Source organism: Desertibacillus haloalkaliphilus (assembly GCF_019039105.1).
In the GTDB taxonomy this organism is placed as follows: domain Bacteria; phylum Bacillota; class Bacilli; order Bacillales; family KJ1-10-99; genus Desertibacillus; species Desertibacillus haloalkaliphilus.
The window spans coordinates 153,122-210,792 of the sequence record NZ_JAHPIV010000007.1; the positions used below are offsets into that span (position 1 = coordinate 153,122).

At 39.7% G+C, this 57,671-nt stretch carries 61 protein-coding genes (1 of these 61 cut by a window edge); 25 read left to right on the plus strand and 36 right to left on the minus strand.

The features are described from left to right. Positions 1-134: 134 nt before the first annotated feature. Positions 135-560 carry a hypothetical protein gene (locus KH400_RS09745; RefSeq protein WP_217224268.1) on the minus strand — a complete coding sequence of 142 codons (426 nt, stop codon included), beginning with the start codon at positions 558-560 and terminating at the stop codon, positions 135-137. A gap of 163 nt (positions 561-723) precedes the next feature. Between KH400_RS09745 and KH400_RS09750 the strand changes: the two genes are divergently transcribed. Further along, entirely contained in the window at positions 724-1,032 is a 309-nt protein-coding gene (locus tag KH400_RS09750; RefSeq protein WP_217224270.1) for a hypothetical protein, read from the plus strand. A gap of 100 nt (positions 1,033-1,132) precedes the next feature. Then, a complete protein-coding gene (locus KH400_RS09755; RefSeq protein ID WP_217224272.1) occupies positions 1,133-1,591 on the plus strand; it encodes a spore coat protein in 459 nt (152 codons plus the stop codon). Between the two features lie 56 nt (positions 1,592-1,647). Here KH400_RS09755 and KH400_RS25280 read toward each other — a convergent pair whose 3' ends face one another. Both KH400_RS25280 and KH400_RS09760 read right to left on the minus strand, forming a co-directional pair. Beyond that, positions 1,648-1,782: a hypothetical protein gene (locus tag KH400_RS25280; RefSeq protein ID WP_281418677.1), complete on the minus strand. Its 135-nt coding sequence runs from the start codon at positions 1,780-1,782 to the stop codon at positions 1,648-1,650. An 81-nt stretch (positions 1,783-1,863) separates the two neighbouring features. Beyond that, positions 1,864-2,586: a hypothetical protein gene (locus KH400_RS09760; RefSeq protein ID WP_217224274.1), complete on the minus strand. Its 723-nt coding sequence runs from the start codon at positions 2,584-2,586 to the stop codon at positions 1,864-1,866. A gap of 266 nt (positions 2,587-2,852) precedes the next feature. Between KH400_RS09760 and KH400_RS09765 the strand changes: the two genes are divergently transcribed. Next, entirely contained in the window at positions 2,853-3,545 is a 693-nt protein-coding gene (locus tag KH400_RS09765) for a BMQ_0737 family morphogenetic spore coat protein (protein WP_217224275.1), read from the plus strand. A 108-nt stretch (positions 3,546-3,653) separates the two neighbouring features. Further along, positions 3,654-4,334, plus strand: coding sequence for a hypothetical protein (locus KH400_RS09770; RefSeq protein ID WP_217224277.1), 681 nt, complete (start codon positions 3,654-3,656; stop codon positions 4,332-4,334). Positions 4,335-4,435: 101 nt separating this feature from the next. Here KH400_RS09770 and KH400_RS09775 read toward each other — a convergent pair whose 3' ends face one another. The 4 genes from KH400_RS09775 to KH400_RS09790 form a co-directional block, all read right to left on the minus strand. Further along, positions 4,436-4,792 carry a DUF1360 domain-containing protein gene (locus KH400_RS09775; RefSeq protein WP_217224278.1) on the minus strand — a complete coding sequence of 119 codons (357 nt, stop codon included), beginning with the start codon at positions 4,790-4,792 and terminating at the stop codon, positions 4,436-4,438. A 191-nt stretch (positions 4,793-4,983) separates the two neighbouring features. Continuing rightward, positions 4,984-5,763, minus strand: coding sequence for an enoyl-ACP reductase FabI (gene fabI / locus KH400_RS09780; RefSeq protein WP_217224279.1), 780 nt, complete (start codon positions 5,761-5,763; stop codon positions 4,984-4,986). A 554-nt stretch (positions 5,764-6,317) separates the two neighbouring features. Then, on the minus strand, positions 6,318-8,381 hold the full coding sequence (locus KH400_RS09785) for a cation:proton antiporter (protein WP_217224280.1): 2,064 nt from the start codon (positions 8,379-8,381) through the stop codon (positions 6,318-6,320). Positions 8,382-8,510: 129 nt separating this feature from the next. Continuing rightward, positions 8,511-10,358: a monovalent cation:proton antiporter family protein gene (locus KH400_RS09790; protein ID WP_217224281.1), complete on the minus strand. Its 1,848-nt coding sequence runs from the start codon at positions 10,356-10,358 to the stop codon at positions 8,511-8,513. A 297-nt stretch (positions 10,359-10,655) separates the two neighbouring features. Here KH400_RS09790 and prpE point away from each other — a divergent pair, with 297 nt between their 5' ends. Both prpE and KH400_RS09800 read left to right on the plus strand, forming a co-directional pair. Further along, positions 10,656-11,396, plus strand: a complete 741-nt coding sequence (gene prpE / locus KH400_RS09795; RefSeq protein WP_217224282.1) for a bis(5'-nucleosyl)-tetraphosphatase PrpE — start codon at positions 10,656-10,658, stop codon at positions 11,394-11,396. Positions 11,397-11,476: 80 nt separating this feature from the next. After that, entirely contained in the window at positions 11,477-11,920 is a 444-nt protein-coding gene (locus tag KH400_RS09800; RefSeq protein ID WP_217224283.1) for a hypothetical protein, read from the plus strand. A 112-nt stretch (positions 11,921-12,032) separates the two neighbouring features. Here the strand turns inward: KH400_RS09800 and KH400_RS09805 are convergent, their stop codons facing one another. After that, positions 12,033-12,422, minus strand: coding sequence for a MarR family winged helix-turn-helix transcriptional regulator (locus KH400_RS09805; RefSeq protein WP_217224284.1), 390 nt, complete (start codon positions 12,420-12,422; stop codon positions 12,033-12,035). Between the two features lie 134 nt (positions 12,423-12,556). Here KH400_RS09805 and KH400_RS09810 point away from each other — a divergent pair, with 134 nt between their 5' ends. Continuing rightward, positions 12,557-12,718 (plus strand): hypothetical protein, encoded by a 162-nt coding sequence (locus KH400_RS09810; protein ID WP_217224286.1) that lies wholly within the window; start codon positions 12,557-12,559, stop codon positions 12,716-12,718. 46 nt (positions 12,719-12,764) lie between these two features. Here KH400_RS09810 and KH400_RS09815 read toward each other — a convergent pair whose 3' ends face one another. From KH400_RS09815 to KH400_RS09830, 4 genes are all read right to left on the minus strand, one after another. Next, complete coding sequence (locus tag KH400_RS09815) at positions 12,765-13,661, minus strand: RluA family pseudouridine synthase (RefSeq protein ID WP_217224287.1); 897 nt, start codon at positions 13,659-13,661, stop codon at positions 12,765-12,767. Between the two features lie 27 nt (positions 13,662-13,688). After that, positions 13,689-14,483: an NAD kinase gene (locus KH400_RS09820; protein WP_217224288.1), complete on the minus strand. Its 795-nt coding sequence runs from the start codon at positions 14,481-14,483 to the stop codon at positions 13,689-13,691. Positions 14,484-14,534: 51 nt separating this feature from the next. Beyond that, positions 14,535-15,167: a GTP diphosphokinase gene (gene yjbM, locus KH400_RS09825; protein WP_217224289.1), complete on the minus strand. Its 633-nt coding sequence runs from the start codon at positions 15,165-15,167 to the stop codon at positions 14,535-14,537. A gap of 161 nt (positions 15,168-15,328) precedes the next feature. Further along, complete coding sequence (locus KH400_RS09830) at positions 15,329-15,694, minus strand: UPF0738 family protein (RefSeq protein WP_217224290.1); 366 nt, start codon at positions 15,692-15,694, stop codon at positions 15,329-15,331. A gap of 225 nt (positions 15,695-15,919) precedes the next feature. Between KH400_RS09830 and KH400_RS09835 the strand changes: the two genes are divergently transcribed. From KH400_RS09835 to KH400_RS09850, 4 genes are all read left to right on the plus strand, one after another. Continuing rightward, a complete protein-coding gene (locus KH400_RS09835) occupies positions 15,920-16,522 on the plus strand; it encodes a CYTH domain-containing protein (RefSeq protein WP_217224291.1) in 603 nt (200 codons plus the stop codon). A 75-nt stretch (positions 16,523-16,597) separates the two neighbouring features. Continuing rightward, the gene (locus tag KH400_RS09840; protein WP_217224293.1) at positions 16,598-17,236 is read left to right on the plus strand and encodes a lytic transglycosylase domain-containing protein; all 639 of its coding nucleotides are present in this window, start codon (positions 16,598-16,600) and stop codon (positions 17,234-17,236) included. Between the two features lie 177 nt (positions 17,237-17,413). Then, on the plus strand, positions 17,414-17,806 hold the full coding sequence (locus tag KH400_RS09845) for a globin domain-containing protein (protein WP_217224296.1): 393 nt from the start codon (positions 17,414-17,416) through the stop codon (positions 17,804-17,806). Positions 17,807-17,820: 14 nt separating this feature from the next. Next, complete coding sequence (locus KH400_RS09850) at positions 17,821-18,747, plus strand: ClpXP adapter SpxH family protein (RefSeq protein WP_217224298.1); 927 nt, start codon at positions 17,821-17,823, stop codon at positions 18,745-18,747. Positions 18,748-18,910: 163 nt separating this feature from the next. Here KH400_RS09850 and KH400_RS09855 read toward each other — a convergent pair whose 3' ends face one another. Beyond that, positions 18,911-19,306, minus strand: coding sequence for a hypothetical protein (locus KH400_RS09855; protein ID WP_217224299.1), 396 nt, complete (start codon positions 19,304-19,306; stop codon positions 18,911-18,913). Positions 19,307-19,564: 258 nt separating this feature from the next. Here KH400_RS09855 and KH400_RS29425 point away from each other — a divergent pair, with 258 nt between their 5' ends. After that, positions 19,565-19,750, plus strand: a complete 186-nt coding sequence (locus KH400_RS29425) for a hypothetical protein (RefSeq protein ID WP_498067630.1) — start codon at positions 19,565-19,567, stop codon at positions 19,748-19,750. 120 nt (positions 19,751-19,870) lie between these two features. Here KH400_RS29425 and pepF read toward each other — a convergent pair whose 3' ends face one another. From pepF to mecA, 3 genes are all read right to left on the minus strand, one after another. Further along, positions 19,871-21,685, minus strand: a complete 1,815-nt coding sequence (gene pepF / locus KH400_RS09860) for an oligoendopeptidase F (protein ID WP_217224301.1) — start codon at positions 21,683-21,685, stop codon at positions 19,871-19,873. 136 nt (positions 21,686-21,821) lie between these two features. Further along, complete coding sequence (locus tag KH400_RS09865; protein ID WP_217224303.1) at positions 21,822-23,021, minus strand: competence protein CoiA; 1,200 nt, start codon at positions 23,019-23,021, stop codon at positions 21,822-21,824. Positions 23,022-23,148: 127 nt separating this feature from the next. Next, complete coding sequence (mecA, locus tag KH400_RS09870; RefSeq protein ID WP_217224305.1) at positions 23,149-23,823, minus strand: adaptor protein MecA; 675 nt, start codon at positions 23,821-23,823, stop codon at positions 23,149-23,151. A 451-nt stretch (positions 23,824-24,274) separates the two neighbouring features. Here mecA and KH400_RS09875 point away from each other — a divergent pair, with 451 nt between their 5' ends. Then, positions 24,275-24,943, plus strand: coding sequence for a TerC family protein (locus KH400_RS09875; RefSeq protein ID WP_217224369.1), 669 nt, complete (start codon positions 24,275-24,277; stop codon positions 24,941-24,943). A gap of 212 nt (positions 24,944-25,155) precedes the next feature. Here KH400_RS09875 and spxA read toward each other — a convergent pair whose 3' ends face one another. Beyond that, on the minus strand, positions 25,156-25,551 hold the full coding sequence (gene spxA, locus KH400_RS09880; protein WP_217224306.1) for a transcriptional regulator SpxA: 396 nt from the start codon (positions 25,549-25,551) through the stop codon (positions 25,156-25,158). 314 nt (positions 25,552-25,865) lie between these two features. Then, positions 25,866-26,444 carry a GNAT family N-acetyltransferase gene (locus KH400_RS09885; RefSeq protein WP_217224308.1) on the minus strand — a complete coding sequence of 193 codons (579 nt, stop codon included), beginning with the start codon at positions 26,442-26,444 and terminating at the stop codon, positions 25,866-25,868. Between the two features lie 161 nt (positions 26,445-26,605). Between KH400_RS09885 and KH400_RS09890 the strand changes: the two genes are divergently transcribed. Beyond that, on the plus strand, positions 26,606-26,788 hold the full coding sequence (locus KH400_RS09890; protein WP_217224309.1) for a hypothetical protein: 183 nt from the start codon (positions 26,606-26,608) through the stop codon (positions 26,786-26,788). A gap of 147 nt (positions 26,789-26,935) precedes the next feature. Here KH400_RS09890 and KH400_RS09895 read toward each other — a convergent pair whose 3' ends face one another. The 3 genes from KH400_RS09895 to trhA all read right to left on the minus strand — a co-directional run bounded on the left by KH400_RS09895 (position 26,936) and on the right by trhA (position 29,433). Next, positions 26,936-28,090 carry a putative glycoside hydrolase gene (locus KH400_RS09895; RefSeq protein WP_246589493.1) on the minus strand — a complete coding sequence of 385 codons (1,155 nt, stop codon included), beginning with the start codon at positions 28,088-28,090 and terminating at the stop codon, positions 26,936-26,938. A 146-nt stretch (positions 28,091-28,236) separates the two neighbouring features. Further along, positions 28,237-28,467 carry an excisionase family DNA-binding protein gene (locus KH400_RS09900; RefSeq protein ID WP_217224310.1) on the minus strand — a complete coding sequence of 77 codons (231 nt, stop codon included), beginning with the start codon at positions 28,465-28,467 and terminating at the stop codon, positions 28,237-28,239. 321 nt (positions 28,468-28,788) lie between these two features. Beyond that, positions 28,789-29,433 (minus strand): PAQR family membrane homeostasis protein TrhA, encoded by a 645-nt coding sequence (trhA, locus tag KH400_RS09905; RefSeq protein ID WP_217224311.1) that lies wholly within the window; start codon positions 29,431-29,433, stop codon positions 28,789-28,791. Positions 29,434-29,608: 175 nt separating this feature from the next. Here trhA and KH400_RS09910 point away from each other — a divergent pair, with 175 nt between their 5' ends. Further along, a complete protein-coding gene (locus KH400_RS09910) occupies positions 29,609-30,145 on the plus strand; it encodes an HD domain-containing protein (RefSeq protein WP_217224312.1) in 537 nt (178 codons plus the stop codon). Between the two features lie 449 nt (positions 30,146-30,594). Continuing rightward, positions 30,595-31,584, plus strand: a complete 990-nt coding sequence (locus KH400_RS09915; protein ID WP_217224313.1) for a sodium:calcium antiporter — start codon at positions 30,595-30,597, stop codon at positions 31,582-31,584. Between the two features lie 51 nt (positions 31,585-31,635). On the opposite strand, the gene KH400_RS09920 is transcribed toward KH400_RS09915, so the two are convergent. Both KH400_RS09920 and KH400_RS09925 read right to left on the minus strand, forming a co-directional pair. Then, positions 31,636-32,199 carry a TlpA disulfide reductase family protein gene (locus KH400_RS09920; protein WP_217224315.1) on the minus strand — a complete coding sequence of 188 codons (564 nt, stop codon included), beginning with the start codon at positions 32,197-32,199 and terminating at the stop codon, positions 31,636-31,638. Between the two features lie 297 nt (positions 32,200-32,496). Continuing rightward, positions 32,497-33,621, minus strand: a complete 1,125-nt coding sequence (locus KH400_RS09925) for an MGDG synthase family glycosyltransferase (RefSeq protein ID WP_217224317.1) — start codon at positions 33,619-33,621, stop codon at positions 32,497-32,499. 220 nt (positions 33,622-33,841) lie between these two features. On the opposite strand from KH400_RS09925, the gene trpS reads away from it, so the two are divergent. After that, the gene (gene trpS / locus KH400_RS09930) at positions 33,842-34,834 is read left to right on the plus strand and encodes a tryptophan--tRNA ligase (RefSeq protein ID WP_217224318.1); all 993 of its coding nucleotides are present in this window, start codon (positions 33,842-33,844) and stop codon (positions 34,832-34,834) included. A gap of 506 nt (positions 34,835-35,340) precedes the next feature. Here the strand turns inward: trpS and KH400_RS09935 are convergent. The 3 genes from KH400_RS09935 to KH400_RS09945 form a co-directional block, all read right to left on the minus strand. After that, complete coding sequence (locus tag KH400_RS09935; protein WP_217224319.1) at positions 35,341-36,087, minus strand: YjbA family protein; 747 nt, start codon at positions 36,085-36,087, stop codon at positions 35,341-35,343. 109 nt (positions 36,088-36,196) lie between these two features. Continuing rightward, positions 36,197-36,403: a YuzI family membrane protein gene (locus tag KH400_RS09940; RefSeq protein WP_217224320.1), complete on the minus strand. Its 207-nt coding sequence runs from the start codon at positions 36,401-36,403 to the stop codon at positions 36,197-36,199. A 132-nt stretch (positions 36,404-36,535) separates the two neighbouring features. After that, positions 36,536-37,414 carry a DUF2268 domain-containing putative Zn-dependent protease gene (locus KH400_RS09945; RefSeq protein WP_217224321.1) on the minus strand — a complete coding sequence of 293 codons (879 nt, stop codon included), beginning with the start codon at positions 37,412-37,414 and terminating at the stop codon, positions 36,536-36,538. A 134-nt stretch (positions 37,415-37,548) separates the two neighbouring features. Between KH400_RS09945 and KH400_RS09950 the strand changes: the two genes are divergently transcribed. Beyond that, on the plus strand, positions 37,549-37,830 hold the full coding sequence (locus KH400_RS09950) for a hypothetical protein (protein WP_217224322.1): 282 nt from the start codon (positions 37,549-37,551) through the stop codon (positions 37,828-37,830). Here KH400_RS09950 and KH400_RS09955 read toward each other — a convergent pair. After that, positions 37,827-39,809 (minus strand): electron transport protein, encoded by a 1,983-nt coding sequence (locus KH400_RS09955; protein ID WP_217224324.1) that lies wholly within the window; start codon positions 39,807-39,809, stop codon positions 37,827-37,829. The genes KH400_RS09950 and KH400_RS09955 overlap by 4 nt on opposite strands. Before the next feature lie 190 nt (positions 39,810-39,999). Between KH400_RS09955 and KH400_RS25285 the strand changes: the two genes are divergently transcribed. Further along, positions 40,000-40,122, plus strand: coding sequence for a hypothetical protein (locus KH400_RS25285; RefSeq protein ID WP_281418680.1), 123 nt, complete (start codon positions 40,000-40,002; stop codon positions 40,120-40,122). A gap of 122 nt (positions 40,123-40,244) precedes the next feature. On the opposite strand, the gene KH400_RS09960 is transcribed toward KH400_RS25285, so the two are convergent. Beyond that, a complete protein-coding gene (locus tag KH400_RS09960; protein ID WP_217224325.1) occupies positions 40,245-41,135 on the minus strand; it encodes a diacylglycerol/lipid kinase family protein in 891 nt (296 codons plus the stop codon). A 228-nt stretch (positions 41,136-41,363) separates the two neighbouring features. On the opposite strand from KH400_RS09960, the gene KH400_RS09965 reads away from it, so the two are divergent. The 6 genes from KH400_RS09965 to KH400_RS09990 all read left to right on the plus strand — a co-directional run bounded on the left by KH400_RS09965 (position 41,364) and on the right by KH400_RS09990 (position 48,206). Beyond that, complete coding sequence (locus KH400_RS09965; protein ID WP_217224326.1) at positions 41,364-42,587, plus strand: zinc-dependent alcohol dehydrogenase; 1,224 nt, start codon at positions 41,364-41,366, stop codon at positions 42,585-42,587. 36 nt (positions 42,588-42,623) lie between these two features. Continuing rightward, positions 42,624-43,718 (plus strand): class II aldolase/adducin family protein, encoded by a 1,095-nt coding sequence (locus tag KH400_RS09970; RefSeq protein ID WP_217224327.1) that lies wholly within the window; start codon positions 42,624-42,626, stop codon positions 43,716-43,718. 134 nt (positions 43,719-43,852) lie between these two features. After that, positions 43,853-44,404 carry a class I SAM-dependent methyltransferase gene (locus KH400_RS09975; RefSeq protein WP_217224328.1) on the plus strand — a complete coding sequence of 184 codons (552 nt, stop codon included), beginning with the start codon at positions 43,853-43,855 and terminating at the stop codon, positions 44,402-44,404. 163 nt (positions 44,405-44,567) lie between these two features. Then, positions 44,568-45,758 (plus strand): MFS transporter, encoded by a 1,191-nt coding sequence (locus KH400_RS09980; protein ID WP_217224373.1) that lies wholly within the window; start codon positions 44,568-44,570, stop codon positions 45,756-45,758. 21 nt (positions 45,759-45,779) lie between these two features. After that, positions 45,780-46,064 (plus strand): hypothetical protein, encoded by a 285-nt coding sequence (locus KH400_RS09985; RefSeq protein WP_217224329.1) that lies wholly within the window; start codon positions 45,780-45,782, stop codon positions 46,062-46,064. 165 nt (positions 46,065-46,229) lie between these two features. Continuing rightward, a complete protein-coding gene (locus KH400_RS09990; RefSeq protein ID WP_217224330.1) occupies positions 46,230-48,206 on the plus strand; it encodes a tripartite tricarboxylate transporter permease in 1,977 nt (658 codons plus the stop codon). A 77-nt stretch (positions 48,207-48,283) separates the two neighbouring features. Here KH400_RS09990 and KH400_RS09995 read toward each other — a convergent pair whose 3' ends face one another. From KH400_RS09995 to KH400_RS10030, 8 genes are all read right to left on the minus strand, one after another. Further along, positions 48,284-49,258, minus strand: a complete 975-nt coding sequence (locus KH400_RS09995) for a tripartite tricarboxylate transporter substrate binding protein (protein WP_217224332.1) — start codon at positions 49,256-49,258, stop codon at positions 48,284-48,286. Positions 49,259-49,379: 121 nt separating this feature from the next. Further along, positions 49,380-50,003 (minus strand): YitT family protein, encoded by a 624-nt coding sequence (locus tag KH400_RS10000; RefSeq protein WP_217224334.1) that lies wholly within the window; start codon positions 50,001-50,003, stop codon positions 49,380-49,382. A gap of 208 nt (positions 50,004-50,211) precedes the next feature. Next, on the minus strand, positions 50,212-52,356 hold the full coding sequence (locus tag KH400_RS10005; protein WP_217224336.1) for an ATP-dependent Clp protease ATP-binding subunit: 2,145 nt from the start codon (positions 52,354-52,356) through the stop codon (positions 50,212-50,214). 233 nt (positions 52,357-52,589) lie between these two features. Further along, the gene (locus KH400_RS10010; RefSeq protein WP_217224337.1) at positions 52,590-54,059 is read right to left on the minus strand and encodes a sodium:solute symporter family protein; all 1,470 of its coding nucleotides are present in this window, start codon (positions 54,057-54,059) and stop codon (positions 52,590-52,592) included. Between the two features lie 30 nt (positions 54,060-54,089). Then, positions 54,090-54,338 carry a hypothetical protein gene (locus tag KH400_RS10015; RefSeq protein WP_217224338.1) on the minus strand — a complete coding sequence of 83 codons (249 nt, stop codon included), beginning with the start codon at positions 54,336-54,338 and terminating at the stop codon, positions 54,090-54,092. Positions 54,339-54,354: 16 nt separating this feature from the next. Then, positions 54,355-56,001, minus strand: a complete 1,647-nt coding sequence (locus tag KH400_RS10020) for a class I adenylate-forming enzyme family protein (RefSeq protein ID WP_217224374.1) — start codon at positions 55,999-56,001, stop codon at positions 54,355-54,357. Between the two features lie 46 nt (positions 56,002-56,047). After that, positions 56,048-57,604 carry an acyl-CoA carboxylase subunit beta gene (locus KH400_RS10025; protein ID WP_217224339.1) on the minus strand — a complete coding sequence of 519 codons (1,557 nt, stop codon included), beginning with the start codon at positions 57,602-57,604 and terminating at the stop codon, positions 56,048-56,050. 1 nt (position 57,605) lies between these two features. After that, positions 57,606-57,671, minus strand: the 3' portion of a protein-coding gene (locus tag KH400_RS10030) for a hypothetical protein (RefSeq protein ID WP_217224340.1). The gene runs 285 nt beyond the window's last position; only the last 66 of its 351 coding nucleotides appear in the window; the start codon falls outside the window, past its right edge; the stop codon is at positions 57,606-57,608.

A 57,671-nucleotide genomic window follows, 5' to 3' on the forward strand; every position in this document is an offset into this window, starting at 1 on the left:
AAACTTAATCCTAAGGCGGTGCGAGTAAGCATTCTTCTTTGATTACTCACCCTGTTCGCGCACTCCGCCCCTTGACCACCAAAAGCAGACCACGTCATCTCAAACGCTGGTCTGCTTTTTTATTTATCTGAAGATTAAATCCATGACCAAGGGTTCGATGGTGCTTCACGGTTCGTTTGTTCTGATACTTCTGTTTCGTCCGTCTGCTCTTCAGATGTTGGACCGCCCTCTTCATTACTTGTTTCGGTTGTTGGTCGAGTCACTGGTCTCATTGGACCAAATCCCCATGGGTCATAAACGACATCCTCAGTTTGCTGCTCAGTTGTAGCTGTTTCTGTTTGCGTAGCGTCACTCGCTTCTGATCCTTGACCTTCATCTGTTTGACTCTGCTGTTCAGTTGTCGCCTCTTGTGGTCCAGGTTGTGCTATCGGACCAAACCCCCACGGGTCATTTACTGAGCTATTTTCAGTATTACGACCATGATCTTCAGTAATGATCTTTACATCATTAGCATGAATCACCAACTCATCGACATTAAGTACTTTCCGTTTCTTCGTCATTTTAATTCCCCCTGCATAAGTTCTACGATTACACTTTATGCATAGGACCCTAAACGTGTATAGGCACATGAACAATCAAGAGCATCAAATGTCACACCCTCTCATTGCCCTAACATATGCTACTACAAGTAGGAGTGAACCATTCCATATGGAGGTGTATGTAATGAGTGAAAAAGAGTTTGACTCTACAAATAAGGAGCTCATCAATATTCTTGTTAGTAATGTTCTAAAAAAACATGGCATTGATAAAAGTAATGTTCAATTAGATGAACAAGAAAAGGAAAGAGTAAAATCTGTTTTTAACGAACTACAAGAAAAGGTCGAGCAATTCTTAACAACTCAGCAATCAGAAAAAACCGAGCATGACTTTGAAGACACCGAAACCACTATCAATACGCAAACGCCATCGACTGCTAACCACGTGAATCATGAATCTCCCTTTACCAAGCTTAGGCGCAAAAAGAAAGAATAAGGTCAGCAATAATAATAGGCGGCAATCAAAAGAGAAATGCCCAAACAAAATAACAATCAACTCATAGGTTGTAGTATATCAACAAAAAGGAGGTATTTTTGTGACAACATTTTCCAAATTCAGAGAGGCTCCTACTTCTAGATGGTGTGCACTAGATGACAAAAAACACCCTTTATGTGATACAGATGAGCAACCAACACAAGAGGCTGATCAACTGAATAAAACCTTGCAACTTTCCGAAGAGCTTATCCACGTCAAAGACTCTTGTGACATCACAGTGAACACAACTGATACAAAAGGCGCACTTAACCTTCAAGCTGCCCTTCAAGCTGCAATTGCACTTGTTATCAACATTTCAATTGCAGACAGTGATCGTGCAGAGAGAATCACACAAGATTTACTACAATCATCAAAGATCAAGCAAATTACGCGTCAAAAAACATTAATTGAAAACTCTCGCGGGGTAGAAGTCCGAACAACAGATACGCAGCTAGCTGCAAACATTCAAATCCTGTTACAAATCCTACTCGCTTTACTTGTCAATATCGACATCCTGTAAAACAACATCATACAAAAAAGCAGGTTATCAAATCGATAACCTGCTTTTTTGTATGATTATTTTTTATACAGACGCTTGCCGCAACATCCATTCGTTTTAGGTTTGCTTTGAGTTGGCTTGTTGCGAACAGGCTTTCCATTGTGTAGTACTTGTTTCGTCGTTGATGAGTGGACAGTTGGTCTTCGTTTCATAATTATTCCCTCCATTTTCTAAACAAGCTACTTGTAGTCTATGTCTTCTAATTACATCCTGTATCCACTCATAACTAGAATTTAATCGTTTTTTCGTTTGCGTTCTTCATCAGATTCAGTCACCCCAAATGAAAATGGGCTAATGCCTGGCGTTTGAACTGATGGATGTCGTGTTGGACGTTGCCTAGGAGCATGATGATCTGAGGAAATAAGATTATTCTCCCGTAAATTTCTAGTAAACCATGAGGTTTCCACATCCTCAGCCTCGGATTGCTTTTCATACTCCTCGAGCTTCTGTTCTTTTTCGGCTAACAACTGCTCTGTTTCTGTTAATTTCTTATTCAACAAATCAACCTCTTCATTTGCCGTTGTATTCTTTTTGATATCTTCGATCTTGAAGGTTAGCTCTTCTTTTTCAGCTTGTAATGCCTTTAGTCGTTGTTGTAGCCGATTTAGCTCCGTATTGACCTCATTTCTCTCACTATCAACTGACTCAAGTTGCTTCATCAACTGTGCCTTTTCATCTTTTTCTTCCTGCAACGCTTGTTGTAAATCCTCTCGCTCGCTAGTAAGTTCCCCCTTATCAGAAGTTAGTTCATCCAATTTGCTTTGTAAGTTCTCTAGCTGCTCTTTCAATTCCTCATTTTCTACTTTGAGAGTTTCTAATTGGCGGTAATGATAGTTCTCTTGATAATTTCTCACCTTTTGCTTATATAGTGACAACTCGGATTGAATGTGGATTAACTTTTGTTTCAGCACTTCTGGATCGTTACGATTAATGCTTTTCCTCGGTTGACCATTCATTGCTTCCTTCTCCCCCTTCGATTGTTTCACACTTTAAGCTAGAAAGAATACATATATACCGTAATGGTTCAATCAGTCCAGTTTATGACGAAAAAATTGAATCCATTCACACGAATCTTTTTACAAACACCCAAATCAAAATTAAACGTTCAGCCCTGCACATGTTGACCACAATTTCATACTATACAGTAGTCCTGATACCCAATAAAAATGACTACTAGGAAGCAGTCATCTGGGTAGGGTTAATCATTAAAGGAGGTATTTACATGAGCCACAGCCACAAGAAGCATAGAGTTTGTATCAAAGTTCCAAAAGTTTATGACTGGGTCAACCGCCAAGTCGAATTGCCATTAATTAGTTTCCACAATGAGGAACTAGAAGATATCTTTGAAGTAAACAATAAGCATTGTTTCCGTACTTCTCCAGCTGAGACATTATGCGAATTTTTAGATGCATTTCCAGGCTACCAAGTTGAGTGTAATTTACGACCTGATTCCATTCTTTGTCAAGAAATCACGCAACCAAACGGGCGTCAAGATATCCCAGTGACGCTTCCAACGGGTGAGACGATTACACTACAAAAAGTAAAAGTCCTTGTCAAAGGCTTAGTAGATGTAAACATTTTAGATGCACAAGGAAATGTGATTGCACGTACGGCTGAGCCAATTCCATTCGCTACTGCACAAACGTTCTTCATGTGTGCACCAGAGGGAACTGAGCTACAATGCCATGTCACGTATTTCCAATGCGATGCAGATGTGATTTGCACAGATGACTTCCAACAACTAGATATTTCGATTATATTATGCCTTGAACCACAAATGGAAACAGAAGTAAAGTTAGAAATCGATGCAGCCATCTGCAAACCTCGTGAAGAACTACCAATTGAAGATATTGTTTGTCCGCCTGAAAAGTTCCCACCGCAATGTCCAGAGATCTTCCCTGGTGACAAACATTAAGAACGAAAGAAAATAGAGGGGGCATTGCCCCCCTCTATTTTACACTATTAATGGAATCCACTTCCCCTACATACATATGTACAAATAGACATTCAGGGGGGAGTCACCGTGAATAACCAAACATCTAGCAGGTCTCTTGAGCATCAAACGAAACTTCAATTGCAACAAAAAATTATTCATTATCAATCTGAAGTCGCCAAATACAAGCAAGAGCTAAAACAGGTAGAGAAAAAATTAAGACTGCAACAACAACAATACCGTGCTTTAGAAAAAAATAAGTCAATCACTCCAAAGCCTGTTTTACGTGAATCTACAGAGGTAACAGCCTATTTTACCTATTCGATTGTTCTCCCTAACATCGCTGAAGATGAAATTGATACGTTTGTTATCGGTAACTTCATCCTCAAAAATACTGGAACAACACCTATTACAACACCTCTGATCTGCCTAAAGGTCTCTCCAATTAAATCTGCAAAACTTGGGGGAAAAATAAAAATGTCGGCGACCAAATCTGCAACCGAAGAAGAGATGATTGACGAATCTATTAGCGAGGAATGGGTATACTTCCAAAGCGATTGGCAGCAAAAAGCAGAAGAAACTGGTGAACACTGGTTGAAACCAACAATAACAAATAAACTCGAACCAAATGAAACGCTTACTTTCCCTAATTTTGAATTAACGCTAAAAAAGCCAGAAGACGCATCAGCTATTCTCGTTGAAGGCTTTGCATACAGTGAGCAACTAAAAGAAGGGGTCACCGCGCTAAATCGGATTATCGTTAATTATTAAGCGGAGTTACGATTGCCAACAAGAAAAGTCCTACGATGATTCACAACCCATCGTAGGACTTTTCAAATTTTAAAAAGTGTCAGTGTACGACAGCCTTAATTTTATCCGTTTGACAATCGATCAACGATGACTTCCATCAATGAAGCCACTGCAGCAGCGGCTAATATAATGACAACGGGTGTAAGAATGGTAGGAAACCACATGTATCCACAAATGAGAACAACTGCACTCCAAATGGCGACGCACCAATGACAGCTTAGTAGCTCACCGATCCAGTACTTGATTCCTGTTCCTTTAATTTCTAGGTATGAAACAACGGTTCCATCTTCTAACTCTTCATCTCGAACCAAATGAAACGGCTTACGCAACCATACTGTGATTTGATCATACACAATTAATCTCGTTAATCGAAACACAGCTAATGCAATCAGAAAAAATTCATATGGGTGCACAAACATGGCAGAGCTCCTTAAAACAATCATTTCTATTACACTATGTTCCTTCAACGAAGATGTCACAAAGACTAGGAAATGTATGTGAATATAAGTATACAGGATCACTAATGATCGCCTCTTAGCCCATGGATTATTCTGAATGCTCAATATAAAAAAACACCAGCGCCACTTAAAAGTGGTCACTGATGTATCACTTACCCTAAACCAATAATATTATAGCCGCTATCAACGTGAAGCATTTCTCCAGTGATCCCTCGTGATAAGTCACTCATTAAGAACAGTGCCGTATCACCGACTTCTTCTTGAGTAATCGTGCGACGGAGTGGAGCTTTTTCCTCAATTTCTTTTAATACCTCGTTAAATCCGGAGATCCCTTTTGCAGATAACGTACGTATCGGGCCAGCAGAAATCATATTTACACGGATACCGTCTTTACCTAAATCATTCGCTAAATACTTCACACTTGCATCAAGAGAAGCTTTCGCAACCCCCATCACGTTATAATTTTTAACGACACGCTCCCCACCAAGATACGTTAACGTAATGATGCTTCCACCTTCACTCATTAAATCTCTGCTCGCTTTTGCAACTGCAGTCAGTGAGTATGAACTAATATTTTGCGAAAGTAAAAAGCCTTCACGCGTTGTGTTTAGATACTCGCCTTCAAGTTCCTCACGATTAGCAAACGCAATGCAGTGCGCAATTCCGTGAATCACACCAACTTCTTCCTTAATTGTTGTGAACGTCTTTTCAATCTCTTCATCACTCGTAATATCACATGGCAATACGAGCGAATCATCACGCTCTAGTGATTCAGCTAGACTACGAACATTCTTTTCTAAACGTTCGCCTGCATATGTAAAAATTAAACGTGCTCCTGCTTTTGATAATGATTGAGCAATCCCCCAAGCAATGCTTCGTTTATTGGCGACGCCCATAATCACATATGTACGATTTTCTAATGATAAATTCATTTGTAAACCCCTTTCAATATAGGATTATAGGTTGTTATTAGTACTAGGTGACAATCTAAATTATAGCATGATTTTCCTCGTAAAGATAGATTAGGATACGGTTATTCTTCGCGAATGTATGTCCCTAGCCCTTCTTCGTTTTAATATTTCGTTTTATAAACTGACATTTCTCACATTCATAAATGAGATTTTGGTTTGATTGCGCCGTGAGTAAGTTCGTTATTTGTTCTTGGTGATGACATTGCGGACAGGTTACTAGTGGTTCCATACGCTACTTCCTTTCTGTTTTTTTTTAGTATTGACACGTTTTTCAAAGAACAAAAGTCTAAAGCATATTTCAACTCCGAATACTTAAAGCTTCACGAACAATATTTTAAATCGGAGTCTGAAATCTGGAGCTTTTTACATGAACCCTCATTCCTTTTCCCGCTGAAATACACTACAGCCATTTATTTACGACAACTCTCTTCTCATTCACTAAGCCAACACTCCCCTTTTATTGCAAAAAAACTCTCCACCCCCTGTTATCTACCAGGAGGCGGAGAGCTTGTTCACTAGTCTTCATATTCATGATCCGGAAGAAACGTTTTTGGTACGTGTGTCCCTCGTGAGCCACGTTGGTCGACATCTTCTGTTTCCGGAGGATAAATCATAATAAAACTTTCCGGTTTTGCTTTTGCAAGCACTCGCGGCAGACGCTCTAAATGAGGATGCCAAGCAATCGTACCACGTCTCGCACTAAGGACAACGACTAAGTCGTCCTTTTTTAATTGCGATAGATGATCATTGTGTAGCTGATTCCAATCAGCAAGTGGTATAAATGTAATCGAAACATCCGGTTTAACCTCTTTAAATGTCTGCTCATATCCAGTTGACTCATCCTTTATGACCAACACATGTAACGTTGCACCAATTTGGTTTGCTAGCCGTTTGACGGTTGTTACTGCATTATAAAAGCCCGACTTATGATCACTTCCTGGTGGGATAATAAGTACAATCCGCTTTGTCGTGTTAATCGGGTGACCTAGTTTCGAGACGAGAATCATTTGGTCCGTTCGTTCGAGTAATTGGTCAAGGATACCGCCAAACATTTGCTGAGGTGTTGAGAGTTTGCCATTCCAGCCAATAACCACTTTGGTGATTCGTGTTTCTTCAATTGCACGAATAATTCCTGTAGCAATATTATGGTCAACTCTCGTTAATAAATGGATTGGCACTTCCGCACCTGCAGCATAAGTCACCGTATGCCCTAACATTTTTTCCGCTTCCGCCACTCTCGCAGCGGCATTCTTTTGCTCCCCTTGAACAACACTTAATGGATAAATCGGTTCAGTTGCATTCCCTTTTAATACGAAAGATAAATCTAACAATGACTCCATCGTATGAGGATTGGAAAGCGGGATCAGAATTCTTTGTGGTGCATTTGTAGGTTCATATGGCTGTTGGTCTTCGTTATAAGCCACTTTACGTGCATATTTTTCAACCATATATGGACCGACCATACACGTAACAAGGATCATGATAATAACACCATTGACCGTTCCTTGGTTAAATAATCCAAGCTCGTACCCCACTAACGTCGCTGCCAGTGTGGCCGCTGCTTGCGGGGCAGATAATCCAAACATTAATTTCACTTCATCAGAGGAATAGTGATACATTTTCCCACTCATCCAAGCGGCTAAAAACTTTCCACCGTTAACAAACAGCACGATCAATATCGCTAATACCCATGCTGACGGATCATTCAAAAGTACACCAATATCCATCAACATACCAACTGACAATAAGAAAAACGGAATAAAGATCGCGTTTCCGACAAACTTAATCCGATTCATTAGCGGTCCATGCTCAAGAATATAACGGTTCAATGCAAGCCCAGCTAAAAACGCGCCAATAATCGGCTCCAATCCCGCGATGGTTGCAAAATACGCGGTAACAAATAAAACCGTCATTACAAAAATAAAATCAATCGAACCTTCATTACTCATCGTCCTAAAAAACGTTTTCGCCATCCGCGGAATGAGCAATAATACAAGAGTCACGTAAACTGCCAAAGAAACAACAAGTGTCATCCAAAAAGAAAACGATAACTCTCCTTGTGTAGACCCAGCAACAACAGCTAAGATCAACAACGCTAGCGTATCAGTCATAATCGTTCCCCCGACTGTCGTCGTGACTGCCTTATTTTTCGCAAGTCCAAGACGACTTGCAATCGGATAAGCTAGCAATGTATGTGAGCCTAATAACGAACCTAATAAAATCGCACCTGCGAGTGTATAGTTCAACCAAAGACCAAGTAGTGTCCCAAGTATAAAAGGTATTGAAAACGAAATTAACCCAAAGGAAATACTCCGATTACGATATTTTTTAAAACCATCTAAATCAATTTCTAACCCTGCAATAAAAATAATATACAGTAAGCCTACGGTTCCTAATAAAATAATCGTTGGGTCACGATCTAACACACCAAGACCATTGGGTCCAACAATCACACCAGCAAAAATCAAGCCAATGATTCCTGGTATTTTCAAGCGATTCATAAGCAGCGGTGCGAGCAAAAAAATCGCCATCGCCATCGCAAATATTAAAACTGGATCTGTTACAGGTTGATTTAACAATGGATGTAGTATCTCCTTTCACGTACAAATAAACATTCCTTATTTATTCTACCATGGATTCACATGTTTCATTAAAGAAGGTGCCCCCTCAACAAAATGGAGAGCACCTTCTCATTTTAGAATGACATGTTAGGTTGAAAGCATTTGCCGCAACTTATCGACATGTTCTTGGCTACCACTAACAATAATTCGATCTCCTGTTTTTATAACTGTATCTCCATGTGGAATCAGTGACTCATTTTCGCGAAAGATCCGTACAAATACCGTATCACCTAAATACGGAAATTCACGTAACAACAGGTCGCTGTAGTGAGAATTCTTAACATCAATCTCATGTAAGCCAGTTTCTCTTTTCGTTAATAATTCTACGACACTTGGAGATTCAACGAGCGCTCGCAACACCGCTTGATTTGAAAAGAACACAGAAAAGACATTAATCCCTCTCTCACGTAGTTCATTTTCAAGCTCTGGTCTTTCAATTCTTGCGATCACCCGTGGGACACCATAATCGCTTGCAAACATTGCAATCTCATAATTTCTTTCTTGATCGCCTGTTGCGACGATCAAAATATCGGCTGAAAAGACGTCCCTTTCTTTCAAAATCTCAATTTCAAATTCTTCAATTTCTTCAATTGCAAAAATCGTTGACTCTTCAAGTTCATTAATTTTTTGTTGTTTTGTATGAAATAAACGCGACTGATAACGATTTTGATCTAATTCAACCGACAAAGGCAATGTTAGTTGATTCGCCCCTACAATCGCAAGTTTTTCACGTTTCTGTTCCGTTGCTTGTTTTGGAAAAACCTTCTTAAAGACGACTGGTGTAACGAGACACGAGATAACCGCAACAAGGATTAGCGCTGAAGACAGCTGTGAATCGATAATTCCGATACTCTCCCCTACGGTTGCCGCAGCAATTACTAGTGATAGCGTTGACGTTAGTAAAAAGCCTGCACCTATGACCGTTTTCCAATCGTACCAGCGCTTTAATACGAGCGCAGGTACAACCTTTGAAATGAGCAAGGCAATAAACAACAACGGGATTAACAACATGACACTACGATCATCAAACAATTGCCAAATATCAAGGTCAACTCCGACCATAACGAAGAAAATCGGAATTAAAAATCCATAGCCAAAGGAGTCCAACTTCCTTACTAACTCTGGGTTTGGTGACAATAACGAAACGAGAACACCTGCTAAAAAGGCACCTAATATATTTTTCGCCCCAACCGTTTCAGACAAGGCAACCAACAAAATAATTAACATAAAAATCGCACGCGTATCGATTTGAATGGTTCCTTTTTTCATTGCCTCTAAATATGACTGGCGACTGAACTTTTTCCCGATCAGGTAAAGCAGAACACCGACGGCAAATAAGAGCAACAACAACCACATGTTTCCTTCATCTGGTGAATAAATGGATACGAAAACGGCTAATAGTATCATGGTTACTAAATCCGCAATGATCGCAACTAATAGGATCGTTTGACCAACAGTTGTCTTCATTAAATTTTCTTCCTTTAATGTCGGAACAACAACACCTAAGGAAATCGTTGAAATGATTAATGTCATCAGGAATGCATTATCGACAAACCCCATCACCACAAAAGCAAGTGAAAGAAGGTACGATAACCCAAAAACAAACACAAAAATGAGCGATGCAAGCATAAATGCATTTGGCTCTTTCTTTCCATTTTTAAGAATTCGTGCTTTTTGCTTACTAGCAAATGCGGAAAAATCAATTTCTAATCCGCTTAAAAACATTAAAAAGATAAACCCAAGCAAAGATAAAGTCTCAAGCCACATATCCTGTGAAACAAGATTGAACCCACTTTTTCCAATAATAATTCCTGCAATGATCTCAGCTACAACAACAGGAATTACATTAAGTCTAAACTTGTGTAAAAGAACTGGTATTAAAAAAGCGGTAATCACGACAATGAATAGTGAAATCACCGACGCTTCTGCCTCCATAACTGCTCCCCCTTACTTCCCATTAAACTTCTAATTATCTCTATCAATGACCGAAAGTTATATCTTAAAGAATGATATTTTCATTGTCAACGAATTACGAACTTATCGTTCAAAACATAAAAGGCAGAATATTCAAACACCTTATATTAGAGGGTTGTTTACGTTCGTACGAATGAGATTTCATATGTTAACCTATGTTTACAACAGCCAGAATATTATTTTATCATCAGACATAGATGAAACATTTTAGAACAAGATAAGATCATAGTAACAACGTTAACATTGGAGGTGCTAATCGTGGCATATGACGTAATTGGTGACATTCATGGTTGCTATGATGAATTCGTTTCACTTACTAAAAAACTGGGATATAACTGGGAGGAAGAGGTTCCCGTGCATCCTGGCAACCGAAAGCTTGTGTTTGTCGGTGACCTTACCGATCGTGGCCCTCAATCGGTTAAAACAATGGAAACTGTTATTGCTTTAGTAAAAAAAGGGCTCGCCTATTACGTGCCAGGAAATCATTGTGATAAATTATATCGTTATTTTCTCGGGCGTAATGTCCAAATCACACACGGGCTAGAGACGACAGTCGCTGAATTAGAAGCACTTGATAAAAAAAGTTATGCTAAAATCAGTGATGAGTTTCGTCAATTGGTGGAGGACGCCCCACTTTACTTAGAGCTAGATGATGGTCAATTAATTGTCGCTCACGCTGGAATTCGCGGGGATTACATCGGCCGTCACGATAAAAAAGTGAAGACCTTTGTTCTCTATGGTGATATAACTGGTGAAAAAAATGAAGATGGGACACCGGTACGTCGTGATTGGGCCAAGCATTATAAAAACGATGCTTGGATTATCTACGGTCACACACCTGTAAAGATCCCACGTAAGATCAATTATACCATCAATATCGATACCGGATGTGTCTTTGGCGGTCAGTTAACCGCATGCAGGTACCCAGAAATAGAGACCGTATCGGTGGATTCATCCCTACCACTAGTTGAAGAAAAGTTTCGCTCCTTTGATAAGTGACTTTAGTTGAAAGTTGTCAACGTTATCGTTACGATGAAAGAAAACGAGCTCCGGAACATGTGTTAGTAGGTGGATGAAAAATGAAGAAGAAACTTTCTTTATTCTATTTTTTAGTGATAGCAGTTGTTCTATTTGGGTGTGGACCTGAAGCAAATATCGTCGTCAACGAAGAAAAAACACGACTCTTTGTAGATGAGGATCGAAATATTATGGCTTTTTATGTAACTGTAACTAATGAAAATTATTTACCCTCCGATATACTCTTTGCTAAATTCAACATCATACATGAAGGGTTAGTTCAAGAGATAAATCGAGAGACCGTTTATTTCACAAGTGACGAAACGAATTTACAACCATTTGAGATTGCTGGTAACGACAGTTATTTCTTTGGAGAATCATTTGAGTATCATGGAGCCATTCCTCATGAAGACTTAGAAGATGCTGTCGAGGTTGTGATCTTTAATGGGGCTGATGAAGTCGTAAGTCAATTTCCAATCTCTATTGCGGAGCCTGGCCATTTATAGCGACCCAGCATCTCAATTGTAATCACCAGCTAGCCGTAGGAGCGATGTCACATTGACATCGCTCCTACGGCTAGATCTACTTCTCTCTTATTCCATTCATTATTTGTTCGAGTTAAATATCCTTCAAAAAACCTATTCTCGTAAGTTCTTCTAAATGATTTTGGGATAATTTTTCGAGGATTTCTTCACCTTCTGCTGTTAATTCAACTAGTACACTGCGTCCATCTTCAGGATTTTTTCTTCGTGCAACAAGTCCAAGTTGACCGCAACGATCAATCAATCCCACGCAAGCATGGTGGGTAATAAACAAACGTTCACTCAGCTCACGTGGGGTCACATACTCTCGTTTAGGGAACCCCTTAATCGCCAAAAGGAGTTGATGTTGTTGCGGTGTAATTCCAAAGCTTTTAGCTTGTGAATCACTAAAATGAAGAAATTTTTTTAGTTGATATCTAAATTCTGCTAACGTCTCATAGACGTCCTTAGATAAGTCTGTCTTCATAACCATCCCCCTCTTCCCTATTGCTATTTATATCTCAACACGATATAATGGTAATTAAAACCAACGAATGACAAACAATCCTCCCGCATATATATCGTATCAAGACATATATCTTGATGAAAGGAGTGTATAAAATGGGGTTTCTTGAATGGCTTTCTCCAACCTCAATATCAGGTGTCATCATTTTTCTATTGGGCTCGATATTAACCGTTTATTTAAACGTGAAGGTCTATCGTTTTGATAAGGAAACACCTTTACAAACAAATGAAGATAGCGATATCGACCTGCAACGCTAATGACGATAACCGTTACAAGACATCATTCATCCTTGAAGAGACCAGATCAAGCCTCACTGAGCAGTGCCTCAAGATCAGCAGGCAATGGTGCCGTAAACGTCAGTGTCTCCTCCTGAAACGGGTGATAAAATGTTAATTGATGACTATGCAGCGCTTGTCTTCTAATTTGCTCACGCCCCCCTCCATATAAATCATCACCACATAACGGATGACCAATCGAAGAAAAATGAACACGAATTTGGTGTGTTCGTCCAGTCTCAAGCTTCACACGAACAACGGTAGCCACTTGTAAACGTCTAATCACACTGTAATGAGTAATCGCTGGTTGCCCATCACTCCTTACCTCACGTTCAATGATGCTATTGTCCTTTCTACCAATAGGATCATTGATTGTTCCTATCTCATCTCGAACCTGGCCATGAACGACCGCCAAATAGCGTCTCGATAACATTTGTTTTTTTCGTTGCCGTGATAGCAAATCATGGGCATAGCGATGCTTTGCTATCATCACTAGCCCACTCGTATCTTTATCGAGACGGTTCACGGCATGGAAAGTACTCGTCACACCGATATTGTTATAATACTGCAGCACACCATTGGCAAGTGAATAATGTGGCTGTTCTCGTGAAGGAATTGTTGTTAGATTCGCTTGCTTATTGATCAATAAAAAATGGTCGTCCTCATAGATGATATCAAGTGGAATTCGAGTGGCTACCATCGTTTCACTTCGTTGTTCTGGTGGAAAGATAACTGTAATTTGATCACCTGTGACTAATAGTTTACGAACAGTAGCTTCTTTTCCATTGACATATAACGCACCGCCTGAAAATTTAATTTCTGCTAACGCTTTTTTTGAAAGCTCCTGTTCAGTACGTAAATATTCGCGCAGCAACACGCCATTATATCGCTCTGAGACTTGCCAAGTTATTTTAATGCCGCTCATGTCTATGTTCGTTCCTTTCAGATACGTTTAATCACCGACAAATGATTCTTTCACCCGCTTCCAGAATGGAAATGGACGGAACCGCGCAAAACGAATCTTTTCATCTGCCACTCGACATTGAATGGATTTAACTTTTTTATGTACAAGCGAATAATGATCAATCGTAATTTGGAGATCAACATCATTTAACGGCTTTAACAAGCATGTATGATGTTGCGGTAAGACAAGCGGTGAACCGACCGTGCGGTACACCCGATTATTGATTGATGCCATTTCCGCAATCTGTAAGGTCGCAAGCGACGGATGTAAGATTGCACCACCCAATGCTTTATTATAAGCTGTACTTCCGGAAGGAGTTGAAACACATAAGCCATCTCCACGAAATGTCTCAAATAACTCTCCTTTGATGGATACGTTCGAAACTAATGAACCTTCAACACTTTTAACTGTGCATTCATTTAAAGCCAAATATCGCTCCGACTTTTCATCACCAAAATGTCGGATCACAACTTCAAGAAGAGGATATTCAACAACTTGAAATGGTGTTTTTGCAATATGTATGATTAGTTTTTCAACCTCTTCTGGCATCCAATCGGCATAAAAACCTAAATGCCCCGTATGAATGCCCACAAAGCAGGTCGCATCGAGACGGTGAGCGTAATCATGAAAGGCTTGTAATAACGTCCCATCACCACCAACGGTAACGACAATATCAGGTTCATCCTCATCAAAGATTAATCCAAACTCATTAAGATAATTTTTTATTTTTTGCTGTAACGCATTTGATGTCTCGTCTCCTCTAGACGTAACCGCATAATGCATGTATCATCATCCCATCTTTATCATTCATTCCATTATCACTTCGTTCTTGACTTATGTTTTCCCTTGTTCTTCCTGCTTACGAATAATAATTCGCTGTGCTTCCTTTACTTCATCACGAATTTGTGACATCTCTTCATCTAATTTAAACGCAGCTTCAGCCGCTCGTTGCAAGCGATCCTTCACATCTTCTGGAATTTCCCCGCTATATTTATAATTAAGCGAATGCTCTATTGTTGCCCAAAAATTCATCGCTAATGTCCGGACTTGCAGTTCAACGAGAATTTTCTTTTCACCAACAATCGTCTGAACGGGATACCATAGTACAAGATGGTACGATCGATAGCCGCTTGGCTTTTTATCCATAATATAATCGCGCTCTTCGATGATCTCAAAGTCACTGCGCGATCGTATAAGTTGGACGATTGTTTCAATATCTTCAACAAATTGACAGACAATTCGAACGCCTGCTAAATCTTGCATTTCATCTTGCAGACAATCGAGGGGAATGTTCTTTCTCTTTGCTTTATCGAGAATACTTGAAATCGGTTTAACCCGTCCCGTTACAAATTCAATGGGTGTGTGCTTAGAAGACATTTGGTACTGCTCACGGATGCCTTTTAATTTAATTTTCAATTCCTCAACCGCTTGTTTATACGGGGCTAAAAACACATCCCAATTACTCATTTGAACCACCACCGCATTCATTAATCATCAGTACAACCTTGTTTATATATAAATGGCTATTACTTTTGTTTACAAGAGCCCTCGTCACTAGTTATCGTATGTATCCACCTTGCAAAAAATTAGTAACAAAACTCTCGCTAGTTTATGTATATTGAGAAGATTTATTTTAAGAATTGCTCCTCAACACTAGCAACCATCTCTTCGCCATAATTGCTGTTCCCCTCAATATTTTCAATCAGATAATCAAGCTCTTGCAAAAAAGTTGTCAACTCTAATGACTTCTCGTCTGTCCCCATAAGCACTACGGTAGCTTCGTTTTGACGTGCTAATTGAAGTTCTGACCATATCTCTTTTGGTAGACTTAAGTAAACGAATTGGTTATCTTGCTCTAACAGATAAATGAATGCTAGCTGGTCTGAATCTGCAAGCATCTGCTCACCCGCCTGCATATCTGCTAATGGCACCTGTGCCTCAAGCTTTAATGTAGTAGCAACTGTTTCTGCTTTTTTAACCTCTATCTTTTTCATTGTAATGACCTCCTCATAAATCAATACTATCTATTTCTTCCATTAGTTTACCACAAAATCGGATCATGAAAGAACTAAAAAACAAGCAATGAATTGAGTGCGTCCCTATCCTATGACATAATAAAGAAAAGCAATTGACGCTTAGAAGCGGTCAATTGTAGAATCATCTTGTTTGTTCATTTTAACTACAGTTACCTGTTACACTTAATTAAAGGAGTGCACTTGATGAGCCAAGAAATTGAAATTGAAGTTAAAAATTTGATAACCACAACAGAATTTAATCGCATCGTTACTGCATTACAATTAAAATCCTCTGATTTCAAACAACAAATCAACCACTACTTTGATACAGCTGATTTTTCATTAAAGCGACACCAAGCAGCTCTACGAATCCGCGAAAAGCACGGTCAGGCCATACTCACACTAAAACAACCCCACTCCGTCGGCTTATTAGAAACACATCAACAACTCGAACACAGTGAGGCGATCCATGCGATTGAAACCGGACAATTGCCTGATGGAGAAGTCGTCAAACAAATCAACGATTCCTTCCCTATCAATCTAAATGATTTATCCTGTCTCGGTACATTGACGACTGATCGAGCAGAGCTTCCATACGCAGATGGTCTCCTCGTCATTGATAAAAGTACATACCTGTGTATTACTGACTATGAAATTGAATATGAGGGAAAAGATGAACAAGTAGCCAAGCAGACATTCAGCACGTTTTTAAGTGAGCAGCAAATTCCCCTTCGAAAAACAGATAATAAAATTGCTCGTTTTTTTAAGGAAAAGAAAAATCAGGAAAAAGATGCAAACATTGAATAAGTACACACTTTTTGAAATTGTATCGTTATCAAAGCTTTGCTATAGTAAAAGAAGTATAGTAAAGAGGTGACGACCATGAATGTGACACTGTTTCAGCAACTCGCTGAAGTACAAGCATTACGTAATTTTCGTTCATCAACACCAAGCTCACCATCAACCTTTCAATCGATGTTTTCGACGATGTTGAATCAAACAGGACAGCCCCCGACTATCCATGGGCATGCTCTCATGCAGCCTCTACATGGAAAAGCGAACACGACCGCACACCCAACGTTAGCTACTGAGACGATGAAACAGCCGTTAACAGATTTGAAGGCAACTCTTGATAGTAGAGCCGAAAAGTTTCAACCGCTCATTAAATCAGCAGCTAAGAAGCATGGAGTTGATCCAAACTTAATTTATGCAGTCATTAAGCAGGAATCAAACTTTAACCCAAATGCCAAAAGCCATGCCGGTGCAAGCGGACTGATGCAATTAATGCCCGCGACAGCTCGTAGTTTAAATGTCGGAAACATCTTTGATCCTCAGCAAAACATTGATGGTGGCACGAAGTATTTACGACAAATGCTCGACCGCTATGATGGAGATATCAAGCTTGCCTTAGCAGCTTATAACGCAGGCCCCGGAAATGTTGATAAATTTGGTGGCATCCCACCATTTAAAGAAACGCAACATTATGTTCCTACTGTCTATCAAACGTACATGAGTATCTAGACAGCGGCATAAACTCTGGTAATATTAAATCCCGTCACATCATTTTTTTGTTCATACAAGTTGTCCTAAAAGGAACCACGTCCCTTTTTCGACAACTTTTTTCATGCAAACAGATTATTTGCTGTTATATAAAACGCTTGCTAAAATGAATGTAAATGAACTAAAGGAGCTTTTAGTATGAATTCACATGAACAAACACCATATGACCTAGTTGGTGGAAATCAAACCATCGAAAAGCTTGTCGATGCTTTTTATCATAGAGTAAGTCACCATCCGGATCTTGCACCAATATTTCCTGATGACCTAACAGAAACAGCACGCAAACAAAAGCAATTTTTAACTCAATTTTTAGGTGGTCCAACGTTATATTCTGATGAGCATGGCCACCCAATGCTCCGGGCCAGACATATGCCATTTAAGATCACGCCTACTCGTGCCACAGCCTGGTTAAACTGTATGAAGGAAGCTATGGATGAAGTGGAATTACATGGACCACTGCGTGACCAAATCTTTAGTCGCTTAACCTTTACTGCCCACCATATGGTTAATCATCCTGATGATTCTGAATAGAAAGGGGAATGACCATGGCATCTAATGAAAAAACGTCGAATTGCGACAATCAACTAGGGTTTTGTGGTCCAGGTCTTCAATCATCAGAAACGCACCAAGACACGCGTAGCAAAAAACCGCTTGAAATTTACACATTTATTGATCCGCTTTGTCCAGAATGCTGGGCAATTGAACCGATGGTAAAAAAGTTACAAGTTGAATACGGAGATTATGTAACCATCAAATATTTTGTTAGCAGTAACCTTGAAACGTGGAATTTATGTCAGTCAAAAGCGAAAGGCTCAGCCAAGAATAAGAGCCTTGCTGAAATCTGGGAGCGAACAGCTAGCCGCACTGGGATGTCTTGCGATGGCGACCTTTGGCATGAAGACCCCATTTCTACGCCTTATATTGCATCGGTCGCAATTAAGGCAGCTGAAATGCAAGGAAAACAAGCAGGAACAAGGTTCTTACGTAAATTAAGAGAGTCTTTATTTCTAGACAAGAAAAATATTACAAAACAGTCCGTGTTAGTGGATTGTGCCAAGCAAGTCGGCTTAGATGTGCAAGAGTTCAATCGAGACCTACATTCTCAAGGCGCAATAAAAGCACTTCAATGCGACTTAAAAACAACAAAGGAAATGGAAGTTGATTACGTACCCACATTTGTTTTCTTTAACGATTGTGTTGAAGATGCTGGTCTGAAAGTAACTGGCTTTTATCCATTTGATATTTATACCCAAGTGATCCATGAAGTTCTTGGATTTGCTCCACCACGAGCTACTAAGCCTTCAATTGAACATTTTATGCAGCAAAACAAATTTGTTGCAACGATTGAAGTTGCTGTTGTTTATGATATCAGTATTCAGGAGGCCGAACGTAAACTTAAAGAATTAGTTCTCAAACAAAAAGTTGAACTTGTCCCTGTAAAATATGGAACATTTTGGCGTTATGTAAGCTAAGGTCTCTATTTTAAACAGCCATCACTTGAATACGACTAAAAGAGATTGGAGCTCAATTCCAATCTCTTTCCTATACACAAACACAAAACACGAAATTAGCCTCACGTAAGGATGCATATGTTTAAAAGCAACACCATCAGTTAACAGCTAACATACATCCGATTTAACTGTTTTTATATGCATTCGTCGTAGCTTGTGTCTGTTGGACTTTTTGTTGTGCCTGTTGAACATCCATTTCTTCTTGTTTCAATTGTTGCTGTGCTTGTTGTAGCTCTTGTTGTTCCGCTTCAACCTGTTGCTGAGCATTAAGCAATTGTTGTTGCTCTGCTTGCAATTGCTGCTGTGCCTGTTGAACTTTTTGCTGAGCTTGCTGTAACTCTTGCTGTTGTTTTGGAGTTGAGGCTTGAATATTTTTTAACTGTTGCTCTACCTGTTCAATCGCTTGTTGTGCTTGTTGCATTTGCTGTTGATTGACAGTCGTTTGCTGAACGGCTTGTTGTGCTTGTTGTACAGATTGAGTGGCTTGCTGTAATAGCGATTGTTGGTCTTGTTGTGTCATATATATCCCTCCAATAATCATATTTAGGTACGACCTACCCAATCATTATCGTGCTCATTATGATTCTTTCTATGCTATCACTCGATGGTCCGAAGCTAAGAAGAACGATCTTTTGTTAATTCAGACCATATTATTCCCCCCCTTAGAGAGACCCCGAAAAAAATTCAAACAACCATTGACTCCCACCCATTCGTTATTGTCGAACTAGTCTTAATAAACAATCACGTTCATATACTAAACACGAGTAAGCGTCTGGGGGTGATACAGATCTATAAGTTACTTACGATCATCGGTATCATTTTTACAATCATCAGTTTTTGGATTTTTGTTTTGAGTTTAATGCACTTCTTTCCCATTCTATTAGGAGGACCGATATTATTTGCATCCATTCTATTTACAGTGTTTGTCTTTAACGAACGTCATCGCTTCCGCGGCTTCGGGTGACCAGAATGCCCTTCAACTTTGTTACTGACCGCTGCCCCTATCCTTTCCATTCTTTGATCGCAATTGCTTACAAAAAAGATCCACCTGCACGATGACGTGCAAATGGATCTTTTATTCTTTCTATTCATCTAACAGCTGTTCCATTTCATTTAATGTTTCCTCAAATACCGATAATGCTTGTTTGATTGGATCTTTCGTCGTCATATCAACGCCAGCCTTCTTTAAGACCTCAATTGGATAATCTGAGTTTCCTGCCTTCAAAAAGTCGATATAACGTTCCACCGCTGGCTGCCCTTCTTCGAGGATTTGCTTAGACAACGCTGTCGCTGCACTGTAACCAGTCGCATATTGGTAGACATAAAAATTATAATAAAAATGCGGGATACGGGCCCATTCTAATCCAATTTCGTCATCGATCGTTAATTCATCACCGAAATATTTCACATTCAAATCATAATACGTTTTCGTTAACAACTCAGGTGTTAGTGCTTCTCCAGATGCTGCTTTTTCATGAATTAACTGTTCAAATTCAGCAAACATCGTCTGACGGAAGACCGTGCCACGGAATCCCTCTAAAAAGTGATTTAGTAAATAAAGCTTCTTTTGTTTGTCATCTGTCACTTTTAAAAGGTAGTCATTCAGTAACGATTCATTTAATGTTGATGCCACTTCAGCAACAAAAATCGTGTAGTCTGCATACGGGAATGGCTGTGTTTCTCTCGTATAATAACTATGAACCGAATGTCCTAATTCATGGGCTAACGTAAATAAGTTATTCACATTGTCTTGCCAGTTTAACAAGATATATGGCATCGTTCCATAGGTCCCTGATGAATAAGCACCGCTACGTTTACCAACATTCTCCTCGACATCAATCCAGCGCTTTTCATAGCCTTCTTTAATAATATTGACATACTCATCACCAAGCGGTGCAACACCTTTTAATACTAAGTCTTTTGCTTCCTCATAACTGACCTCCATCTTCACATCCTTCACAAGTGGTGTGTAAAGATCATACATATGAAGCTTATCAACACCTAACACCTTTTTTCGTAGTGCAACATACCGGTGTAGTAAATGAAGGTGATCATTGATCGTTTCAACAAGCTGATCATAGACAACTTCAGGAATATTATTACTGCTTAATGCAGCTTGACGTGCTGACTCATACTTTCTAACATTGGCATAAAATAAATCACGCTTCACCTGGCCACCGATTGTACTGGCAAACGTATTTTGAAACTTACCATACGTATCATAGACAGCCTGAAAAGCATCTTTTCTGACACGGCGATCATCACTTTCTAAAAAGCGAATCAAACGTCCGTGAGTCACTTCCGCTTCCTCCCCATCCTCATCTTTAATGGATGGGAATTTCATATCGGCATTATTTAGCATCCCAAACGTATTGCTCGGACTTGACATCACTTCACTGGCTTGTGCTAATATTGCTTCTTCTTGTTCACTCAAAATGTGCGGACGTTGCTTACTTAGCTCATCAAGAGCGTGTTCATATAATTTCAACTCTTCTTTTTCTTGTAAGAACGCTTTAATTTTCTCTTCAGGAATCGCCAAAAGTTCTGGCGTGATAAACGATGAGGCCTGTGCGGCTTGAGCCGCTAAACTAGCTGCACGATCATTTAAACCTTGATAAAATGAATTTGTTGTATCTTGATCATAGCGCATATGCGCATATGTATAAAGCTTACCAAGGCGTTTTGAAATCTCATCTTGATACGTTAATGCCTCATAGAGCACATCTGCACTTTCAGATAGTTTTCCTTTGTACTTTGTTACGCTCTGTAGCATCGCTTTAACGTCTGTAAATTCAGACTCCCACTTCTCATCCGTTTCAAAAATGGCCTCTAGATCCCACGTTTTCTCAACTGGAATTTCATTTCGTTTCGGGAGTTTTTTTTTCGCTTCTTGTGTCATCTAACACACACCTCCAGGATTTCTCTCACATCATATGTTGTAATTGTTCATACTATTTCTCTTTATAATAAAATTCGAGAAAAACGATCCTATTCCTTTATGTTTTCCATCTTTTATTTAGCAAATGTATGGGAGATTAGTTGTAAGCATGCCAGGTCGACATTAATTGCTCATCTTTTTTTAATGCATGTGGCAACGTAAGGGGGATTGTTATTTCTTTATTTTTAACATAGACTTGCTGATCTACATGAGAGAGCAGTTCTATTTTTATTAACCAATCGAGATAAGCTAGCAAGGCAGCTGAATAATGACCATTAACCTGAGGGAAAACTCTTTGTTTTAACTGTTGATTCGTAAGCATCGGCTTAAAAGCGTTAGAAAGAAGACGAAAATGAAAAGGTTTACCTATGGGCTGATGCTGTAAAAACTCAAATAAGATCCAGCTTTGCCAAAGATATGTGGGGGTTTCAATCAAATAATGAAAATCTGTCGGCCATCCGGCCTCAGGTGGGTAGAGATTCGGAGAAATGTGTTGATTAAGAAACATCTGTTTAATAGAATACGGAATTCGTAAATGATTACGCGGGTGTTGGTAACGCCAATGTTTTTTTATTGATAACCAAGATGGGTTCACCGTTGAGGATCGCTGAGGAGGAATAGCTGGCCCTTGAAGTACTTGTTGGAACGTTAGGCTAGGTAGTGAATGGACCCGTAAGTGCCCTGTCGCTTTTGTAATCGAATAAGGAGTTAATTGCGAGAGGATAACGAAGGCTTTATCAAGAGGTGAGAAATAAGTAAGAAAAGGTGAATCTGAGTGTTGATAGTTCCTAGCTGTCAGCCACTCAAATCGGCTGAAAGAAAAGGTCGATCGTCCTTGCCTTTTTAACCGTTTACCGGCAAGAATCCAGATTGGAGTAATCCCGGCATTAAGATAACCAAACGTTCTTTTCCTCAATTGTTCCTCACTGAGCGAGGAAGCTTGATATTCAATCGCATAAAACTGTTCCTCATGTTTCACGAGTAAATCCGGGCGTTGATTCAAACGTTTCAAGTAAGGTTCTAAATAAATACGTAACCCCTGAGCTGCTAACCATTGAAAGAGCAACACTTTGCCTCGAATATGATCGGCCGACTCTGGTTCGATATCAACTTGACATGCACGCTCTTTTTTATGAGCAAAATGCCATTTCCTTATGGGGCCTAAACGTAATTGAACCGGCCCCTGACAAACAGGACATATAAACAATTGTTCTTGCCTTAACCGCTGTAACTCACATTTTTGCCAACGGCTAACTAAAGAAATTCTCAGACCGAGCGACGTTTGTGCTACGAGCATGACACCCTCTCCTTTACTTAGAGTTGATGTATTATTCGCCCTTGCCGCACAATAATCCTTTTTGTTTACGAATTTTCATATAAAATTCGTAAACAAAAAGCCGATTTCATTGAAATCGGCTTTTATATCACATTTCCGCAAAGTTTTCACGGAGAACATCCAAAGCATTTTCCGCAATGATACTCTTACCATATTCTTCAATCCGATAAATCGTAATATCTGACTCCTGGCCAAACTCTAAGATTTGACTTAACATGTTGTCTTGTTCATCCTCTGTATAGTCATCTTCAAAGACAACATAGAGATAATACTTCCCTTCAAAATGGTAAAGCTTATTGACAAAGTCACGACTTGTAAAACTATGACTTAACGAGATTAGGTGCTCAAAATCTTCAAAACCAATGACCAATTCAAGTCTCTCATCTTCTTTAGTATGAGCCGACTTCGATTTTGAATGAGAAAACTGTTCGTCTAACATATCAACAATGTTTTGATCGACAGGTAAATCCGTCTCTTTTTCATTACCAAATGGAATTTCTAATTTTACATTACCATCAGAAATTTGTCCTCGTGTCACAATGATCTCTAATCCCTTATCAAGGGCTTGCACTTGGATCCACAGTGGTCCTTCAATTTCGAAGTTTTCATCCTGATCTGTGGCTTCACTCATCATCTCAAAAAACAGTTCTTCACCGCGTTCGCGATTGTACCAGATTTCGTTACGATCGAATCCTCTTTCTTCGATATCTTTATATGTGATATAAAACTTTAATGTCGTTTCATTAACTCTTTCTATTTCCATAGTCCTCTCTCCCTCCAATAAAATCTTAAGCTTGGTGAAAGGAATATACACTTTCCCAAATTTACATTCCTCATTCAGTGGTTTGCCCTCCTAATCATCTTGCACCGAAAATGACTAGTCCGCTTTTGGTTCTACTATTTTCAACTATATATATCTTTATACTGCTATTTTATGATAAATCGACTTAGAATGGAAATTAAAACGCGGACAATTCGCTTATTTTTTTTAAAACATCTTTCCATTTTATCCATTATTTTTTTGTTCTGTTACCTACTCCCTTATCGTACATATATAGAGACAAGGCCCTCATTCAGTATATGTTAGCTTCAATATTAAATATTAATTTTCCTATATTAACTTCATATTGTCAATGATATAGACATGCTATGTCAAGAGTTTCACCAAAATAGACAAACGAAATGCTACATAAGGAGGAACATAATGTTACATGATTGATTTGGAATTTATTCTTGCCTTCCTAACCATTGTCGGAATAGATATCATTCTCGGTGGTGACAATGCGATCGTTGTTGCTTTAGCTTGTCGCAAACTGCCACAACATCAGCGAAATAAAGCAATTGTTATCGGAATCTCACTAGCTTTAATCATTCGAATCTTATTAACATTAATCGCTGTTCAACTCTTACAAATTCCATTCTTACTTGCGATCGGTGGAGCCCTACTTATCTTCATCGCCTATCACTTACTAACAGACAAAGAAGACAGTCATGATGTTGAAGGTGGAACAACCTTATGGTCAGCCATTAAAGCCATACTCATCGCTGATTTCATTATGGGCTTCGATAATGTGATAGCCGTAGCAGGTGCAGCACATGGAAATATGATTCTCGTTATTCTTGGACTCCTTATTTCTGTACCAATCATTATTTGGGGAAGTAAGTTGATTCTCGTTTTGTTTGAACACTTTCCGTTTATTATTTACATTGGCGCTGGAATTCTAGCATTTACAGCCGCTCGGATGATTTCCCATGAAGAAATGCTCGCTCCATTGTTTGCAAGCCATCCGCTATTACTATATAGCTTTCAAGCGATCGTTGTCTGCGGTGTTTTACTTGCTGGATGGCTATCAAATCAACAGTCGAAAAACCTAACAGCTTAACATACCACTCGCACTAGTTTTGGCTCAAAAGAATCGTTTTTCACTAGCAAACAGTTAATTGAGAATGTCCGTTAGGTAAACGACACTTTATCAAACGGGCATTCTTATGAAAAAAGAGGGCGGGTCAAAACTAGTTGAACTATAAAAAACAACCTTTTGTCCCAGCCTCTATGAAAAAAACTTCTACAAAGATAATTGTAGAAGTTTTTATATTAATTCACTAAGCGCTGTGCTTCTTGTAAATGGAACGTGCGCACTTTTCGTGGTAAAAAGCGGCGAATCTCCGCTTCATTATACCCAACCTGAATACGCTTTTCATCAAAAATAATTGGTCTACGCAATAAACCAGGATTTTCGCTCATTAATTTAAATAAGCTTTGTAATGACATGGATTCAAGTTCAACATCTAAATCTTGAAACACCTTCGAACGTGTAGAAATAATCTCGTCCGTACCGTCTTCAGTCATACGGACAACTTCCTTCACTTCTTCAATCGAAAGCGGTGAAGCAAAAATGTTTCTTTCTTGAAACGGAATCTCATGCTCTTCTAGCCAAGCTTTAGCTTTACGGCATGACGTACAGCTTGGTGAAGTTAGTAGGGTTACCATCTAATTGGACAACTCCCTTCAAAGTCGTAAATTTATTTGCGAACTACATTCATTTTCACTTTACATTTAACATTATACAATAATTATTCTAAATTGAATAGATGATTTTAGAAAATAAATGTACTCAACCATTTTTAAAGAGCCATTAAATGACCTCCGTAATTCTTTACCACATGAGATATAAAAATAAACATCAAGATGCAGATGATTTTGATTGAGTGATAGGACCTCGCCTTGGGTAGGATTTCCAACCTTTCACATTCTTTTTTAGCAACTCCTTCAATAACTCACGTTTCTTTTTCCGCTTCTTTTCATTATTTTTCATTACCTTGACTCCCGGTGTGCCGTTCGTTTGTATCAAACGTTAGCACATCATCAACATCACCGTAGGACTCCCCATAAAGCTGTTTATCTTTGTACGTATGGATCGTTTCATATGTCTTCTTCATTTTTTCATAAATACTTTCTTCCGACTCATTTTCAGGTGACCAATACAAAATTTCTAATTCATTAATTTCATTTGTCGCCAATGAACGCCGTCGGTAACCGATAGATTCCGCATGGTGGAACCCTTCGCGCGTATAAAACTTCATTCGCTTTTGTGTGTCGGTATCCTCATAATCTAATGGTTCAACCTCTAAAATAATCGGCTTGCCACGCTTTTTCAATTTCTGAAGTAACTTCTTACCAAGGCCTTGTCCTCTGGCATCCTTTGAGACAAACAGGTAGTCAATAAAAATAAAATCATCCATCTCAACATACATCATGACATGGTTTGGACCTTCATCCTTAAAATAAATATCAGATTTTTCTTTTAGTAAAAGCTCCATATGCTGCTTTGACTTCATTTCCTCAATCGGAAAGTACTGGTTCAACTTTTCATACCAATTCATTTATATAAGACCTCCATCGGATGTTCTCCTTCTAGTATATGCGTAAATCAAAATAAGTTAAACAACCGGGAAGAAACCAACTGAAATCCCTTTCAATTTCATCTGACATTCGGTAAAATGAAAAGAGGGGATATCAATATTGTTGGTAAGGAGGTTATCATATGGGGGCTTTCGTTATTGATTTTGCAATCCTTGCAGTTTTAATCATAGTTATTACTGCATTAAATGGCGTAGTGACCAGTGCGATTGGCCGAAAAGTATTTGGTGGTTCAAATGTTCACCGTTTTACAGACCAATCTGCAGCAACCAAAGCAGGTTGGAAAAAGGTGCCAAATAGAAATTGAAGGCTTACATAGCTCACAGGGCTGCGAGACTAGTCATGACTTCTCACGTCCTACATATCTGGGGTGACTGTCATGTCACAGGCCGCCCTGTTTTATCAGAAAAAGGTGCCAAACGGGTATGACCATACCTGTTTGGCACCTTTTGATTTATGGCATATAATTGACCCCTTCAGTATAACGGTTCGACGCATTCCATAATAGAAATTCATCAATTCCATTTTCATTTAAAGCCCGGATTTGCGCTTCAACTTCTGCTTTCCCGTATGGCTTATAGTTACCCGAACCTAACCAACTGGCGGTGAAATCTTGAATCCATGGTCTTGAAATCGGGCGTTCCTCTAACGAGTCCAACACATCATTTTCAACTTTTGCATATGCGGATACAAGTTCGTATGGGTGTAGATCTGGCTTATCAATCCCAAAATAAGATGTCCAATGACTCGGATAGATCATTGATGAAATGACATCGACTTCACTAGAAATCTTTGCAAAGTTCTGACCAATGCCTGGCGCCTCTTGAATTGTCGCTGCATAGCCGAATATATCCACAGAAACATCGACATCATAACCTGAAAGCCGGCCTCTGGCATAAGCAACAAAATCTGCGACTGCACTGACTCTTTTTTGGACATTGTCCTCCTCACCCTCATATTCACCAACCTGATACGTTAACTCTTCATCACGCCGTTCAAACCCTTCAGGAAAACGGACATAATCGAATTGAATTTCCTTAAATCCAAGCTTTGCTGCTTTTTCAGCGATGTCTACATTGTAATCCCATACCTCTTTTAAAAACGGATTGACAAATGCCTCTCCTCTACCATTTTTCCAAACTTCCCCTGTGTTTGTCCTAAATGACAGTTCGGGTTTCTTTTCAGCTAATACACTGTCTTTAAATACTACCACTCGCGCGATTGGATAAATTCCCTTCTCTTCTAGGGTCTTCAGGAGCTGCTCAGGGTCATTAATAAAATTCTTTGCAATATCAACGTATGGCGAATCCGGATCGGGCTTATAGGTTAAGTAACCATCATCATCTTTAATGTCAATGACCATCGCATTCAACTCAGTTGAATCGACCAAATGAAGGAGATCTTCAAAGCGAGAACCACCAGCAGTGTGACCTGTCAGGTAAATTCCACGTACAGAATCTGGATACTCAAAATCTAGACCTGAATCATACACAAAGCGCGGAATTCGATCCGGCAAGGCGAGCGGCTTCCCGTCATTTAATTTCTCCGCATGAAACATAATCGACTGTTCCTCTTGGGCTGCCACAGCTGTAGTCACAACCAGCATCATAAAAAACGCTGATATTACCGCCAGCAACATTCCAAGGTATGGTAACCCTTTTCCACCTGCGCTTGCTCGTTTCCCCTTGACTCTAAATTGTTCACTACGTCTCCACATATCCCTCACGCCTTTACTTTTTAATACATACCTATGCACTAATCCTCATCTTTAACATCAGGATCTTCCGGTAAAGGTTCCATTTGCTCCTCTTTAAGTTCCATTAATTTCTTTTCAATTTGCTCTTTATGCCACTCAAACTGTGCCTTATTTATTAAATATTGTTTGCCATCAAAGACTGCATTAACATTGCCAATTTGAATCTGTTCAAGTAAATATTCTGGATGTACACCTAGATATTCCGCTAATTCTACAATTGTCACATACATAGACATAACCCCCTAGAAAAGTATAACTTGCCTCTCAATAAATACCAATACTAATTGTAAAGTTTTATCGAAAAAATAGTGACTCTGTCGCTTGTTGCCTCTTATCTATGTGAACGAACACAAAATTCCAAGCTTCGGCGTCACTTGTAAACCTTCTTCACCACTGGTTCACCTTTGTTACCATTCTTGGGATGGCTCCCCCTCAATCCTACTTCTTCCACTTCTTACTTCCCGGACCGCCCCTTTTTACTGTGTGCACTCCGCTATTTTTCCTGACAAACCAAAAAAAGCCGCGAGACTTGTGTCCCCGGCCCCTCCTAATTATAATGGCAAAACATAAAATAAGATCATAAAGAAGTGAAAAATACTTCCAGCTAATACAAACAGGTGCCATACCGCATGATGAAATGGAAACTTCCTCCATACGTAAAAAATCGTTCCTACTGTATAACAAAGCCCGCCTGCAAATAATAATGCAACACCAGCTGGAGGTAAGGTTTGAATGATAGGCTTTATTGCAAAAACAGCTAGCCAGCCCATTCCGATATAAAAAAGCGTAGATAAGACGAGGAAACGCTTGACAAAAAAGATCTTAAAAATCACACCTGCTGTTGCCAAGCCCCAAACAATACCGAACAGTGTCCAACCAAGTGTCCCTTGAACAACAATGAATAAAATCGGCGTATAGGAACCTGCAATGAATAAATAAATCGAGGCATGGTCCATGATCTCAAAGATGTCTTTGACCTTCCCTTTCGGCATGCTGTGAACAAGCGTAGATGACATATAAAGAAGCAACATCGTTACCCCATAAACTGTAAAACTAACCACGTGTATAACCGTTCCATGAATCGAAGCAAACGAAACTAAAATTGCTAATGCTGCCACACTTAAAAGTGCACCAATCCCATGCGTAATTGCATTAGCAATTTCTTCACCCTTCGTAAATGTATGTGTATTTGCCATGATAAACTCCTTTTCCCTAATAGCGTTCCTTTTATTATAGCAAAGGTACAACCTAATTGATACAATTCAACTAAAATCAACGATTAAAAGTTGCATTCAATATTATAATTCTATATAATAGAAAAAATACACTTTTAGAGGATAGATAAATAAAATGCCTATAGGAGGGATTAGGATGAGAAATGTTACACTAACTCAATTGTTCCAACACCCGATTGCTCAAAAGTATGTCAAACGATCTGGTCTTGCGCATGCCATAGCAGCGGCTTACCATGCCCTACACCTCTCCAAAACACATCAAGTCGATCCTGATTTGGCTACGAAAGCTGCTTTCCTCCATGATATCGGTCACTATACATGGTATCGCAATGGAAAGTGGGATTTCGAATTATATAAAGAAAATGATATTCATGCGATTAAAGGCGCTGAACGTGCTCATAAATTATTAATTCGTCTAGGCGAAGAACCTCAAGATGCAAAACAGATTGCACTTGCCGTTCTACTTCATACAGACTCTTATTTACCAGAAGGGAACTTGCAATTGAATCCGTTACAAACTGTTGTTGCTCTAGCTGATGAAGCCGATGAGGAACCAAATGGAAACCATCATTATCGTCAAATTTCCGATGAGAAAGCTCTTAAACAAATCAAACAATTAGACCGACTCATCGACGAAACATTAGCACAACGCCCTTTAAAAAAGAGTGTGTAAAAATGAAGTGGACGATTTAAACTCCACTTCATTTTTTTATTGACGAAACCCCGCCCACATGATAAATTCAATATAAGTGTTCAAAAGGAAGACAAATAGGATCGAAAAGTTCGAGGTGGAGTAGCTAAGAGCAGTGGATTAATGTTTTAACACTCGGGCAGCGTACGAGCAAACAATCGAAGAAGCCTGACAGCCATTGTTACCGAACTTTTTGAACATCTTATCAAAAAATTAAATAAGCCCAATAAAAAGGGGAGTAGCGACCTATCTAGGTCAATGAGTCGTCAACGCAGTGATTAATCACTCGGTTCATTGAGCTTTGTGGTTAAGGTTGAATAATATACCAACATCAAAGTACGCAAGACCTTTTTATGAGAGTTTATACTAACGTATAGATGAACTTTCATAAAAGGGTCTTTTTCTTGTTCACAAAAGGAGGTAAAACATCAATGGTTTTTTTTCTATTTGCACTTGCTGCAGCAATCACCGTATTCGCTGCGATTAAATTATCAACCTATGCCGATGTCATAAGTGAAAAAACTGCCCTAGGTGGCATGTTAATTGGAACCATCTTACTTGCAGGAGCGACAAGTTTACCTGAAGTAACGACGAGCATTACAGCTGTAGTAATCGGTTCACCAGACCTAGCTGTCGGAAACGTCCTAGGTAGCAACATGTTTAATTTATTGATCATTGCAAGCTTTGACTTATATTTCCGTAAGCAACAAATTTTCACTCATGCCGCCAAGGAAAATTATTATACAGCAGGTATAGGGCTAATATTGGCCCTTACAACGGTGATGGCATTACTTGTTCGTACGGAATATACGTTTTTAGGTATTGGATTAGATACATTCACATTATTATTTATCTATACAAGCGGAATGCTTATTCTCACCTTAATGTCGAAAAGGAATCCTTCACTACCTGCGAACGAACCTGGTCATGATTATCATCATACCGCAGCGATTTCTTTAAAACGAGCGACCTATGGATTTATTATTGCTTCGATCATCATTCTAGGTTCAGGGACGCTTTTAACTTTTACAGGTGATGAAATTGCAATCATTACAGGACTTGGGGCAACATTTGTGGGTAGCTTTCTTATTGCTTTATCAACGTCCTTACCCGAAGCGGTTGCTGTTCTAGTCGCTTGCCAATTGCGGAATTACAATTTAGCGATCGGATCTATATTAGGGAGTAACCTATTTAATTTTTTGATATTAGCTGGTACCGATGCGATCTATCAGCAAGGGTCATTGTTAAGCATCTCATCTGACCTACATATCATAACTGCATCAGCGGTTACGATTCTTTCAATCATCATGGTATATTCGCTGCTACGCAAAAAAGCTCGTTCACCGCTTGCTTATGCGTTCCCGTCAACCATTTTAATTATCGTTTATTTTATTTCTACCTACCTCATATATAGTTATTAAGGTAATAAAAAGACAGTGGAAGTGCCCACTGTCTTTTTGATTCTGCTATTCTTAATCATGAATTTCAATCCCTGTTTCCTCAATTAATATTTTTTGGTTAACGATGCCGTTGAAGCGCTTTTCGATCACCCCATTTTCGTCAATGACAACCGTTGTTGGGATACCAATGATTTGATAATCATTCATAACCTCCCCATCGGTATCAAGTACAACTTCAAAACCAACATCAAAATGCTCAAGAAAGTAGCTTACATCCTCTTGATTCCGTTCTTGCTTGGTCATATTGACACCAAGTAAGGCCACTTCATCTTGATTTAAATGGTTAGCGAGCGAAACAAGCTCCGGCATTTCTTGTTGACATGGTCCACACCATGTGGCAAAAAAGTTTACGATCACTGTTTTACCCTTAAACTGATCAAGACTTACGACCTCACCGTCTTGATTCTGCAATTGAAAGTTTTTCGCTTGATCACCTTCAAAGACGCCAACACTTGTCGAAGCTGCAATCGCTTGGTCTAGCTCTTTTAAGACGGTTTCTGACTGTTCATAAAGCAGTCCAATTGAAAAAAACATAAAGAAAAATACCATAAAAAAGAAATGCTTCCGACTCACCATCCATACTCCTCTTTTCTTTTACAGAATCTAAAAGACCTTGTTATAATAATACGTATGTCCAAAAAGAAAAAATCATGAATAACGAAACCAAAAAGAAATGAGGATGTCTAATGGTAAAATCACAACTCCTACTCATCATCTCCTCACTAATTCTCTCCATTTACCTCATTTGGTCTTATCAACAAAATAACGTCAATGATACGATTCTAGGTATACTATTAGTGATAAATACGATTCTTTTCGTGAACTATATTTGGAAAAGAAAAAAACAATAAGAAAATGCCGCCACAAATGACCTCAGTGAGCGGCTTGCTCTTGTTGTTCAAACAACAACAAAATCTCATCAACAATTTGATTGGCTGCGTTCGGTCTTTTGAGTACCCTCGCTTTCTTTTTCATCTTTTCATTTTGTCTACGGTGATATAACACGCTCTCAATGGTGGTGGAAAGACCCTCGTAATCATTCACATGGACTGCTGCACCATTTTCTGTCAAAAACTTGGCGTTATGCTCTTCGTGACCAGGAACCGGTTGGAAAATAACGATAGGCGTCTCGCAAGCAAGAGATTCAGCCATCGTCAAACCGCCTGCTTTTGAAAGAACAGCATCACTTGCTTTTAGATAAAGCAAAAATTGGTCCGTAAACTCTACTGCTTTCACATCATGTTTACTTTTTTGTTTGAGCAATTGTTGCTTAGCTTCCATATTGTGACCCGTCATACAAACGATTTGTATTGGCTCGCGCAATGTCTCGAGAGCTCGAATCACTTGCGGATAATTTGTTAAACCGATTCCCCCGCCGGCAATAAGCAAAATTTTTTTGTTATGATCTAAATGCAAATCATAACGCGCCTTCCATTTTGTTTTCTCTAAACACGGGTGTGTCACAAACGGAATACCTGTTGAGAAAAAACGCTCAGCCGGAACATTGTAGAGGCTGGCAAACTCATTTGTATCTGCGGACGCGGTGAAATAACCGTCAATTTCCTCACGCACATAGGCTGGGTGTAGCACAAAATCAGTAATCACTGTATACAATGGCAGATTTAGGCCTTTTTTTTGCTTCATTTTTGCTAAAAATGCCGTAACAAATGGATGTGTTGATATCATAAAATTACAGCGATGCTCAAGTAACATCGTATAGATCCGTTCCGAAAAAAATGAGCCGAAGCGATCAAGGGCTAAAAATAGCGGATGATCTTCAGCGTAAAAATAGATCTTACGCCATAAAACCGGACTTAACTTCAACATCTGCAAATAACTTGTCAACATAAATTTATGAAGTTTAGGGCTAATCGCATGAAATGTATCAATAAAGTTGGGTTCATACCCCTTTTTCGTAAAAGCATAGTGAAGAGCTTTTGCCGCTTGATTGTGTCCGTGTCCAATCGAAGCGGAAAAAATATATGGTTGACGTTTCATCTCCATTTCCTCTCTTTCATGATGCAAATCATCAAGAAGTGCGGTTTGAAACAGATCTTATTAAGAAATAGTGTTAGAAGCGACGTCTATAAACATACACCAAAATCATAATTGGTTAGAACTTCAAGCAAAAAACAAATGCCATTAGCCTTTACGGTTTACTATGTCGATTGATTCAGATAAGATATTTACAAGGATAACAAACGAAAGGAAGAGAAAAATGAAAACAGTATTTTCTGGTATACAGCCTAGCGGAACATTAACACTTGGAAATTATTTAGGAGCAATGAAACATTTTGTAGAACTACAAAACAATCACAACTGTTACTTCTGTATTGTCGACCAACATGCCATTACAGTACCCCAAGATCGACTGAAACTTCGCGAGAATATTCGCAGCCTTGCTGCCCTGTATTTAGCGGTGGGGATTGATCCCGAAAAGTCTACATTATTTATTCAATCAGAAGTACCTGCGCATGCACAGCTCGGCTGGATGATGCAATGTGTATCTTATATCGGCGAGCTTGAACGTATGACACAATTCAAAGATAAATCAGCAGGTAAAGAAGCAGTTAATGCCTCCCTTCTTACATACCCACCATTAATGGCAGCCGATATCTTACTTTACCAAACAGACCTTGTTCCTGTAGGTGAGGATCAGAAGCAACACCTAGAGCTAACTCGTGATTTAGCAGAACGTTTTAATAAGAAATATAACGACATCTTCACAATACCTGAAGTCAGTATTCCGAAAGTCGGCGCAAGAATTATGTCATTAAATGATCCGAGCAAAAAAATGAGTAAGTCAAATCCAAATCCAAAAAGCTACATATCTATGCTTGATGACGAAAAAACAATGATCAAAAAAATTAAAAGTGCTGTTACCGATTCTGCTAACACCGTCGCTTTTAATCGTGAAGAAAAACCAGCAATCTCTAACTTACTGTCAATCTACTCATTATGTTCGGGTAAATCGATTTCTGACATTGAAGACCTGTATAAAGATAAAGGATATGGCGACTTTAAAGGTGATTTAGCCAACGTTGTCGTCGAAGCTCTTCGACCGATCCAACAGCGTTACAACGAACTAATCAATTCAAGTGAATTGGATGACATTCTCGATCATGGTGCAGAAAAAGCAAATAGAACCGCAATGAAGACTCTTGAAAAAGCAGAACGTGCGATGGGCCTCGGCCGTAAACGACGAAAATAAAGATATAATAAACGGATATAAAAGAAACAGTCGCCTTGGTTGTCATGGCGACTGTTTCTTTATTTACCCCAAAAATTTAAACTGTCAAAAAAGGCTTCGTATCGTCCTTGATCTGCTCCTATTCAAAACCTTTAGGCTCCTCGTTCCAACTTCTCCTACTTCAGTGAATTCACTATAATACTCAATCCTAAAGGCGGTGCGAGTAAGTATTCTGACCTTACTATATAAAAAAGAAATAGCCTTTGGACAGGTTGTCCAATGCTATTTCTCTACTTACCGTTTAACTTAATAACCTTTTTGCTTTTTCCAAACTGATCCTACGAACACACTTAGACCAATTGTTCCAACGAACAATACAATGGCCAATGCTTGCATGACTCCATATGCGAAACCATCCATCGAAAAACCCTCCCCCTTCTATCTATATGCCTCTTTATTATAGGAAATATTACATTTGAAGTAAATAACAATAGGAAAAGGTTTTAAAAGTGATCAAAAGTTTCTAATCACTTGACACTTTCACCGTGTTCAATCTCCCACAACTTCTCAAAAAATGGCTGGCCTTTTACAATGGCTTCGCACAAATGATAATGGTTGCTTGTCCAACCGTCTTTTATTTCATGATAAAGAGATTGCCACGCTTCCTCCATATCCATCATTTGAATGTCTAAATAATGATGTGGGCTCCATTCTGTATACCAATAACGGATCTCCGCTGCATTCTTACTTGAATACAATTGATCCAACGCCATGAATAGCAGTTGCTTGAGTTGACGTTCCTTTCTCGTCAACCCTTTCATCAAGTCTGGGTGTGGGGAAAGAATATGGTACTCTTTCTTTTCAACTGATGATTCAACATCATAAGGAGTAAAGCCCTCATTCTCTAATAGTTCAAACACAATTTGTTCCTGTCTTGGTGTTAACCTACTCTTTCGGATGGGTGTCTTATACCCTAACGTATCAACCGCAATAATTCCTTCTCCATTAGTCGCAATGAAACAGTAATCCAACTCAATCCTTGACATATTCTTCCTTAAGTAACTCTTTCGATACACATCATTTAGTAACTGCTCCGGTAAATCACAAATATTATTTTCAATGTAATCATACAAAGCATCTGTTACTTTTACGACAGCGGCTTGATCTAACACCTCAATGCGATCTTCACTTCTCCATTCATGAAATTCACAGACATTGTAGCCGTTTTCTTCACCCTCAAACCAATTGATCCATACATCCCGAATGTGGACCATAATTAGCCCCCCTTACTTTGAATGTTTGTATCATCAGTATAGTCAGAGGGAAACCAGTTTATTCCACAACTACTATATTCATGGTAATAAATTTTTATGAAGATTTTTTTTAATCTTTTGAAGGATAATAAATACTTAATGTAATTAACAGCAAACCCGCTAGTAATATGTAAAGCTCGATGCGCTTGATCATAAATTGCAAAAAAGAAATAAAATCATAGCCTGCAGCAAGATAATTTAAGTAAGCAATACAGCTTACTCCTCCGGCAACAGCCAGTCCAAATCCGATAAGCAATAAAAAAAATCGAAAAATCAATGCTTGTCCATCCTTACATTCAGCCACCATTTAGTATTACATCTCATTGCCCTTTACACATCCCTCAAAAATAGTCGTGTGAATTAGATTCGCTCTAATAAAAAAAATCCCTGCCTTATAAAGGCACGAATCCTAGCGTTTTCGGGGTTTTTCTATTTGTTCTACCGGTTGTGCTAAGAACTTCGATCGTTGCAAAATTTCCTCTGAAGATAAGCGCAGTAATATTGTTGTTTGATCACCTCGATGGCGTTCTAACAGTGATTTCACAATTTTATAACCAATGCAATAACCGATCCATTTCGGTAAGTGAACACTTCCATTTCCATATAAAAATGGCTGGTGGTTTTCATGCCCTTTAAGTTGAAGATTTGGTAAAAAAACTCGTTCCCAAAATGTTTCTACTTCCTGGTCGTTATAACGTTTAACCCATGGAGCAAGTGCACCTTCTCCAAAGCGTTCGCCAACCGCAGCTTCAGCTAGCCCTTCCACTAAAAGAGAATCAAGTAGGGAAAGCTCTGTCGCTGATTTATTGAGATAAGATAACCGACAAACATGATGATATTCATGTGTGAGTAACTGACAGACCTCACCCTTACTAACTTCAGGGGATAAAAATAAAAAAATCTTATCCCGAAAACCAATCCCCATTTTCCCCCCTAATTCATTCATAATCATCGTGTTCCTCATTTCAACTGGAAAAATAAAAATCGATGCTTTTGGCCCCCTCCAGTTGGAACGCAACCATTTATATTCTTCTTGAACGTACTGCCAACATTTTTTTTCTTCTAGATGAGCAACCACTTCCTTTATATTTCCTCCATGATCTGGATGAAATAGTCCTTGGTTTAATAGGTATTCATGAAGATCCATGAATTGAGTTGTCTGAAACGCTTTTGCAAGTCGCTCAATAATCACTTCTTTTTGAATCATTAATTCACGCTCAAAAATCCCTTTCTTTTGACATCGCTCAGCAAATTCACGGACCCAATTATTTGTTGCAATGACTCCCAAACCATGACCCCCTCATCTGTATTGCTGTATTAGCGTATGCATAACAAAATTGATTGGTCCTGAACCATACTATTTTTTGCAATTTTCATTATATTAACTACAATAGAAGTAATACAATTAGGGGGGATTTTTAAATGAGTACACAACGAGAAAAACAACTGCAACAATTCTACGAACATATGGTGCAGCTTGAAGAGCTTGTCGCTACATTAAATGATGAAGCAAGACATTTAGGTAATGAAATGACATTTACGACGTTGCGCCTGTATAAAGAGCAAAATGATCAACTTGACGACATTAAAGCCTATTTTGATGAAGTAAACATGGACCCAGAAAAAAACACAACCGAAGAAATTCTTACGGTTGCGTTAAAACAATTTCATGAATTTATCACTTCACTTAAATCCGATCGTTAACGTTCTTCACTCGCCGTTAGCGAAAGCAAGTAATCGATCAAAGCCTCTTGATCTTCCTCAGAAAACCCAGTTGTCTCATCAACCCAATACGTGTGACCGACACCTTTGATATGAACATCTTGTAGGTCGCTTGAGGCTTTGTTCGCGGCAATGACCCTTTCACGCAAGCTTTGGTCAATCATCGCTCGCAAGCTATTTCTTGGATCTGGCTCAATTCCTTTGTTCAATGTTCCAGGAATCCCTACATCTGTTTTTATGTTAGGTCCAACTGCTACACCACCATCATGCAAATAAGGCGCAGTATAAGCAAGACCAATTAACCCTTTTACTTTATAACCACCATCTGACCCATCATGCGCATACGCCAAATTGATTTGTTCATCATCGAGATGCTCTGTTGGCACTTTTAAAATGTTCGCATCATCAGGCACAGGAACCGGTGTATTTGGTGCATAGTAATATGAGTTATCAAATATTTCTTGTGTATCCTTAAATGCTTTTGCTCTTGACCCTTCTGTTTGGATTTCCTCTACTGGAATGACGCGATGGTTTGTGAGCGTCTCACCGGCATGACATGTACCACATCCGGCTTCATTAAATACCTTACGACCGCGTGCTTTTGTTTCCTCGGTAATCGACTCTTCTTCATACCTCGGCGGAACAAGTGTATTTTGATAAGCGGACATCGCATTAATTTGTTCGCCAACGTTAAACCCACGGGAACTAACGACCGTGCCATTTGGTGATATCATCGAAACATTGGGAAACTGAGGTGGTTTAACCATTTCATTAACACCTGGAACTTCAGGTGATTCATCAACCGTGGCAAGAAACTTTGATGGTTTCTCACCATCATCCGGGTTATAACGGTATTTTTTTCGCGGTGCATTTTGTAAAATTGTTGCAATATACACTTCTTTATCGATATCAAATAATTCATTGCTCTGCTCGAATTGAGCAAGCGTATCTGAGTTTTGCGCATGAACATTATTATTTAATGCACTTAACCCTTTAAATGGTCCAACTGAGGCAAACCCAGTCCAACCATACGGGTGATCACCAAGGGTAAAAGAGTCTGGAATTTGCATTGGATTACTCTCTAGATCCATCGTCGAATCGAAATTTCCGGATGGCCATTTAACAAGTGTCTCATCCACAGCTTCTTCTAACGCTTTCGCATCAGGTAACGGCTCTTCTTCCCCTTTGGAATTCATCACCGTTCGCTTCGAATCTCGTATGTATTCTTTTAGTGAATCAACATCTGTGTTTGTAAAATAAGCAGCTGAATTGGGTGCCATCGCCATGACAAGTCCAGCATTAAAGTCACGATTTGGTGCACCCTCAATCACTTTCCCAGTATTACGATCTACAGTTGCGTGACACGCAGCACAACTAACACCTGCTTTTATACGACCATCAGCGAACGTAATTGGCATTCCTAATGGGGTTAATGATCCTTTTGGAACATCTAATCCTGTATCGACTTTTTCACCTTTTTTATACGTCTTGCCACCAAGGGTAATGTCCTCGGCTAATTCAACTTGTAAATTGTTCGTATGCCCTCCTCGTAATTCTAAAATCGCTTTTGAGATGTTTGTAACAGTAATTGGTCCGTCTAAAATTCCCATAATATCGGTCAAAAATTCTTCATTATTGAATGTTTCTTTGTAAAACATCTCTCTTCCTAAATCAATAAATTCATCATCTACCCTTATCGCACCATAATCTGGTGACAAAACAGCTTGGCCATCTGCTGTTTTCTTCATTTCCTCCGCCTCATTAGGCTGAATGGTTGTCCCCCATAGGTCGTAAGAATGGAGCTGATTTTCACCAGCAACAGTAGAAACAAATGTCATGCTTTCATTTAACACTTGATCTTCTGAAGGGATAAAAGCATATTTTGGTTCAAGAAAATAAACGCCTGCATAAGCAACAATAAGAACAGCTAGAACAATAAAAAAAATCTTTTTCTTGCTCATTTTGATCCCTCTTTTTTTGTATATTTTGTTCTTACTATGTTGCAAGGTGTGTAAATCTATGCCAGGATTCGGATATAGTTTTTCATTTAAAAGTCTAAGGTAAATGAATTCCTTATTGAATAGATTCAATCATTGTACAAAATACTATTGAATACATACTAAAAACTTCAATAAGGAAAGGAGTTTACAGATGAAATCAATTGTCAAAAACGTCTTTTTGGCTTTAGAAGATTTTTTTATTGCTTCGTTTGAACATGAATATGAGCAAATAATTCAAACGACTGAATCCATCCATAGTGAAGAACACTCTTAAAAAACTGCCCATTACTATGGATGCTCTTGCCTTTACACCATTAGAACTACCCTCCCGTAGTGGGCGAGCACTTAGGGGCTAGCGATCCATAAAAAAGCGCAGTCCATCACAAGAACTACGCATCAAACGACCTGAAGGGCTTCGCTATGAATCGAAACTGTCACTGGCGTATTGCCGATCGTTTCACCATCTCCATGAATAACGATCGGCCTCTCAGACATCACTTCGACATGTTTTCCTCTCAGTGTTGTTACCGCTGGACTACTCGTATGACTACCATTGTATACTTTAGGGAATAAACGGAGTAAATGAAACTTTGAGAGGCTATGAACAATACAAATATCAAAGTAGCCGTCAAAATAACTTGCTTCCGGACAAATTTGCATGCCACCCCCGCAATAAGGAACATTAGCAACCGTTACAAGCCAGACATCGTCATAAACGGTTACCTCGTCGTCAACCCGAACCGTCACTTTACTTGGATGATAAGTTTTTAGTGCTCGAAGCACATTCATACCATAGGAAAGCTTCCCTAACTTCACATAACCAAACCATTTCTTTATGTTAGACTGATTTGTAAGCTCTGCAACTCTCCCGTCAAAACCAATTCCAACCACTGTAAGACAAAATCGCTGATTGACCTGAAGCAAATCAATTTGCTTTCTCTTACCTACTAGAATCCGATCCAAGGCTTGCAGTGGGTCGGATGGGATTTGTAAGGATCGAGCAAAGTCATTACCTGATCCAGCAGGAACCACACCTAACGTAAGCTCAGACCCAATCAAACCATTAACAACTTCATTGATCGTTCCATCGCCACCAATGGCCACCACCATTTGATCGACAGTTTCTCCGCCCTTCAGTTGAGAAAGGATCTCACTTGCATGTTGTGATCGCTCCGAAAAGTACACACGAAAATCAACGTTTTTTTGGATTAAATATTGTTTAATTTTATTCCAACTTCGATTTCCTTTTCCATTACCTGAATAACGGTTAACTATAAAATGATACATCGGTTACCCTCCACTAGTTACTAAGTATCACCATTTTTCCCCAACTTAATTGAAATATTCAAACTGACCGTTGTGAGTTTCGTTATTATATTCAAACCTGCACCTGATGTCATTAAACAATAGAAATGTTTGATGACGAAACCATTTTTGTATAATTTTGGATCCTTTGAATTAAACTAGTAAATATTACAACTAAATTGCATAGTGTTTTTGAAGGAGGTGATGATTTTGAAATCGTTACAATTTGATTACAGTGTTCCACGTTATGTCATTACGAAAGCTCTCGGTCGTTATAAACCCTCTCTTTATTGGGATTCTCGCCTATCTTGCCTACGCCTACGAGACGTACCTGAACCAGTGCTCCCAACACAAGATTGGGTAAAAATCGATGTCAAATATGGTGGGATTTGTGGGAGCGATCTTAATTTAATTTCATTAAATGACAGCCCGGCAACTTCGCCCTATGCCTCTTTCCCCTTTACGATCGGTCATGAAATAGTCGGGAAAGTCGCAGACATTGGGAGAAACATTAGCGGTATAGAAATCGGTAGCCGAGTAGCCATTGACCCAGTCCTGTCATGTCAGGCTAGAGGATTCACAAATCCTTGTCCTGCCTGTCAGCGCGGTGATTTTAGTTTATGTAACCAAAAAACAGATGGTGATATCTCACCTGGATTACTCATAGGCGCCTGTCGTGATACTGGGGGAAGCTGGGGACCTTCACTTGTCGCTCATAAAAGTCAAATCATCCCATTACCGGACGAAGTCGACGATTCAAATGGAGTCCTTGCTGAACCTTTTAGCTGCGCTTTACATGCTGTGTTACGAAATCCACCGAAGGATGATGATACCGTTCTCGTAATCGGGGCAGGGGTGATCGGAATTGGAGTCATTGCTGCCATACGAGCATTAGGGATTCAAGCGCGGATCCTCTCACTCGTCAAACATCCATTTCAAGCGAAGCTAGCCCAACATTACGGTGCGGACCAAACCATTTTCCTGACTCGATCGAAGGATTATATTCATGAAACAGCCGAACATCTCAAAGCAAGAGTGTTTAAACCCATATACGGATACCCTGTCGTTGAAGGTGGCGCTTCGCTCGTTTTCGAATGTGTCGGCCGTAAACAAAGCATGAATGATGCGCTCCGCTTAACTCAAAGTGGGGGTAAGGTCGTATTGTTAGGTTTGGCAAGTATAATGGATGGGATTGACTGGACCTCAGTTTGGCTCAACGAACTTGAAGTGAAAGGTAGTTTCGCATACAGTACGGGCCATTACCAAGGCCGAACGATGAGGACATTGGACATCGCGGTTGAGTTAATGCGCTCCGGGCACGTTGACCTATCACCATTAATTACACACCGTTTTCCAATTGAACAATATAAAGAAGCACTACAAACCGCGACGAAAAAAAGCAACCAAGCGATCAAAGTAGTCTTCGAACATTAATGATTAAGATAAAAAATTCAGCATGGAGGGATCAACATGAAGAACTTTACATTTAGTGGTACAGCAACAACGAGCTCGTTTTCACAATGGTTAGCTAAAGGAATGAAACGAGAATTTATTAACCACGGCTTTGAGTTTTTAGATGAAGCTGTTGATGACATTCGTCTCGTCTTCAACTTTGTTGATAAAGAACATTGTCGTCCATTCCGAAGAAAAGCCCAAGCTACCTTTGTTGTCTCCATACTTGAGTCTAGTGGTGAAGTGTCCAACATCTTCAAAGAAGCTTATCCTTATTTAATTCGTTCGCTATCAAATCACTTAATGTATGTGAATCATTCCAAACATCACTCTGACATTTACTTTTTAACACCAGAACAAGGTTGCTACAAGATTACATACAAATATGGTCAAAACGAAAACGAATTCTTTGCGCATGTATACGAACGATTAGAGCCATTAGCTTTATCTCGTTTAGTGATCGAAAATGATTTCCATTATGATTTACCGAAAAATTTATGGACTGGCGATCAAATCTCAGAGAAATTAAGTGTGTCTGGGAAAAAACTAGACGATCTCAATTTATTACCGGCACCATTTCCAATTAATGAATATTTAAATAAACGTGATATGCGCCACTTAAATAAATTGTATGGGATTGGTGGCTTAAGTTACGGTAATTTAAGTGCTCGCCAAGAAAATGATAACTTCTGGATGAGTGCGAGTGGCATTGATAAATCAAACATGAAAACAATCGGTCAAGACATTCTATATATTAAAGGTTATAATTCAGAGAACAATCATATCGAAGTAAGCGTTCCACCTGAAGTTACACCAAAACGCGCGTCTGTAGACGCGATTGAGCATTGGATGATTTATAAGGAACACCCTGAAGTTGGCTCGATCGTCCATATCCACGCGTGGATGGATGATGTACAAGCCACCGAAATTAATTACCCGTGTGGCACGTTAGAACTTGCAAAAACGGTTGCCCAATTAGTACGTGAAGCAGAAAATCCTGCTCGTACCGTGATTGGCCTCAAAAACCATGGGCTCACCATTACCGGTCCTGACCTAGATGATATCTTTGAAAGAATTGATGGAAAAATTACTCGACAAGTACCAATGAGTTAGACAGAACGTAAACCAGTTGTTATTTCGGTAGCAGCTGGTTTTCTGTCTTTCGTCGATGGATTACAAGAATATTTCACTTCTGTTCATGGAACGATAAAACGCGAGAAGACTATATTAGAATGGAGTGCTAAAAGATGGATAAAATGAATTTTCTGCAAGGCTTTTTACGTTCCCCATTTGAAGTCGGTAGCGTTATTCCTAGTTCAAAGACAATGGTGAAGCGAATCGGCGACTTTGTTCAGCAAGAACAGCCGAAAACAATCGTCGAATTAGGGGCAGGCACTGGCGTATTTACGCAAGAACTTAAAGCATATAGTGACAAACAGGATGCTCACTTACATGTCTTTGAAAAAGATGAAAAGATGCGAACCAACCTAAAACATCAATTCCCACAGCTATCCCTACATGAAGACGCCTTACAACTACCTGACACACTAGAACAACTAGAATTAAACGGTGTTGATTGTATCGTTTGCGGATTACCATTCTCCTTATTTCCAAAGTCAAAAACCGAAGAATTATTCAAACATATCCATGCCAACCTAAACGAAGGTGGTTGCTTTATGATGTACCAATACAGCACACATATGAAGAAGAGGTTAATTGAGTTATTTGATGATGTTTCCATTCACTATGTCTTACTAAATATTCCGCCAGCCTTTGTTTATTTTTGTAAAAAGTACTAACAAGTAGATTTGTACACGATATTTTCTTGAATAAGACAATTAGTTCACGCACACAATACCTACGCACAGCACAATTCCAATAAAAAGGAGCGTGTCTCATCGATTGGCGAAAAAGAAAAAAACAGGCTTAACAATCGTAGCAATTGGGTCGATCCCTTTAATTATGACGCTCGGGAATTCAATGTTGATCCCAATTCTACCGACAATGCAAAGCAGACTAGATTTAACACAATTTCAAGTTAGCTTAACGATTACTGTTTTTTCAATTGCGGCTGCGGTTGCGATACCCATACTAGGCTATTTATCTGACCGCTTTACTCGAAAAGCAATCATACTCCCATCTCTAATCTTATACGGATTAGGTGGTCTTTTAGCTGGGGCTGCTGCTGCATGGTTTACAAATGCGTACCTTTGGATCATCGCTGGACGAACAATGCAAGGCATTGGTGCGGCCGGAACAACCCCAGTTGCAATGGCACTTACAGGCGACTTGTTTAAAGGGGGCGAGCAGAGTAAAGTCCTTGGACTCGTTGAAGCATCGAATGGTTTTGGGAAAGTACTATCACCAATTGTCGGCTCGCTTTTAGCGTTACTCGTTTGGTATGCCCCTTTTTTTGCTTTTCCAATATTTTGTGTCGTTTCAATCTTATTAACGTGGATCTTTGTGAAGGAGAAAACGAAAAAAAAAGAACCACCCCCTGTTGGCAAATATTTAAAAGGGTTGTTCACCGTCTTTAAGCATGAAGGTCGTTGGTTGATGACAGCCTACTTAGCAGGGGCGACCTGCTTATTCACATTATTTGGAATCCTATTTTACTTATCAGATGTGCTAGAAACCCAGTACGATATTGATGGTGTACTAAAAGGATGTATCCTAGCCATCCCATTATTAATCATGATGATTACATCCTATATTACCGGTAGCAAAATCGGCAAAAACCATAAATTAATGAAAAAGTTGATCGTACTTGGATTATTTTTAATGACAGCATCATTTGCAACCCTTGTCTTATTTACAAAAATCGTTCCATTTATCGCCGTTTTAGCTGTTAGTAGTATAGGAACCGGTTTAGTCCTCCCTTGCTTAAACAGTTTTATTACCGGATCAGTAGGTAAAGCAAGACGGGGATTTGTCACAGCGTTATACGGATCTGTCCGTTTTTTAGGTGTGGCAGCTGGACCGCCCATTTTTGGCTTACTCATGGGATGGTCGCGTACAGGAATGTTTTTATCAACTGCTGGCTTAACTTTGATTGTTGCGATTTTATGTATGCTGTTAATCCAAGTCAAGGAAAAGTCTGAAGACGAAGATGGAGAAACATTATTTACGAAAATACAATTAAATACCGAATAGAAAGAAAAGGAGGGACAATTGTTGCAAATCTATTTTTCCCCAGAACTCATTAAACAAGACGCCCAAGTATTAAATGTCGTTGATCAACATAGCAAAGCTGTCGGTTACATTGCTTTTTTACTTGAAGAAAAGAAAATGTACGTCTATGGCCAGTTAGAGCATGAAGGTGTGGAAGAAGATTTTAAAGACTTAGTTAAACCATATGTTCAAGGTCTCTCGAAGTTAAAAGAAGATCTTGAAGTCTATTCTTACCTATCCGTTGGTGGTAAAAAAGTAGAACTCGGAGATACGGAGGACAAGAAGTAGGAGAAGGAAACATACAACTGCTTACACAACTATGACAAGTGTAACATCTATGTCTATGCAGAATCTTGAGTGTTCAATGATAATCATTTCTTTAAAAATAAAAATGACACATCGACGATATTAGGCGCATATCCTAGTTTCGAATGGGAATTCGGAGGTGAGGATGTGGAAGGCATTTTACAACTCCTTGAATGGCATCACCTCTTGATGTTAGTGATAGGAGTTTTGCTTGGTATTATCGTCGGTGCCCTGCCTGGACTTACCCCTACAATGGGAGTCGCATTATGTATCCCGTTTACGTTTTCATTACCAGCGACTGATGGGTTGATATTACTAGGTGGGATTTTTTGTGGAAGTGTATTTGGTGGTTCCATTCCCTCGATTTTATTTAATGTTCCTGGAGCACCAGCCTCGGTCGCAACCACCTTTGATGGCTATCCAATGGCACAACAAGGCAAGGCGAGGAAAGCGCTTGAATTAGCAACGATTTCATCAGCTACAGGTGGATTAGTTGGCATGCTTCTCCTATTATTTTTTGCTCCGATACTTACAGCCTTTTCACTTCAGTTCGGACCTGCGCAAACCCTTTGGATTGCCATTTTTGGAATCGCTGTTATTGCTGCCATTTCCGAGGGTTCTATCACGAAAAACTTTATTGGTGGCGGCATCGGAATCCTTCTAGCGATGATTGGCATTAGTACATTTACTGGGACAGCTAGATTTACCTTTGGCTCAGACGCTTTAATTGGCGGGCTTCACATTGTTGCCGTTCTCATTGGCTTGTTTGCCTTCCCGCAAGCCCTTCGCTTAATTGAAGACCTAACTAGCCGCTTGCGCGCAAACCATACGATGAAAACAGATTCAAAATCAACGATCAGGCAATCGTTTAAAGATGTGTTCCGACGTCCAAAAGCGGTATCAATTGGAAGTGGCGTCGGTGCTTTTATCGGGATGATTCCTGGGGCTGGGGGCAATATAGCCAGCATTTTAGCGTACAACGAGGCAAAACGTTTTTCTAAAAATAAACAGTCGTTTGGTAAGGGGAATAAAGAAGGCGTCATTGCATCTGAAAGTGCAAACAATGCCCTTGTCGGGGGTTCGCTTGTTCCCCTACTTACACTAGGGATACCAGGCTCGCCAACAGCAGCGATTTTTCTTGGAGGCTTACTTATTCATGGGATCTGGCCGGGTAGTCACTTATTTGTTGAAAATGCCTCTGTCGCCTATGTCTTTCTCTATAGTATGATTGCAGCTCAGCTCGCCTTGCTGGTCTTAGGATTGGCATCTATTCGCTTCGTATCAAAGCTTGCACATATCCCCGCCTACTTCATGGCACCTGTAATTTTATCATTCTGTATTATCGGAGCATTTACAACACAAAATAGTTTATTTGATGTCTACACTGTAGTAATCGTCGGCATGGCCATGTACTTTCTCCATAAATTTAATTTTTCAGCAGCACCAATTGCACTTGGGTTTATCCTTGGTCCAATTGCTGAGGAAGGATTACTGCAAGGCCTTCAAATTGGCAGTGCGAGCGGTTCGATGTGGGCATTCTTTTTTGGGGGCTGGTGGAACATCATTCTCATTGGATTTGTCGTATTAACGATCGCCCTCTCGATTAAACAACAACTTAAACAACGTAAACAAAGACGAAAAACCCATAAAGGGTCACTACACTTAAAACATTTTGTCTCGTTTCATGCGTCACTCGTTCTGTTTCCTTTGGTTTTAACACTTGCTGGCTTTTATTATGTTTTGCAACTCCCATTTGAACAGCGACTTTTGCCACAAATCACTCTGCTAGCAATGATTATGTTACTAGCCATCGAATACGGGAAAGCGGTTTTAACCCCATCAAAATTTGAAGCAAAATTAATAAACGTACCATCACTTTTATTTATCAGTTGGATCTGCCTCATTAGTTTATCAACAAACATTCTTGGGTTTTACATGCAAGTGATCTTGCTGATGATCTCTGTACCACTATATGTGTATATTCAAAAAAAAGATGGGTGTGCCAACCTCTCTAAAATTGTCATCGTCGCTACTCTTTTTACCGCTGCGATGTATCTCGTCTTTACAACCTTTATTCGGGCCCCACTTCCAATCTACCCGTTTTTTATTGATTACTTTCTTTAAACATGAAAATAGGGTTGAGCTTTGTGCCCAATCCTATTTTCTAGTTCGTATCAAAACAGATACCTCTCTAGTATTGGCTACTCAATATCAATTGAATTTAGTAATTCTTGATATTGTTCGGTTCGAGTCTCAAATTCAGCAATCGTTTCTTCCCGGTCCATGATCAATAAATCAACACCCGCTTGTTCCATCTCTGCAAGGAAACCTTCGTCTTGAAGTAATTCCATAAATCCATCTTCGAGGTATTGAATAATTGATTCCGGTGTCCCTTGACGTGCAGCGATTCCACGGTCCGTACTCATGACCACTTCCGAAAATCCAAGCTCAGCAAACGTTGGCACATCAGGGATAAACTCATGTCGTTCTTCGGTTGCAACCGCAAGTATACGTACGTCTTCACCTAAGCGATACATATCAGAAAGATTACCAGAGACCACATCTGTATGACCACCGAGTAATGACGCAATCGCATCTGCTGCACCTTGGAATGGGATATCCTCTAATTCCACACCTGCTGCATCTTCAAAGAGTAAAATGGCTAAATGCTGTCCAACAAATTGCCCTGCATTACCGATTGTAATCTCACCAGGTGATGCTTTTGCTTTTTCAACGAAACCTTCAAGATCTGTAATGGAACTATCACTTCGTACAGCAAATACCGTTGGATCCCACCCCCAATTGACAATCGGTTCAAATGTATCGATTTCAAACGAGGTTTGCCCAACTAACGGTTGTGTAATAATGTGTGGCAAATTATACGCAGACAGTACGTATCCATCGGGATTAACGTTTGAAAAATGATTCCAGCCGACTTGACCTCCTCCCCCCGGTCGATTCACAATCACTAACTCTTCTCCCAAATACTCTTGGGCATACTTGCCGACAATTCTAGCCTGTGTATCGGTTGCTGCACCAGGTGAAAAGGCAACGACTAGCTCAATTGACTTTTCCGGATAACGATCGGTTGACTCACGTTCGTCTGACGAGCACCCTACAACGACAAGGAGCATCACAAATAGCAATGAAAGCATACTAGCACGTATGATGTTCACATTTGTTCCACCTTTCCTAAGTGATCACCATAATAATATGCTGCGTTGATCGACGATATAGGTTATCCAAACAAAAACTTTAAAAATGCCTTATTTTATGTAAGATGGTTTAAAGTTATGCTTACTTTCTAGTTCGTCGAGTGACAGCAACTGAAATTGGCAAATCAAGCTTAACACGGCAAATTCCATCGACAACTCTCGTTGATATCAATTGACATATCACCGCTTGGATAACAATTTCCCACGCAATCATCGATGCTGTTAATAGGAAAATGGCTCCGTTCATAAAAAATAATGGTTTCCCCGGTGGTCCACCCCGATACGTTGAATAAACGAGCGCCAACACACCCATTCCCCCATTTGACACACCAATTCTCAGTAACAAGCCAACCCCTATCCCTAATAAAATCGCACCAGTCAACAAATCAATCCAAACAAATCCCCCTATTTCTGGCAGGTGTGTATTGTATAAATTAATGGATACCGATGTCACCGTAATGGCATACATCGTGCCAATTGCACTCATATTCCCTAACCACTTAACCGCTACTATTAATAATGAAAAGTTCACTAGCCATAACGCAAATCCAATCGGAAGTTGAAACCAGTAGTTTAGTAAGACAGCAAGTCCACCTGAGCCTCCCGATGGAATCGCATGTGGAAAGAGAAATATCGCCATTGCTAGCCCTTGAATGGCCCCTCCTAATGTTATGATCAAATAATAGTTAATCGTTTCAATTTTCATCGTTTGAAACTTCCCCTCTTCGCCTTGTCTATCGTTCGAGCTAGTCCGCTAATCTATTGTATGAACGGCTAGTCTACCTTTATGACCTTACTTTTTCTCCTTATCGATCAAAGCACTACCACAACCTTAAGGACGTGTGGAAACCCTTTTCTTGCTTTTCATCTAAATTAATGTAAAAAAACGAGATCACTAGGACCTCGTTTTTCCTCTATCGTTTATAACTGTTTTTAACTACAAATTCATTGTCTTTAAAGTCTACACTAATCGTTGACACATCTTCCTCATCAATGAGAACATCGGCAATCTTATCTTCAATTTTTTCTTGAATGACGCGACGAAGTGGTCGAGCCCCAAAACGAGGGTCATAACCAAGTGTTGCTAGCTTCATCTTAGCATCCTCTGAAACGACAATTGACAGACCTTCCTCTTTAACATTGTTATTAAGATCAGTAAGCATAAGTTCAACAATTTGTACTAAATGCTCTTCTTTCAATTCGTTAAATGGTATGATTGCATCAAATCGGTTTAAAAATTCAGGTTTAAAGTACGAGCTTAGTGCTTCAAGTGTTGACACTGCATCCGTTTCGCCGTCCTGACCAAAGCCAACAGTGACTTTCTTTTCACCCGTACCAGCATTACTTGTCATAATAATAACCGTGTCCTTAAAGCTTACCGTACGTCCTTGACTATCGGTCAAACGACCGTCTTCCATAATTTGTAGGAACATATGTTGAACGTCCGGATGTGCCTTCTCAATTTCATCTAATAGGACGATACTATAAGGATTTCGGCGCACTCGCTCTGTTAATTGTCCCGCTTCCTCATGGCCGACATAGCCAGGCGGTGAACCAATTAATTTAGAGACAGAGTGTTTCTCCATATACTCACTCATATCGAAGCGAATATAAGCATCTTTTGTCCCAAACAATTCTTCAGCTAAACATTTCGTTAATTCTGTTTTCCCGACACCCGTCGGTCCGACAAATAAGAATGATCCAATTGGTCGTGTTTTTGCTTTTAAGCCCGCTCGGCTTCGACGAATCGCTTTCGCTACTTTTTGTACCGCACCCTCTTGACCAATCACTTTACTATCTAGACGTTCGGCTAAGTTTTTCAGCTTGCTTTGTTCGTCCTCTTGTAGCTTTCCAACCGGGATACACGTTTTCTCTTCAATAATTTCTTGGATATAAGCAACCTCAACAACAAGCTTTTTCACATCTTCATCTGCATTATTCAACTTTTGTTGTAACTGTAACTCTTGGGTACGTAAGTTAGCGGCACGCTCGTAATCTTCAGCTTCAGCCGCTTTATCCTTTTCCTTTGTGATTTCTGCTAAACGTGTTTCAATATCATCGCTATTCATTTCTGATTGTTCGAGGTTAAGGTTTGCCCCCGCCTCATCAAGTAAGTCAATCGCTTTATCTGGTAAGAAGCGATCTTGAATATAACGATGTGACAATTGAACACATGCTTGGATCGCCTCATCTGAATAACGAATGTCATGGTATTGCTCATACTTAGGTTGTAAGCCTTTAAGAATATCAACAGACTCTTCAACGGTTGGTTCTTTCACCATGACAGGCTGGAATCTGCGTTCAAGTGCTGCATCCTTCTCAATTTGGCGATACTCTTTTAACGTTGTTGCACCAATCACTTGTAATTCCCCACGAGCCAGTGCTGGTTTCAAAATATTCCCTGCATCCATTGAACCTTCCGCAGACCCTGCACCGACTAACAAATGAATTTCATCGACAAACAGAATCACATTTTTACGGCTTTTTAGCTCTGAAATTAATTGTTTCATTCGTTCTTCAAATTGACCGCGAATACCTGTGTTCGCAACAAGTGAAGCAACATCTAGTAAATAGATTTCTTTATTAGCAAGCTTAGTCGGAACATCACCTTCTGCGATTTTGAGTGCTAATCCTTCAGCAATCGCTGTCTTCCCTACACCAGGCTCACCTATTAAAACAGGGTTATTTTTATTGCGTCGATTTAAAATTTTGATGACTTGATTTACTTCCTTATCTCGACCAATGACTGGGTCGATTAATCCAGCCTTTGCACCATTTGACAGGTTTTGACCTAAGTCTTCTAAGACACCACCTGACCCTTGTCCAGCTTGCATTTGCTCAGAATGTTGCGTTTGCTCAAAGCCGTGTGGTGGTTGTATAAATCCTTCAAACATTTGATCAAAGTTATTTCCAAAGAAACCAATTCCTGATGGCTTCTTCATCCCTTGTTGAATCTCTGCATAACATGTGCTACATAGTTGAAGTTGTTTCATTTGACCATTGATATTCATTGTCAGTTTGACATTTGCTTGTTTCGTTTGACATTTTTGACAACGCATAACGAACTCCCCCTATATTTAATAGTTATATATTGTCTTTTAATCATAGCTATTTGTCTTTGACTTTCTTTGACCTTGTGCTTTTTATTATATACTGACCTTCTTTGACTTTCAAGTCTTTTTTGATCTTTCCTGACCAATTTGATTAAACAGCTTGTCCATGACATATCATTAAAACAAAACTTGTAAAAACTGAGCTTACCCTATGATCAGAGTAAGCTCAGTTCTTACATTTAAGATAGAGATGGATCTGAATGATAGTCTTTCATTTTGTCGATCATTTCTTGTGACGGTTGTTCCGTGAGTTTCGATACAACCATCATTGTAATGAGAGAAAGCGGAAGTGAAACGAGAATTTCGGAATTATATGGTAGTGTTAAAACGAAGAAACTGACAAAAAAACTAGTCGCTCCGACCACCAAACCTGCAATCGCACCGGTTCGATTTGCTCGCTTCCACCAGATACCAAGTACTAATGGACTAAACAACGCCGACACCATAAAACCTACAGCAGCCGTATATAAAACGATCAAAAAGGCAGGTGGATTTAACGTTAACAACATCACAACAATCCCAATCACCCATGTAAACATCATTGATACTCGTAAAATTTTCTTCTGACTTGCTTTTGGATTGATCACACCTTTATATAAGTCATAAGCAAAGGCACTACTAACCGCTAATAACAACGCATCTGTTGATGACATCACCGCTGCCATGATTCCAGCCGTAATAATTCCCATAACAACTGGACCAAAAAACTGATCAGCAATCAATAACATCCACATATCCGAAGCATGACTTTCTAATACAGACGTGCCTAACAAAGGGATAAATGGAACAATAATTAATGCTGCCCCCAGCATCAGTAATCCATAGATCAACATACTGATATTTAGCGATAATTTGGCAGAGCGCACATCAGTTGCGGTAAAAATTCTCATCACCAAATGAGGAGTAACACAAACTGCTGCCGCCCATGTTACAAATGCCCCAATATAAGCTGCAATTGGAACAGTCACTCCCACAGCTCCAAGTGCTGGGTTCTCGTTGGTAGCGCTTACAACAAACTCGGACCATGGCATTGGCAGGTTCGTTATCGCACCAAAAATTATAGCAGCAATTAAAAATACCATCATCGCACCTTGGAGGACATTCGTCCACGTAACTGCTAGCATCCCACCAAGTGAGACATAAAAGATAAATACGAGTACAATGATGATTAAACCCCATTCATAGGTAAGACCTGTCACATAAGATGCAATTAGGCCACCTGCTGTCATCTGTGACATTAAGTACATCGCTGAACCAATAATAATGACGATCGGAATAGCCATTTTAAAGAAGGCTCCCCCATAACGATCATTGATGAATTCAGATACAGTAAACTTTCGTGATTGCCGTAACGGCTTGGCGACTAATATACTCGAAATTGCAAACCCAACAATTGAACCGACCGTCATCCATGCTAAAAATGGAAAACCCAAGTTCCAAATGGTACCTGCTCCGGCCATAAATGAACCACCACTCCCGAGCGCAGCTAACATCGCTAGGGAATTAACGCCTGTGCCTATACTTCTACCTGCTACATAGTAGTCATCAACCCCCGAACCTGAGTTGGAAATTCGTCGTTGTGAATACAACCCTAACCCAATTAAAAACAGTAAGTAGATAATCATGATCGATAATTCAACGGTCTTCAACGCACACCACTTCCCTCCAATGTAATCGGTTTACGAGCCTTGAATCGTTGTCTCTTCGCTTTTGTTTCTGCCTTGATTTTTATCCATAATAATTAACAAAATCCCAACGATTGGAGCAAGCACATGCAACAAATAAGCAGCCCAAGCCACAAGCGTAATATTTAAGATTGTTATCTCATAACTCCAAGGCAGAAAAAAGATAATTGTATATAGTAAAATCCCAATGAGAAAGAAACAATCACGACGTGGAAGTGAAAACCATTGCTTATTTTTATTCATCCGTCTCTACCTCCCCTTATTGGTTAGAAGGTTCTTTTAATAATCGCCGTAAAACTTTTCCAGCACTAGTCGCTGGCAGACTCTCTCGAAACTCCACATAACGAGGATATTTATAGGCAGCCATTTTCTGTTTGGCCCACTCAATAATGTCATCTTCAGTCACGTTCTCTACATAGTCCTTGTTTGGTACAATGACCGCTTTAACACTCTCACCTCTTACTTCATCTGGGACGCCAATGACGGCTACTTGTGCAATTGCCGGATGATCCATCATTAGTGCTTCAACATCTTCTGGAAAGACACTATAACCAGAGCACTTGATCATCTCTTTCACTCGACCATTAAAATATAAAAATCCATCCTCACTGATGTGTCCGATATCACCGGTATACACCCAGCCCTCTCGCAATGTTTCTTTCGTTGCATCTGGCCGGTTCCAGTATCCCTTAAAAACCCCTGGATTTTTAATAACAATTTCACCGTGCTTTCCTGGAGGAAGACCTTCACCAGTATCAAGGTCAACAATCCGTAAATCTGTCTCATAGACCGGAATCCCACAGCTACCAAACTTTACACGATCAGGAGGCATAAATGTATCGCACGTATGTGTTTCACTTAATCCATAGGCTGCCTCATACATCTGGCATCCTCCTGTGACTTGTTTCCACTGTTCCGCTAACTCGGCAGTGACAGGCGTTCCAAAACTCGTTGCTAAATTCTTTCGCAATGAACTTAAGTTACGTTCTTTAATACCTGGAACATTCAGTAACCCGGCATTCATCGGTGCTATGCTGTGCCAAACACTCACTTGATACTGTTCAATTGCGGAAATCACTGTCTCTGGTTCAAAGCGAGTGAGCAGGACACACGGGGTATTTGAATAAACGGGAATATTGACACCCATGACCATCCCAGCAATATGACACAATGGCATAACGGCTAACCACCTGTCATCTCCTCTCACACCATTGACATGCACGGAGGCTGCTGTCTTAAATAAGGCATTCTCGTAGGTCAACATCGCTCCTTTCGGTCTCCCTGTTGTTCCTGATGTAAAGACCATTAATGCAACGTCGTCGATGTCGATTTGTTCATGGTTTGTTAGTGACTCGTAGTCTGATATGATTTTTTGAAAGTCGTACGTCTGTTCAGGAATAGATTTTTCTAACTTTAGTTCGGATGGAAGTGGTAATGTGGGTGTTGGAGGTAAATAATCGGCATAGTTGGTTGTAATGATTAACTCCAAAGTAGGTGCCTTATCCCTTAGGTTGATAATCATTGGCGATAATTCCTGGGCTGCAATCACCCCTCTTGCACCTATTTCATTGATTAAATATTCGAGTTCCGCTTCCTTATACATAGGGTTTAGAGGGCAAACAATTGCACCAATTTTTTGAACGGCATAATGCGAAATGACATACTGGGGGCAATTCTGCATGTATAAACCCATTCGATCGCCTTTTTGAATTCCCTGACTAACCAAAAATTGTGCCAGGCGGTCGGCTTGATCATCTAGCTCTTGCCATGTTACTTCCTTACCATAAAAAATATAGGCTATCTTATTTGGGGTTTGGCGAGCATTCTCTCGAACATATTCATGTAACGGCTTTTTTCCTAATCGGTACGTTAACTCTTTAGAAACTCCCGTTGGCCAGTTTTTCATCCATATTTTATCCACTTCAAATACCTCCTCGTCACAGAATCGTTTGTTAGAAACTAGTTGGCCAGTCAGCAAGTAAGCGTTCGCTTTTTGCCCCTTGGTTCATGCACGCATACTCAATCGTTTTACATAAAAACTTTCGTGTCTCCCTTGGATCAATGACATCATCAATCATGCCTTTTCCAGCGGCTTTGTATGGTGAACTATCTCCTCCCCATTTTTGTAAGAGTCGTTGCCTCTCTTCTTTTGGATTCTTCGCGTCCTTTAACTTACGTCCGTAGACGACATTGACCCCTACTTCTGGTCCGGTGAAATTAATTTCAGCAGTCGGCCAAGCAACGACAAAATCTCCCCCCATCGTCGGTCCGCACATGTTTCCATACGCTGCCCCTATACTTTTACGGATAATAACAGACACTTTTGGAACAGTCACTCTCGCCAATGCTTGATTCCAAACCATGATTTTACTCGGGACTCTTTTCTTCTCAGCTCCACTACTAACGCGAAACCCAGGAATATCATGTAAAAACACTATGGGAATATGGAATGAATCACAAAGGCAAATAAAGTCAGTGGCTTTATCACACTCATCAGGCCCGCTTGAGCCAGCAAATTTCATTGGCTGGTTGGCGATAATCCCTACAACTCTGCCATTTAATCTAGCAAGCACAGTGAGTAATGACTGACCGAACATCGGCTTCATCTCAAAAAACTCGCCATCATCTACTAGAACTTTAATAAGTTTCTTCATATCATACGCTCTCGTCCGCCTCGTTGGGACAATGTCAAGAACTTCATCAATGGAGCGGTCTGGACTATCACTTGTACCTTTGAGTGGCGGCTCTTCACCTGCATGAAGTGGCATATAGCTAAAGTACCTCTTCATCGCTTCGATCGCTTCTTCTTCTGTCTCAGATGTATGATCTATTTGCCCAGTCACTTCGGCATGAACTTGCCAGCCCCCTAATTCCTCAGGGGTTACCTTTTCACCGGTCGCAATTTCAAGCATTCTTGGTCCAGCTACTGCCATACAGCTCCCTTTCACTTGTGTCACAAAATCAGAGGAAACCGCCATCCATGTTGGTCCACCATAACTGTCACCTAAAATACTTGAAATCACCGGAACTTTTCTTCCAATAGTTAACCATTGGTTTGGAAACAATTTATCACTGAATCCATCAGAGCCCATTCCATCAGGCATTCGTAAACCGCCACCTTCTCCAAGGTGAAAAATCGGAAATCTCCGTTTCAACGCATACTCGTGTAATGTTTCAGACTTACGAATATGAACCGCGCCTTCAGTTCCTGCAAATACCGTTTTATCAATCGCCTCAACGGCTATAGGTCTACCACCCACCTTGCCAATTCCACAAATAATCCCATCTCCTGCGCTTTTCTCTTCTGCACCTGGGAAATCCGAGTGGGCAAGTTTCCCGATCTCAACAAAACTGCCTGGATCTAGTAATTTCTCAATTCTTTCTCTAGCTGTATAAAACCCTTTTTGGTGCAGCTGGTCTATCTTCTCTTTTCCACCCATCAGTTCCGCTCGTCGTCTCCGACTTTCTAGTTCTTCTATTAATTCACGCATAGTAATTTCTTCATCCATATCAATTCCCTCCCTTTTCCGTTTTGACGTTGTGCCATTTCCATTTGTTAATTACCTGCAATAAAAT

Coding starts and splice junctions, on each gene's coding strand:
- KH400_RS09920 (WP_217224315.1), bottom strand. CDS start 32,199: ATGGTGAGTCGGAAGCATTTCTTTTTTATGGTATTTTTCTTTATGTTT.
- KH400_RS09855 (WP_217224299.1), bottom strand. CDS start 19,306: ATGACACAACAAGACCAACAATCGCTATTACAGCAAGCCACTCAATCT.
- KH400_RS09900 (WP_217224310.1), bottom strand. CDS start 28,467: ATGTATGTGACAATTGTAGAATTAGCGGAATATCTAGGTGTACATCCA.
- mecA (WP_217224305.1), bottom strand. CDS start 23,823: ATGGAAATAGAAAGAGTTAATGAAACGACATTAAAGTTTTATATCACA.
- KH400_RS09960 (WP_217224325.1), bottom strand. CDS start 41,135: ATGTATCATTTTATAGTTAACCGTTATTCAGGTAATGGAAAAGGAAAT.
- KH400_RS09910 (WP_217224312.1), top strand. CDS start 29,609: ATGAGAAATGTTACACTAACTCAATTGTTCCAACACCCGATTGCTCAA.
- KH400_RS25280 (WP_281418677.1), bottom strand. CDS start 1,782: ATGAAACGAAGACCAACTGTCCACTCATCAACGACGAAACAAGTACTA.
- trpS (WP_217224318.1), top strand. CDS start 33,842: ATGAAAACAGTATTTTCTGGTATACAGCCTAGCGGAACATTAACACTT.
- trhA (WP_217224311.1), bottom strand. CDS start 29,433: ATGGCAAATACACATACATTTACGAAGGGTGAAGAAATTGCTAATGCA.
- KH400_RS09805 (WP_217224284.1), bottom strand. CDS start 12,422: ATGAAGACAGACTTATCTAAGGACGTCTATGAGACGTTAGCAGAATTT.
- KH400_RS10000 (WP_217224334.1), bottom strand. CDS start 50,003: ATGAAAATTGAAACGATTAACTATTATTTGATCATAACATTAGGAGGG.
- KH400_RS10005 (WP_217224336.1), bottom strand. CDS start 52,356: ATGCGTTGTCAAAAATGTCAAACGAAACAAGCAAATGTCAAACTGACA.
- KH400_RS09760 (WP_217224274.1), bottom strand. CDS start 2,586: ATGAATGGTCAACCGAGGAAAAGCATTAATCGTAACGATCCAGAAGTG.
- KH400_RS09830 (WP_217224290.1), bottom strand. CDS start 15,694: ATGAAAAAGATAGAGGTTAAAAAAGCAGAAACAGTTGCTACTACATTA.
- KH400_RS09775 (WP_217224278.1), bottom strand. CDS start 4,792: ATGTTTGTGCACCCATATGAATTTTTTCTGATTGCATTAGCTGTGTTT.
- KH400_RS09765 (WP_217224275.1), top strand. CDS start 2,853: ATGAGCCACAGCCACAAGAAGCATAGAGTTTGTATCAAAGTTCCAAAA.
- KH400_RS09895 (WP_246589493.1), bottom strand. CDS start 28,090: ATGATGCTGGTTGTGACTACAGCTGTGGCAGCCCAAGAGGAACAGTCG.
- KH400_RS10020 (WP_217224374.1), bottom strand. CDS start 56,001: ATGAAAAACTGGCCAACGGGAGTTTCTAAAGAGTTAACGTACCGATTA.
- KH400_RS09745 (WP_217224268.1), bottom strand. CDS start 560: ATGACGAAGAAACGGAAAGTACTTAATGTCGATGAGTTGGTGATTCAT.
- KH400_RS09850 (WP_217224298.1), top strand. CDS start 17,821: ATGGCATCTAATGAAAAAACGTCGAATTGCGACAATCAACTAGGGTTT.
- KH400_RS09840 (WP_217224293.1), top strand. CDS start 16,598: ATGAATGTGACACTGTTTCAGCAACTCGCTGAAGTACAAGCATTACGT.
- KH400_RS09970 (WP_217224327.1), top strand. CDS start 42,624: ATGAAGAACTTTACATTTAGTGGTACAGCAACAACGAGCTCGTTTTCA.
- KH400_RS09975 (WP_217224328.1), top strand. CDS start 43,853: ATGGATAAAATGAATTTTCTGCAAGGCTTTTTACGTTCCCCATTTGAA.
- KH400_RS09925 (WP_217224317.1), bottom strand. CDS start 33,621: ATGAAACGTCAACCATATATTTTTTCCGCTTCGATTGGACACGGACAC.
- fabI (WP_217224279.1), bottom strand. CDS start 5,763: ATGAATTTATCATTAGAAAATCGTACATATGTGATTATGGGCGTCGCC.
- KH400_RS09820 (WP_217224288.1), bottom strand. CDS start 14,483: ATGCATTATGCGGTTACGTCTAGAGGAGACGAGACATCAAATGCGTTA.
- spxA (WP_217224306.1), bottom strand. CDS start 25,551: ATGGTAACCCTACTAACTTCACCAAGCTGTACGTCATGCCGTAAAGCT.
- KH400_RS09750 (WP_217224270.1), top strand. CDS start 724: ATGAGTGAAAAAGAGTTTGACTCTACAAATAAGGAGCTCATCAATATT.
- KH400_RS09980 (WP_217224373.1), top strand. CDS start 44,568: ATGACGCTCGGGAATTCAATGTTGATCCCAATTCTACCGACAATGCAA.
- KH400_RS09885 (WP_217224308.1), bottom strand. CDS start 26,444: ATGAATTGGTATGAAAAGTTGAACCAGTACTTTCCGATTGAGGAAATG.
- pepF (WP_217224301.1), bottom strand. CDS start 21,685: ATGACACAAGAAGCGAAAAAAAAACTCCCGAAACGAAATGAAATTCCA.
- KH400_RS09800 (WP_217224283.1), top strand. CDS start 11,477: ATGAAGAAGAAACTTTCTTTATTCTATTTTTTAGTGATAGCAGTTGTT.
- KH400_RS09890 (WP_217224309.1), top strand. CDS start 26,606: ATGGGGGCTTTCGTTATTGATTTTGCAATCCTTGCAGTTTTAATCATA.
- KH400_RS09950 (WP_217224322.1), top strand. CDS start 37,549: ATGAGTACACAACGAGAAAAACAACTGCAACAATTCTACGAACATATG.
- KH400_RS10015 (WP_217224338.1), bottom strand. CDS start 54,338: ATGAATAAAAATAAGCAATGGTTTTCACTTCCACGTCGTGATTGTTTC.
- KH400_RS09790 (WP_217224281.1), bottom strand. CDS start 10,358: ATGGAGGCAGAAGCGTCGGTGATTTCACTATTCATTGTCGTGATTACC.
- KH400_RS09810 (WP_217224286.1), top strand. CDS start 12,557: ATGGGGTTTCTTGAATGGCTTTCTCCAACCTCAATATCAGGTGTCATC.
- KH400_RS09835 (WP_217224291.1), top strand. CDS start 15,920: ATGAGCCAAGAAATTGAAATTGAAGTTAAAAATTTGATAACCACAACA.
- KH400_RS09815 (WP_217224287.1), bottom strand. CDS start 13,661: ATGAGCGGCATTAAAATAACTTGGCAAGTCTCAGAGCGATATAATGGC.
- yjbM (WP_217224289.1), bottom strand. CDS start 15,167: ATGAGTAATTGGGATGTGTTTTTAGCCCCGTATAAACAAGCGGTTGAG.
- KH400_RS10025 (WP_217224339.1), bottom strand. CDS start 57,604: ATGGATGAAGAAATTACTATGCGTGAATTAATAGAAGAACTAGAAAGT.
- KH400_RS09935 (WP_217224319.1), bottom strand. CDS start 36,087: ATGGTCCACATTCGGGATGTATGGATCAATTGGTTTGAGGGTGAAGAA.
- KH400_RS09845 (WP_217224296.1), top strand. CDS start 17,414: ATGAATTCACATGAACAAACACCATATGACCTAGTTGGTGGAAATCAA.
- KH400_RS09865 (WP_217224303.1), bottom strand. CDS start 23,021: ATGCTCGTAGCACAAACGTCGCTCGGTCTGAGAATTTCTTTAGTTAGC.
- KH400_RS25285 (WP_281418680.1), top strand. CDS start 40,000: ATGAAATCAATTGTCAAAAACGTCTTTTTGGCTTTAGAAGATTTTTTT.
- KH400_RS09915 (WP_217224313.1), top strand. CDS start 30,595: ATGGTTTTTTTTCTATTTGCACTTGCTGCAGCAATCACCGTATTCGCT.
- KH400_RS09955 (WP_217224324.1), bottom strand. CDS start 39,809: ATGAGCAAGAAAAAGATTTTTTTTATTGTTCTAGCTGTTCTTATTGTT.